The 57,671-nt window shown below is 68.9% G+C and carries 52 protein-coding genes (1 of these 52 running past the window's edge); 33 read left to right on the top strand and 19 right to left on the bottom strand.

Translation table 11 applies throughout. From position 1 onward, the window contains the following. Both M2351_RS24625 and M2351_RS24630 read right to left on the bottom strand, forming a co-directional pair. Positions 1 to 892 (bottom strand): CpXC domain-containing protein (locus M2351_RS24625; protein WP_264658709.1); only part of this gene is annotated, 892 nt, incomplete at its 3' end. After that, a complete protein-coding gene (locus tag M2351_RS24630) occupies positions 882 to 2,036 on the bottom strand; it encodes a hypothetical protein (RefSeq protein WP_264658710.1) in 1,155 nt (384 codons plus the stop codon). The genes M2351_RS24625 and M2351_RS24630, both read right to left, overlap by 11 nt. Positions 2,037 to 2,459: 423 nt before the next feature. Here M2351_RS24630 and M2351_RS24635 point away from each other — a divergent pair, with 423 nt between their 5' ends. From M2351_RS24635 to M2351_RS24660, 6 genes are all read left to right on the top strand, one after another. After that, positions 2,460 to 2,951, top strand: coding sequence for a transposase (locus M2351_RS24635; protein WP_264658711.1), 492 nt, complete (start codon positions 2,460 to 2,462; stop codon positions 2,949 to 2,951). A 44-nt stretch (positions 2,952 to 2,995) separates the two neighbouring features. Then, a complete protein-coding gene (locus M2351_RS24640) occupies positions 2,996 to 3,343 on the top strand; it encodes a transposase (RefSeq protein WP_264659100.1) in 348 nt (115 codons plus the stop codon). A 192-nt stretch (positions 3,344 to 3,535) separates the two neighbouring features. Beyond that, positions 3,536 to 3,739: a hypothetical protein gene (locus M2351_RS24645; RefSeq protein WP_264658712.1), complete on the top strand. Its 204-nt coding sequence runs from the start codon at positions 3,536 to 3,538 to the stop codon at positions 3,737 to 3,739. 54 nt (positions 3,740 to 3,793) lie between these two features. Beyond that, entirely contained in the window at positions 3,794 to 4,327 is a 534-nt protein-coding gene (locus tag M2351_RS24650) for an SOS response-associated peptidase (protein WP_264658713.1), read from the top strand. Positions 4,328 to 4,580: 253 nt separating this feature from the next. Next, complete coding sequence (locus M2351_RS24655) at positions 4,581 to 5,684, top strand: hypothetical protein (protein WP_264658714.1); 1,104 nt, start codon at positions 4,581 to 4,583, stop codon at positions 5,682 to 5,684. Positions 5,685 to 6,018: 334 nt separating this feature from the next. Beyond that, positions 6,019 to 6,195 (top strand): hypothetical protein, encoded by a 177-nt coding sequence (locus tag M2351_RS24660; RefSeq protein ID WP_264658715.1) that lies wholly within the window; start codon positions 6,019 to 6,021, stop codon positions 6,193 to 6,195. Between the two features lie 195 nt (positions 6,196 to 6,390). Here the strand turns inward: M2351_RS24660 and M2351_RS24665 are convergent, their stop codons facing one another. Continuing rightward, positions 6,391 to 7,905, bottom strand: a complete 1,515-nt coding sequence (locus tag M2351_RS24665) for a hypothetical protein (protein WP_264658716.1) — start codon at positions 7,903 to 7,905, stop codon at positions 6,391 to 6,393. Beyond that, complete coding sequence (locus tag M2351_RS24670; RefSeq protein WP_264658717.1) at positions 7,889 to 10,120, bottom strand: type IV secretion system DNA-binding domain-containing protein; 2,232 nt, start codon at positions 10,118 to 10,120, stop codon at positions 7,889 to 7,891. The genes M2351_RS24665 and M2351_RS24670 overlap by 17 nt, the downstream gene beginning before the upstream one ends. Before the next feature lie 204 nt (positions 10,121 to 10,324). Between M2351_RS24670 and M2351_RS24675 the strand changes: the two genes are divergently transcribed. From M2351_RS24675 to M2351_RS24760, 18 genes are all read left to right on the top strand, one after another. Further along, positions 10,325 to 11,140 carry a hypothetical protein gene (locus tag M2351_RS24675; protein ID WP_264658718.1) on the top strand — a complete coding sequence of 272 codons (816 nt, stop codon included), beginning with the start codon at positions 10,325 to 10,327 and terminating at the stop codon, positions 11,138 to 11,140. A 38-nt stretch (positions 11,141 to 11,178) separates the two neighbouring features. After that, on the top strand, positions 11,179 to 11,835 hold the full coding sequence (locus M2351_RS24680) for a DUF2726 domain-containing protein (protein ID WP_264658719.1): 657 nt from the start codon (positions 11,179 to 11,181) through the stop codon (positions 11,833 to 11,835). Positions 11,836 to 11,918: 83 nt separating this feature from the next. After that, entirely contained in the window at positions 11,919 to 12,440 is a 522-nt protein-coding gene (locus M2351_RS24685) for a DotD/TraH family lipoprotein (RefSeq protein ID WP_264658720.1), read from the top strand. A gap of 84 nt (positions 12,441 to 12,524) precedes the next feature. Beyond that, positions 12,525 to 13,562 carry a type IV secretory system conjugative DNA transfer family protein gene (locus M2351_RS24690; RefSeq protein WP_264658721.1) on the top strand — a complete coding sequence of 346 codons (1,038 nt, stop codon included), beginning with the start codon at positions 12,525 to 12,527 and terminating at the stop codon, positions 13,560 to 13,562. Between the two features lie 24 nt (positions 13,563 to 13,586). After that, positions 13,587 to 15,116, top strand: coding sequence for an ATPase, T2SS/T4P/T4SS family (locus tag M2351_RS24695; RefSeq protein ID WP_264658722.1), 1,530 nt, complete (start codon positions 13,587 to 13,589; stop codon positions 15,114 to 15,116). A gap of 4 nt (positions 15,117 to 15,120) precedes the next feature. Next, positions 15,121 to 15,462, top strand: a complete 342-nt coding sequence (locus M2351_RS24700) for a hypothetical protein (RefSeq protein WP_264658723.1) — start codon at positions 15,121 to 15,123, stop codon at positions 15,460 to 15,462. Between the two features lie 94 nt (positions 15,463 to 15,556). Continuing rightward, a complete protein-coding gene (locus M2351_RS24705; RefSeq protein ID WP_264658724.1) occupies positions 15,557 to 15,970 on the top strand; it encodes a hypothetical protein in 414 nt (137 codons plus the stop codon). 331 nt (positions 15,971 to 16,301) lie between these two features. Next, on the top strand, positions 16,302 to 17,549 hold the full coding sequence (locus M2351_RS24710; protein ID WP_264658725.1) for a hypothetical protein: 1,248 nt from the start codon (positions 16,302 to 16,304) through the stop codon (positions 17,547 to 17,549). A 127-nt stretch (positions 17,550 to 17,676) separates the two neighbouring features. Then, on the top strand, positions 17,677 to 19,563 hold the full coding sequence (locus M2351_RS24715; RefSeq protein WP_264658726.1) for a hypothetical protein: 1,887 nt from the start codon (positions 17,677 to 17,679) through the stop codon (positions 19,561 to 19,563). 41 nt (positions 19,564 to 19,604) lie between these two features. Continuing rightward, positions 19,605 to 19,892, top strand: a complete 288-nt coding sequence (locus tag M2351_RS24720) for a hypothetical protein (RefSeq protein ID WP_264658727.1) — start codon at positions 19,605 to 19,607, stop codon at positions 19,890 to 19,892. A gap of 93 nt (positions 19,893 to 19,985) precedes the next feature. Further along, a complete protein-coding gene (locus tag M2351_RS24725; RefSeq protein ID WP_264658728.1) occupies positions 19,986 to 21,791 on the top strand; it encodes a hypothetical protein in 1,806 nt (601 codons plus the stop codon). After that, positions 21,778 to 22,551, top strand: coding sequence for a hypothetical protein (locus M2351_RS24730; RefSeq protein WP_264658729.1), 774 nt, complete (start codon positions 21,778 to 21,780; stop codon positions 22,549 to 22,551). The genes M2351_RS24725 and M2351_RS24730 overlap by 14 nt, the downstream gene beginning before the upstream one ends. Positions 22,552 to 22,655: 104 nt before the next feature. Beyond that, entirely contained in the window at positions 22,656 to 24,584 is a 1,929-nt protein-coding gene (locus M2351_RS24735) for an ATPase, T2SS/T4P/T4SS family (protein WP_264658730.1), read from the top strand. Between the two features lie 31 nt (positions 24,585 to 24,615). Further along, positions 24,616 to 25,812, top strand: a complete 1,197-nt coding sequence (locus M2351_RS24740; RefSeq protein WP_264658731.1) for a hypothetical protein — start codon at positions 24,616 to 24,618, stop codon at positions 25,810 to 25,812. A gap of 107 nt (positions 25,813 to 25,919) precedes the next feature. Further along, on the top strand, positions 25,920 to 26,528 hold the full coding sequence (locus M2351_RS24745; RefSeq protein WP_264658732.1) for a hypothetical protein: 609 nt from the start codon (positions 25,920 to 25,922) through the stop codon (positions 26,526 to 26,528). Positions 26,529 to 26,539: 11 nt separating this feature from the next. Beyond that, a complete protein-coding gene (locus M2351_RS24750; RefSeq protein ID WP_264658733.1) occupies positions 26,540 to 27,853 on the top strand; it encodes an ATPase, T2SS/T4P/T4SS family in 1,314 nt (437 codons plus the stop codon). A gap of 44 nt (positions 27,854 to 27,897) precedes the next feature. Then, positions 27,898 to 28,416 (top strand): hypothetical protein, encoded by a 519-nt coding sequence (locus tag M2351_RS24755; RefSeq protein ID WP_264658734.1) that lies wholly within the window; start codon positions 27,898 to 27,900, stop codon positions 28,414 to 28,416. 1,824 nt (positions 28,417 to 30,240) lie between these two features. Then, positions 30,241 to 30,894 carry a patatin-like phospholipase family protein gene (locus tag M2351_RS24760; RefSeq protein ID WP_264659101.1) on the top strand — a complete coding sequence of 218 codons (654 nt, stop codon included), beginning with the start codon at positions 30,241 to 30,243 and terminating at the stop codon, positions 30,892 to 30,894. Here the strand turns inward: M2351_RS24760 and M2351_RS24765 are convergent. Beyond that, the gene (locus tag M2351_RS24765; RefSeq protein WP_264658735.1) at positions 30,814 to 32,163 is read right to left on the bottom strand and encodes an IS701 family transposase; all 1,350 of its coding nucleotides are present in this window, start codon (positions 32,161 to 32,163) and stop codon (positions 30,814 to 30,816) included. The genes M2351_RS24760 and M2351_RS24765 overlap by 81 nt on opposite strands. 16 nt (positions 32,164 to 32,179) lie before the next feature. On the opposite strand from M2351_RS24765, the gene M2351_RS24770 reads away from it, so the two are divergent. Both M2351_RS24770 and M2351_RS24775 read left to right on the top strand, forming a co-directional pair. Further along, complete coding sequence (locus tag M2351_RS24770; protein ID WP_264658736.1) at positions 32,180 to 32,503, top strand: hypothetical protein; 324 nt, start codon at positions 32,180 to 32,182, stop codon at positions 32,501 to 32,503. 98 nt (positions 32,504 to 32,601) lie between these two features. Further along, a complete protein-coding gene (locus M2351_RS24775) occupies positions 32,602 to 32,727 on the top strand; it encodes a hypothetical protein (protein ID WP_264658737.1) in 126 nt (41 codons plus the stop codon). A 518-nt stretch (positions 32,728 to 33,245) separates the two neighbouring features. On the opposite strand, the gene M2351_RS24780 is transcribed toward M2351_RS24775, so the two are convergent. From M2351_RS24780 to M2351_RS24835, 12 genes are all read right to left on the bottom strand, one after another. Next, on the bottom strand, positions 33,246 to 34,019 hold the full coding sequence (locus M2351_RS24780) for a hypothetical protein (RefSeq protein ID WP_264658738.1): 774 nt from the start codon (positions 34,017 to 34,019) through the stop codon (positions 33,246 to 33,248). Further along, a complete protein-coding gene (locus M2351_RS24785; RefSeq protein WP_264658739.1) occupies positions 34,016 to 34,741 on the bottom strand; it encodes a lytic transglycosylase domain-containing protein in 726 nt (241 codons plus the stop codon). The genes M2351_RS24780 and M2351_RS24785 overlap by 4 nt, the downstream gene beginning before the upstream one ends. Then, a complete protein-coding gene (locus M2351_RS24790) occupies positions 34,738 to 35,937 on the bottom strand; it encodes a hypothetical protein (RefSeq protein ID WP_264658740.1) in 1,200 nt (399 codons plus the stop codon). The genes M2351_RS24785 and M2351_RS24790 overlap by 4 nt, the downstream gene beginning before the upstream one ends. Continuing rightward, entirely contained in the window at positions 35,934 to 36,455 is a 522-nt protein-coding gene (locus tag M2351_RS24795) for a hypothetical protein (protein WP_264658741.1), read from the bottom strand. The genes M2351_RS24790 and M2351_RS24795 overlap by 4 nt, the downstream gene beginning before the upstream one ends. Next, positions 36,427 to 37,185, bottom strand: coding sequence for a hypothetical protein (locus M2351_RS24800; protein ID WP_264658742.1), 759 nt, complete (start codon positions 37,183 to 37,185; stop codon positions 36,427 to 36,429). The genes M2351_RS24795 and M2351_RS24800 overlap by 29 nt, the downstream gene beginning before the upstream one ends. Before the next feature lie 85 nt (positions 37,186 to 37,270). Next, positions 37,271 to 40,366, bottom strand: coding sequence for a hypothetical protein (locus tag M2351_RS24805; RefSeq protein WP_264658743.1), 3,096 nt, complete (start codon positions 40,364 to 40,366; stop codon positions 37,271 to 37,273). Positions 40,367 to 40,459: 93 nt separating this feature from the next. Next, the gene (locus tag M2351_RS24810) at positions 40,460 to 40,840 is read right to left on the bottom strand and encodes a hypothetical protein (RefSeq protein ID WP_264658744.1); all 381 of its coding nucleotides are present in this window, start codon (positions 40,838 to 40,840) and stop codon (positions 40,460 to 40,462) included. 15 nt (positions 40,841 to 40,855) lie between these two features. Then, positions 40,856 to 41,407, bottom strand: a complete 552-nt coding sequence (locus M2351_RS24815) for a hypothetical protein (protein ID WP_264658745.1) — start codon at positions 41,405 to 41,407, stop codon at positions 40,856 to 40,858. A 38-nt stretch (positions 41,408 to 41,445) separates the two neighbouring features. Continuing rightward, positions 41,446 to 43,335, bottom strand: a complete 1,890-nt coding sequence (locus tag M2351_RS24820; protein WP_264658746.1) for a hypothetical protein — start codon at positions 43,333 to 43,335, stop codon at positions 41,446 to 41,448. Beyond that, positions 43,332 to 44,657 (bottom strand): hypothetical protein, encoded by a 1,326-nt coding sequence (locus M2351_RS24825; protein ID WP_264658747.1) that lies wholly within the window; start codon positions 44,655 to 44,657, stop codon positions 43,332 to 43,334. Before M2351_RS24825 ends, M2351_RS24820 begins: the two co-directional genes overlap by 4 nt. Then, positions 44,654 to 45,787, bottom strand: a complete 1,134-nt coding sequence (locus tag M2351_RS24830) for a DotH/IcmK family type IV secretion protein (RefSeq protein WP_264658748.1) — start codon at positions 45,785 to 45,787, stop codon at positions 44,654 to 44,656. Before M2351_RS24830 ends, M2351_RS24825 begins: the two co-directional genes overlap by 4 nt. 5 nt (positions 45,788 to 45,792) lie before the next feature. Further along, positions 45,793 to 46,608 (bottom strand): DotI/IcmL/TraM family protein, encoded by an 816-nt coding sequence (locus tag M2351_RS24835; protein ID WP_264658749.1) that lies wholly within the window; start codon positions 46,606 to 46,608, stop codon positions 45,793 to 45,795. A gap of 347 nt (positions 46,609 to 46,955) precedes the next feature. Here M2351_RS24835 and M2351_RS24840 point away from each other — a divergent pair, with 347 nt between their 5' ends. Together M2351_RS24840 and M2351_RS24845 are read left to right on the top strand one after the other, a co-directional pair. Then, positions 46,956 to 47,951, top strand: coding sequence for an AAA family ATPase (locus tag M2351_RS24840; RefSeq protein ID WP_264658750.1), 996 nt, complete (start codon positions 46,956 to 46,958; stop codon positions 47,949 to 47,951). After that, entirely contained in the window at positions 47,941 to 48,843 is a 903-nt protein-coding gene (locus M2351_RS24845) for a ParB/RepB/Spo0J family partition protein (protein ID WP_264658751.1), read from the top strand. The genes M2351_RS24840 and M2351_RS24845 overlap by 11 nt, the downstream gene beginning before the upstream one ends. 716 nt (positions 48,844 to 49,559) lie before the next feature. Here M2351_RS24845 and M2351_RS24850 read toward each other — a convergent pair. Next, the gene (locus M2351_RS24850) at positions 49,560 to 49,928 is read right to left on the bottom strand and encodes a hypothetical protein (protein ID WP_264658752.1); all 369 of its coding nucleotides are present in this window, start codon (positions 49,926 to 49,928) and stop codon (positions 49,560 to 49,562) included. 513 nt (positions 49,929 to 50,441) lie between these two features. On the opposite strand from M2351_RS24850, the gene M2351_RS24855 reads away from it, so the two are divergent. Continuing rightward, on the top strand, positions 50,442 to 51,236 hold the full coding sequence (locus M2351_RS24855; protein ID WP_264658753.1) for an alpha/beta hydrolase: 795 nt from the start codon (positions 50,442 to 50,444) through the stop codon (positions 51,234 to 51,236). Between the two features lie 784 nt (positions 51,237 to 52,020). Here the strand turns inward: M2351_RS24855 and M2351_RS24860 are convergent. Beyond that, entirely contained in the window at positions 52,021 to 52,629 is a 609-nt protein-coding gene (locus tag M2351_RS24860; RefSeq protein WP_264658754.1) for an FMN-dependent NADH-azoreductase, read from the bottom strand. A gap of 103 nt (positions 52,630 to 52,732) precedes the next feature. Between M2351_RS24860 and M2351_RS24865 the strand changes: the two genes are divergently transcribed. From M2351_RS24865 to M2351_RS24880, 4 genes are all read left to right on the top strand, one after another. Further along, positions 52,733 to 53,749, top strand: coding sequence for a LysR family transcriptional regulator (locus tag M2351_RS24865; RefSeq protein ID WP_264658755.1), 1,017 nt, complete (start codon positions 52,733 to 52,735; stop codon positions 53,747 to 53,749). Positions 53,750 to 54,776: 1,027 nt separating this feature from the next. Continuing rightward, positions 54,777 to 55,985: a hypothetical protein gene (locus tag M2351_RS24870; protein ID WP_264658756.1), complete on the top strand. Its 1,209-nt coding sequence runs from the start codon at positions 54,777 to 54,779 to the stop codon at positions 55,983 to 55,985. A gap of 522 nt (positions 55,986 to 56,507) precedes the next feature. Next, a complete protein-coding gene (locus M2351_RS24875) occupies positions 56,508 to 56,654 on the top strand; it encodes a hypothetical protein (protein WP_264658757.1) in 147 nt (48 codons plus the stop codon). 601 nt (positions 56,655 to 57,255) lie between these two features. Next, on the top strand, positions 57,256 to 57,671 hold the 5' portion of the coding sequence (locus tag M2351_RS24880) for a cache domain-containing sensor histidine kinase (protein WP_264658758.1). The gene runs 1,381 nt beyond the window's last position; the window shows 416 of its 1,797 coding nt (coding positions 1–416); it begins with the start codon at positions 57,256 to 57,258; the stop codon falls past the right edge of the window.

A 57,671-nucleotide genomic window follows, 5' to 3' on the forward strand; every position in this document is an offset into this window, starting at 1 on the left:
GCTGTGCTAAGAGGCGTGCGTCGTCATCCACTGCGGCATCGATCTCAGCCAGTTCTCCAAGCGTCAAGTAAATTTCCGCCCACAAGAGTGGATTTTCGGCTGGCTTCATCCGTCTTGTAGCCTCGAGTAGGCTAAACACAGCAGCATCACTCTGTCTCAAGAGCATTGCTCGAGCAGATTCGAGTAATAGGTCATTGAGGTCCGTTGTCGAGACGTAAACACGTGGCGACGGGAGCAAGCTCTTGATCTTAGCTGCGCCCGCTCGATGACAACTTGTAAGAAGGCCGTATTGTGCCCGAAGGTTAGCGAGCGTACTGCTGTTTCGCTCCTGTCGCGCTTCGTCGATTTTCTTTTCAAGCAGCGCCCACATATCCGCTTGATAGAGCTCCGGATACCGCGCGAGCATGTACTGCTGTTTCCACGTTGTATCCGCCATTAATAAAGCATTCACGAGATCTGTGGCCGAGTGTGTGGCCCTTCCGGCAACATTGGATAGTTCGGCTGGCAACAGCGGCCGTGCGATGATTGTCAACTCTTCAGCTAATTTATCGTCCCAATGCTCGGCGGCAGCTTGCTTGAGTCTGCACAATAGCGAAACCAATTGATTGTGGTCATCAAGGCTTGTTGTGCCTGGAGACGGTGAATACATTAAGCGCGGCGTGCGTCCACGCACGACGAGAAACGGCGCATTTACGCTGATCGAGTTTGCACAAGCTCCGCAACGAAAGGTGCAGAGACTATGATCCTGAACCGCTAAAAGGAGGTCCGGGCGGTGGTCGGCATCAACCACAATCCATAAAGCGGGCGCCCATTCCGTCCCACAAGCGGGGCACTGCTCGAAGGGCGGAGTGCTGACCGAGAGGTCGTAGGGCGCAATATGATTATTGGTCATCGGGACCCCAGTTGGCCAGTATGTCACGTGCCTTAATTACATCATAAGCGTAGGCTGTCACATCGCGCTCGAGAACTTCGTCGGTGCCAATGCCCAAAAGCTCTCTATCAGCCTGATCGTTGGGCAGCCACACTGCTGTATTACGGCCATGGCCGATCACCCGATTGCGTTCCGGCACTGGCTCAGTGACCAGCTCACGACAACGCAAATAAGTTGCCCTCACAATCAGCTCGGCTTCGGCGCGCAGGTAGTTGGGTTCAGCGCGAAGGAACGTCTGCGCTTCTTTGATCAGGGTTCGACATTTGGTCCACGCGCTTTGCCGCGCATCGTAGTCAGCCAATGGGTCATCTATCAGGCTCTGAGCAAAGTCTTCGGCTTCTCGGAGCTTTTCATCCCAGTCTGTGCCAATACCGAGATCGCGCGAGCGCACCGAAGTTTTCCGCACTTCAATAATAACGTACGACAGACCTGACACTGGTTGGTCATTAGCAAGTAGGCGGCCGTCCTTAACCTCAAATGCTGGCAAGGGTGATGGAATTGAATGTTCCGCATCTCGGGAACCTAATATCGCATAATATCCCGGCGCCAAGCCACCCGTCACTAAATTGAAGTCACCCGTAAATTGTAGAACAGGTTCCTGCTCTTCCGCCGGAATGAATGTTTGGATAATGTCATTGGCAAGCGCGCTAACTGTTTTAGCAACGGCTATACCGCCTGGCGCCAACGACAAAATCGCAGAAAAGCTTTCTTTATTAATTATGCTACCAAGTTGAGCGATGCGGTTTTCTTTGTCTACATGGAAATCAATCGTCAATGTGATCTGTGGCATTACCGCGGGAGTAAGAGCAACCAAGTTCACCGAAAGTCCCAACTGCTCATCCACATGCTGCTTAACCACACGCATTTGCTGTAACGAGCGCAACGCACGCTCGCCCAAAAGTGGATGATGAAGATTGGTCTGAGTCGACACGAGTACAGATCTCGCCTTGCTCCAAATCGACCCCAAAAAGGCAACTTGAGCCCCGCAGATGCGGATCGTGAAATAGTCGACACCGACGCGGATGGGTTCCGATGAATAGGAAGAAGGTATGAATATGGGGGTCGACGTCCCAATAGACACGTATGATTTTCTGTCGGTTTTCATCCCTCAATCCTCTCACAGATGTTTATACCGTCAGGTAAAGCAGATTTCCATTCGCCTTGGCTTAGGTCCCTTCACTCACTGGCCCGATTTTGGCCGCATCTGCGGCCAGGACCGGGGTCGCCGTCCTGAGCGGATCGCAATCCGCTTTATCAGCTATGCGCAGTGACAAACTGCCTGCCGTATGACTACAGCGAAGCTTGTTGCCCGAATGCGCGAGAAACACGCTGCCTCGGACTTCTGAGTGTGACTGCCCCACCCGTAGATGGTGATCCAATCCTCAGGAGTCTTCAACTGAAGAGATGTCAATCAGAGCCGGTTCCAAATGGTTTGGCTCTTGTCGGGAAGCGGGGTGGTGAGTAGCGGCGTGATGACGAGCGGCGGAGGGGGTTGAGGTGAGTATCGTTTTCGGTCCTGGCGCTCGCGATGCCGTCGCCCCTTCTGGTGAACCTGACATCCCTGCTCGATGACGCCAAGTGCTACGCGCTGGTGCGCCAGCATCGCTGGCCCGATGGTGTGCGCTGCCCGCACTGCGCCAGTGCGTCGGTGGCCCGCCACGGCTTCGACGATACCCACCGCGAGCGCCAGCGGTATCGCTGCAAGTCCTGTCAGGCCCGCTTCGACGACCTGACCGGCACGGTGCTGGCCGGCCACCACCAGCCGCTGCGCGTCTGGGTGCTGTGCCTGTATCTGATGGGCCTGAACCTGTCGAACCGGCAGATCGCCCAGGAACTGGACTTGGTGGCGAGCGACGTGCAGGCGATGACCGAGCAGTTGCGCGCCGGCTTTGCCGCCAAGGCGCCGCCCCCGCCGCTGAACGGCACGGTCGAGATCGACGAAGTCTACGTCGTCGCCGGGCACAAGGGCCAGCCGGCCGAAGTCGCCAAAAGGGGCGCTCGGGACGGCGCCGCCGGCTGAAGGGCGAGCGCGGGCGCGGCACGCTGGCCAAGGACAAGCCGCCCATCCTCGGCCTGATCCGACGCGGCGGCGATGTGGTGCTGCACATGCTGGCCAATGTCCAGCAGGCGACCATCCGGCCCATCATTCAGGCGTCCGTCGCCGCCGGCGCCCTGATCCACACCGACGAGTACGACATCTACGCCCGCGACGAGGATGGCGACGGCTTCTGCGAGGTCCACGTCAACACCATCGAAGGGCTCTGGTCGTTGCTGCGCTCCTGGCTGCGCCCGCATCGCGGCATTTCCCAGGGCAAGTTGCCCCTCTATCTCGCCTTCTTTCAGGTCGTCCACAACGCACGGCGACGGGGAAAGGCCCTACTCGGAACCCTCGTCGGTGCCATCGTCACATGATGCCACCACCCCGCTTCCCGACAAGAGCCTTGGCCTTTACAGGACGACGGCGCGCACTGGTTGAAGGCGACCTTTCACGCCGGCGAGCATCGAGGCCCTGCGCCGCATGGCCGCGGACCAGCGGGCGCTGCCGCCCAGCCAGTACCAGCAGCTGCTCGGCGAACTCGCCAGCCTACCGTAAGGTTAGGGGAGATGGCACGCATCTCGGTTCAGGTGGGGGACCGCTTTACCCAGGCGGCCGACTCGCCCAAGGTCTACGTCGTCACCGCCATGGTCGACAAGCCGGACCACCTTCCACACGCCCGTCTGCTCCTGGAGGAGGGCACGCCCAGCGACGAACTCCTCGTCAGCCTGGACTCTCTGGGCGACCGCAAGCCTTGGCGCCCGGTCCCGTGAGGTGCCTCCGCCGCACGCATTGACACCCCTCGAGGCAGCGCCCACACTCGACTCATGTGCGGACGCTTTGCCTTTCACTCGCCGGCCAGCCTCTTGGTCGATCGGTTCGCGGCCACGATCCACGGCGACGCCCCGGCGCCGCGGTACAACGCCGCGCCGATGCAGACCCTGCCGGTCGTCCGCTTCAATCCGGAGACCAAGGAACGGCGCCTCAGCCCGTTGCGGTGGGGACTGGTGCCGGTGTGGTCGAAGGACCCGTCGGGTGCTGCTAAGATGATCAACGCGCGCGCCGAGGGCGTGACGGAGCGGCCGGCGTACCGCTCCGCCTTCAAAAAGCGCCGCTGCCTGGTGCCGTTCGACGCATACTATGAGTGGCGCAAGGTCGATGGGGCGAAGATCCCGCACGCCATCGCCACCGACAGCAACGGGCCAGACGCCTTCGCCGGGCTCTGGGAAGGGTGGAAGGACCCGGCCAGCGGGGAGTGGCTGCACACCTTCACCATCATCACCACCGAAGCGAACGACGCGACCCGCGCCATCCATGACCGCATGCCGGTGATCCTGCCGCCGGACCACTGGAGCGCTTAGCTGGGGGAGGAGGAGGCCAGCCCCGACGCACTGCGGGCGATGCTGGTTCCGTATCCGAGCGCGCACATGCGGGTCTGGCAGGTGGGCAAGGACGTCGGCTCGGTCAAGAACGACCGGCCCGACCTGATCGACGCCGTCCAGAGCGGACCGGCGATCAACCCAGCCTGACGTTGCCGCGGCGCGCCCAGGCCGTTGCCGATGCGGTGTCACGCGCCCATTTTGCTGAGGACTCAGCTATTTCCCGAGGCAGCCCATGGCGCGACGGCGGATCGTCCGGCGCGACGAGGCGGCGGAGATCCTTGACGAGGCCCGCCGCATCCTGAAGGACAAGGACGCGGCCGCGCTCGCCGGCGAAGCCTCCCTGCGCACTTTGGAAGCGGCGCTGGCCGACGACTTCGACGAAAGCTATGCCGCGGAGCGGGTTGCCGATCTGCTCGCGGCCGATGTTTGGCGAACGCTCAAGAACCGTCTGACGCAGCGCCGCTCCCAGGGGCGGGCCGTCGAGGAGGGAACTGCCCCGGTCCATGTCCGACTCCCGGCCGACGTCGCTCAGGCCCTTACCGCCATCGCGCCGTCGCCCGTTGACGCCATCCGCCAGCTGCTGGAGGCAACGGTTCCAACGCCCGGCTCCGAAGCGTTCTGCCGGGGCCACCTGTGCATCCCCGAGGTGCCGCCGGCCCATCCGGAACGCTGGGCCTGTGCCACCTGCGGCCTGGTCGGGCGGGCGGATTGGCCGTTCAACCCGTACATGGCGGCGCGGCTGACCGGGGCCGCGGAGCGGGCCTCCGCGTTGCGCGACACCGCGGCCGACCTCTACGCCCGCTTTCCCGGCGGTGAGCGGTTCACCGTCACCTCCTGGGCGGCGGATCAGCGTGATCTCCCCCGCCGGGAGCGGCGTCAGGCCAAAGCCGAACGGGCGGCGGCGTTGACCAGCCTGGTCGAACAGGGATTGCTGGAAGAGGCGCCCGGTCCCCGCGGCGGGACGGGTTACCGCACCCTGGAGGAGCCGCCGGAATGGTTGATCGACCTGCTGGCGGACCGGCGCGCCGAGCGTGAGGCCGAAGACGCTGCCCGGCAGGCACGGGCCGCGGCCATCCGGCGGGCCATCGCCGAGGGGCTCCGCTACACCACCGAGTCCGGCACCGACGTTCGCATCCAGCAGACGGAGCATGGCCTGGAGCTGGTGTTCCCGGCGGCACCGGCCGTTGAGGTTCGCGAGGCGATGAAGCTGGACGGCGGCTGCCAATGGGATCCCGACCGCCGGCGCTGGCTTCGCTTGCGCCCGGTTGCTGGCATCGAACCGTGGCTGGCCACCGCGATTGAGGCCGGGGCGACCATCGTGCCGCGCCGGCCATAGCGTCCTGACGCTTTCGATTTCAGTCCAGTACCGACGCGTGGGCAGACTCACCTGGGCCGAAGCCTCAGATTACTTCAGTTTCCCGAGCTGGCCGGATGACGAAAAGGCTGGGGAACGGTTTGCTCAGTGGTGGCAGTACGCGACCGATCCGACACTCACGGACGCAGCGGTAATCCGGTCCCCCTCTCACGGCCTTTACGAATTCAATGTCAGTGGTGGGCTGGTTTTGGTGACTATGATGGCAGCGATCCTTGATGATCTCGCGCCGGCAGTCTCTTGAGGGCGCCCAATGCCTAATCGTCCAGAAAGGGCCGATCAAACGATAGGAATGCCAATGAACACCCCGACCGACAAGCAACGCGCCGAGACGCTCGCGAAGGCCATAGAGTTCGCCATCGAGAACGACAGTCGCCTCCCGGACCATGAGTTCGACGGCGGTATTGGCTGGCTGCGCGACTGGAACGAAGGCGATCCGGAGGCCATGCGCCTCCTGGAAAACGGCATCTCCTGATCTCCAGTCAACGCCGCCTGTCTTGATTGTGTGCTGTCGGTGGAACGAAGGTTTCGTTTCATCCTCCTTTCAGAATTTGCCGAAACAGCCACACAAGCGACTTCACGTCGCAAAACCACGAAATGCGAATAGCCAACAGTGACGGCCGCCGCTCCCGACAGCCTTCTTCGTTTCCACCTCAATCCCGCCGGCGCGTCAGGCTGCCCGCATCGTCACCCGCGGCGACAAGGCGACGATCGCCGCTCGGTGCGCGGCGTCTTGCCACGGCGCCGCGTCGTCCGGCCTTGCCACCGCCCGCCGGGCCGCGTCGACCACGACCAGGCCGCCCGCCGCCACGCCGCCTGGCGCACGCAGCGCGCCCCCAGCATGGCCACCGCCAGGCTGCCCACCTACGGGGCCATGAACCGTCGTGCCGCGTCCCAACGCCCGGTCTTTGGCGACCAGATCGGCGGTGACCTGCGCCGGCGGCAACGCCTCGGCGGCCACCGTCGCCTTGCGCACGACCACCGGCCCGTCCCCGCTTCCGGCATCGGCCGTCGCCACCGGCTCCGCGTGTTCCGTCCGCCGGCGATGGCGACGCGCGCCACTCCACCAACCGCTCCCGATGCGCCCAAGCCCAGCCAGGACACCCACCCCGGCCGCCCGCCGCCGCCCATGCACGATGCCCATCGCGGCCGCGACCAGCACGCCACAAGAAGCCATCCCGCCGACAAACGCTTCCATGGCCCCCATACCGCGCGCCTCCCGTATCCCGTCACCCGAACCACCCGCGCCGCGCACGTTATGGTCCTGGAGTGCACCGCCCGTCGTGTCGTCCCCCGGCCGCCCCGCATCCCCCGCACGCACCGTCGATGCCACGCCCTCACGCCCATTCTCCTCCCGCCCCGGCAGCGCCGCTGGCGCTGCCGACAGCGGGGCCGCGCCCGACACGGCGTTTGGAGGGGCCGCCGCGTCGTGCGGCGGCGTCCCCGCGGCCTCGGCTCCAGCCGTGTCCGGTCGAGGGGGGCCACCGCTGGCTGCCCCACGCTCCGCTCCCTCCGTCAGGGCCGGCGTTTCCGTCGCCGCCGCCGTGGCCGCAACGACCGAACGCCGGTCGCCGGTCGCGTCGCCAAGCGGCCGCGCGGCCGTTGGCCCGGCGGCCACAAGCGCGGCGTCGGCGTTGACCGCCTCGGGCTTCACCGCCGTCTTGTCCGCCACGGTCTTCGCCGCCTCAGGCTTGGTTAAGGCCTTTGCCGTGCCCCCCGTCACCGGGCCGGCCGCTGCGGCCCGCGTCGGCATTTCCCCCTGGGGTCCCGGCAGCGCTTCCACCGTCTCGACCCCGGGCTTCCGCCGCGGCACCGGCAACTCCCGTGGCTCCCCAGGCTCCATGGTGCCGACCGGAATCACTCGGACGCTCCCGCGTCCCGACGCCCGCCCCCCGGCCGTGGCTCCCGACGTCGGCGCCGCACCCGCGGTGCCCGCGGTCGCGGCCGCATCGGCGCTCACCGTCGCGGGTGCCTCCTCTCCCCTCCCCACCTCGTTCGTCACGACGATGCTGGGCCTGGTGAACTGGAAGATGGACGACGGCTTGGCCCCCTGCGCCTGGCGGAAGGTCAGGCCTCCCGCTTCGTTCGCGAGGACCGGACCGGCCGCCGCGCCGCCAACCACCGCCGCCAGCACCGCCGCCGACACCAGGCGCATCCGCGCCGCCGTCTCACTCGTCCTCATCATCGCTCCCATCATCCGGCTGTTGAACCCCGGCACCACCGGCGCCGCCGACCTGTTGCCCGCCAAGCGCGACTCCCGCCGTCGGCCCCCGCGCCAGCGCGTCCAGTCTCGCGCCCCCCACCCCTGCGAGCCCTCCCAGGGCGCCGCCGGGCGCACCCGCTTGCGACAGCCGATCCAGCAGCCCGCCGCCATACGGGTTGCCCGCGCCCCCAAGGCCGAGCGCCGCGACCACCCCGCTCCCACCCAGCCCACTCCTTTGCGGCAGCGGGATGCCACCGATCACGACACCACCAGCCGCTCCGACCGCCGGCAGCGCCCCCTCGTCGGCTTCATCCGCATCGCCCGCCTGAGCGCCGTCGCCCAGGCCCGTGAAATCATAGTTGGGGTCGTTGACCCACGGCGCCGACACCGTGCCATCGCGCCGCTCGACCCACGTGGAGAAGGGCACCTCCAGGCGGCAGACGTCCTTGCCGGCCAGGAGCAGGAAACGCACACCGGTCGCGGTCGTGCCCAGGCTTTCCGCGAAGTAGGACGCCATCACGACCAGTTCGCGTTCGACCCGCCGCGAGACCGACCGGCTGCGCGTCTCCGCGAAATTCGTGCTGACGTCCATCCGCTCCCAGTCCGACGATCCGATCCACTTCTCCGCCAGGTGGTCGGCCACTGACCCGGCTTCCGTGCGAAACACGAGCTTGGTCCGCGACATGGCCTCCAGCGTTTCCATCTCCGCCGCCGACCACGTCTCTTCCAGCTGCTTCGCCACCTGCGCCCCGGTCACCGGGCAGAAGCCCTTCGACCGGCCAACCTCGGCGAATTTGATGAAGCCGTCCCGCTTCTGCGCGATCTGCGGAAACTCGTCCATCAGCACCCAGATGCGCCGCCGCTTGTCCTCCTTGAACTCGGGCGACCCGACGAACTTCACCGCACGCCCGATCAGCGCCCGCATCCAGGCGTTGGACGCCTCTTCGACCATCATCGACTTCTGCAGGATCAACGACCGCACCGGCGCCGCCTCGTCCATGAACCAGTCCCGCAACGACAGATAGCGGTCCTTCGGGTAGTGCCCCCACCCGGCGGCCAAGGCTTCGACGAGCGGATAAAAGCCGGTGTCGATGTTCGCCAGATAGCTCGACGTCGTCCGCGTCGGCCCGGCCTTGCCGACGATCACGAACTTGGCCGCCGGCGGGTACCATTTAAGCAGGAACGCGCGCAGCGGCTTGGCTTCCAGCACAGCGACGTCCCGGATCTCCTTCCAGCCGAACCACGTCCCGTCCTGCTCGTGTTTCCGCTGCAGGCCGTACACGATGCCCGTCACGATCATCCGCGCGGCCTGTCCCCACACCGGCTCATCGGTCGCCTCGACCACCGCCGCGGCGAAGTCGCGGGCGGCCGGCATCCCGCGCACGTCCTTCGCGATGTCCCAGGCAACGCCGATCCAGGTCTCCACGCCGTTCACGACGCGCTTCCCGGTGTCGTGCGGCGCCATCACCATCACGGTGTCGCCCGGCCAGAGCTGGGTGTAGTCGCCCTTCACGTCCATGCAGATGACTTTGTCCGGGTAGGTCGGCAGCTTGGTCAGCGGCACCCCGGCCTTGACCTGCCGGTACGCGTGCTCGCTGCGCGCCAGAATCTGCTCGATCAAAAAGCGGAACCACTGCGTTTTGCCCGACCCCGGCGCGCCGACCACGAAGAAGCCCTCCGTCTCGCGCATCCGGTCCATCAGCACGCCCGGCGCCAGATACAGCCCCGGACCGCTGTGGCGCGACCGCACTCCCCGCGCGAACACGGCGTTTGCGGCCTTCGTCGCGTGTCCGCCCTCCCGCAGAATGCGCCCGCGATGATGCCGCATCCCGTGGCGATACCGCTCCTGATACGGCAGCGTGGCGAGCATGCTGGCGAAACCGGCCAGTGCCCCCGTCAGTCCGGCGAGCATCACCCGGTGCTTGACCGGCGTGACCAACCCATATTGCCCCAGAATCCGGGCCCACCGAAGCCACGCCTCATCGCCGTACGGCACCGCCGACGTGGTCCAGGCCCACCCCGCCCGCAACCCGTTCAGGGCGTCCAGCGTCGCCGACGCTCCGTTCGCCGCAATGCCCGTGGGCTGGAACACGCCAAAGCCAATGCCCGCCGCGACTCCCGCCATGGCGATTCCGGCCCCCGCGCCGGCCAGCAGCGGCACCGTCTTGCTCGTCTTCCAAGCGCCAACCCGAGCCATGCGACTCTCCTTCCTCCACCGCGCAACACCGGCCGACGCCGGCCAATGGCACGGTCCCGCCGCCCAAATTCTTTTTCCGTTCCTACCATGCCCCCGTCGATCCCGCCATCCTCTTTCAACCCATCCACCGCCGCGATTCCTTGCCCGCCGCCCGCGCTCCCGCCTACAGTGTCCCGTTCCCGTCGCCACGCGCGATGCCCCGCCATGCCCGACCAGCCGCTTCCCACCACCCTGTTCGACCATCTCCCCTCCGGCGCCCACCCTCTCCTTCTCTACGCCGCCGCGGCCGTCACCATCCTACTCGCCGTCGGCGCCATCCTTCTGGCCGCCCTCACCCTTACCGCCCTGGCCCGGCGACTGGCCCGCGCCCTGCACGCCCCAAGCGCCCCACCGCCCGGCCGTCCGCTCCTGGCCCCGTGGGAGCGCCGCGCCATGGCGGCGCTCCGCGGCCGGCTCCCCGCCGCGTGGTCCGTCCACCCGCACGTGAATCCGCTCGCCCTTCTGTCCGTAACTCCCTTGACCATCGCCACGGCCGCGCCGGCCACGGCGCACGCCACCGCCGGTGACGCCCGGACCGCCCCGCCGCTCCCGGTCGCCTTGCGGCTGGCCGCGACCCGCCCCATCCTCTTCACCGTCACGGGGCCGGACCACATCCCCTGCGCCATCGTGGTCGTGACCGCGGCCGAACCGACCCGCGCCAACCGACGCCAGGACGCTGCCCTCGCCGCGCTGTTCCGCCAGCACGGCATCGCCGTCCTCTTCCTGACTCCCGGCACCCGTCCCGATTGGCCCGCCCTCGCCACCGCCATCCTCGCCGCACCACCCCAGACGAACCCACCCGCCACGGCCCCGTCACCGTCCCGCGCCGCACTGACCAGGGCCGCGGGTCGCGCGACCGGTCCGGCGCTCCGCGTGCGTGCCCCGGGTCCGACCGCCACCCATCGCGCGCGCATCCGCGCCACCCTCTCCATCGTCGCCGCCCGCGTCCGAACCGTCGTCGGCCGCCGCCTGTTCCCGTGACGCCGCTCTCGCCCCTCCCTCTCACCCCGGATCGGACCATGCTCGACGCCTTCCTCGCCCCCCTGTCCCAAGCCGTGACAACGGCCGCCTCCCGGGCCGCCTATCTCCTCTCCACCGTGCCGCTCACGACGCTTCTCCTCATCCTCGCCACCGTCGTCGCCGTTGCTGTGGTCCTCGCCGCGCTGTCCCTCGGCCCGGTCATCACCTACAGCCCGAAACCGCTCCTCACCGGCTGGGAGCGCCGCAGCCTCGCCGCCATCCGCCGCGCCCTCCCGCCCGGCTGGTCTGTCGCTTGCCAGGTGCGCGCCGCCGACGCCGTCCACATCGCCACCCGCTCCACCAGCGCGCACTGGCGCGCCATCCGCCGTCTTGGCCTCCGCAGCCTGGATTTTGTCCTCCTCGATCACGACACCGTCGTGCGCGCCGTGATCGAACTCGACGACGCCTCGCACAGACGCCCGGACCGCCGCCGGCGGGATGCCGACATCGATCACGTCTTCCGTGCCGCCGGCATTCCCGTTGTGCACGTCCATCCCCACCCCGTCCCACACTGGCCAACCATCGTGGCCCGCCTGACCTCGGCCGCGCCCGACGCCGCCGGGTCGGCACCACGGACCACCCCCGCGCCAAGCGCGCGCGCCGTGGCGTCCCCCGCCGCCCCGCCACCGCCCCGGCGCGGCGCGGCGCGTCCCTGACCGCCCGCCCCGCCATCCATTTCCAACTTCCGGCCTCCTCTCCCCCGTGCTATACCCAGACGGCCAAAAATGGATGACCCGCCATGCGCCGCCTCGCTCCCGCCGCCCTGACGACCGCCGCTTCCCGCACCGCCGCCCTCCTGGCATCGGCCCTGCTGGCCGCCTGCATCACCACCGCGCCGCCGCCGTCGAACGAGCCGACGCTGGTCGAACTGCGCCTGAGCGAGAGCAGCCAGCGGATCGCCGCCGCCTGGGAACAGATCGCCCGCGCCCAAGCCGCCACCGCGCCCCGCGCGCCGGCGCCCATCGACCTGTCGCTCGTCCCCGACGAACTGCGCCGCCCGATCACGTGGCCCGCCTGGTCCGGCCCCATCGACGCCGCCGTCCGCGGTTTGGCCGCGCGCATCAACTACAGGGTCCTCGTCCACGGCGTGCCTCCCGCCACCATGCCGCTCGTCACCATCGACGCCAACGCCACGCCGGCCGTCCACGTCCTCGAATCCATCGGCCTCCAGCTCGGCGCGCACGGCACGGTCCGCCCCGACCCGAACGACCCGCCCACCATCCACCTCTACTTCAACCCGCCAAAATCCGGCGTTCTCTGACCGCCCCCTCCGCCTGCCGCCGGTCCACCGCCCGGCGCCCCGCCGCGCCGCGGCGATCTCCTCGCCACCCACCGGGACCCCGACATGCCGCCCACGCCCGCCGCCAAACCCCGTCGCCGTCGGGTCCCCACCCCGGTCACCCTGACCTGCGCCGCCCTGATCCTGCTGCCAGCATGCCCCGCCCCGTCCAGGGCCGGCTCCCCCGACGCCGCGGCCACAGCCGTCTCCCACAACCCGTTCCGCGCGCACGACTGCGAGGCCGAGAGCACGGCGCCCAACCCCGGCCTGCCCACCCGCGCCGCTGTGGCGCCGCCGCCCACGCTCGACGCTCTGCGCGACGCCCCGCCCTTCCGCAGCGAAGCCTCCGAAGCCGACGCCGCGCGCCTTGCCGCCGTCAAGCAGGCCGCCTTGAGTCTCGGCATGCGCGCCGGCTTCAACCGCGGCATCTACTGCCACCAGAAGGATTTGACCCGGCTGGCCGACCAACTGGACCGCCAGTACGACTTCACCAAACTCCTCTACGACGCCGGCGGCGGCTTCTACTTTGAACCCGGCGTCGTCACCGAGCACGCCAACGAGATCACCTTCGCGGAGGGCGGCACCAAAGCGGCATCCTCCACCTCCCGCGTCGTCCTCAACGCCCGCGAGCAGCTGGTCACGCGCGCCCGCCACTGGACGCAGTACCTGGTCGTGGACATTGAGCCCCTCGCGCCGATCAGCCCCTACAACCGTCCGAAGTCGGAGGACATGTCCGCGTGGAACGCCTGGGTCAAGGACGGCTGGCAGCGCGGCCTGCAACAGGCCGCGGACACCATGAACGCGTTGTGGTCCGAACTCGACCGTGACTACATCGGCATGCTGAACTTCCGACGCCTCGCCAACGAACAGCGCCTGCAGCTGCCCCGCATCGTGGTCAACAACCGCGGCGTCACCGGCAACGCGGACGAAATCCGCGTCAACGACACGGAGATCGAGATCAAGCGCCCCAGTGGCTTGACGACCAACCCCGCCAAATGGCGCGCCCTCCCCTTCGCCGCCCCGCTCCCCACGCCAGTGCCGCCCCCCGCGGCGGCCCCGCCGTCCACGCCGCCCGGCGCCGGCCCGACCCGCCTGAAGCCCTGACCCCTCCTTCGCCCCCGCCGCACCATGAACACCGCGCCGCTTCGCCCGACCTGGCCCGCCCTTCCCGCCGCTCCCGACGCCTCCGGGGTGACGGCCACGGTGCCGACCACACCGCCCCAGGACGACCATCACCCGTCGGCTCCCCCCGCCGGGCAAGGCCCCGCGCCGCGGGGCCCCGACGCGCCCACCCTGGCCCCCGACCTCCTCCCCCGCCGTCCCGCCGCGGTGCCCCGTTCGGCGGCGCCCGCGCCGCCCTCTCTGCCCGGCATCGCGCCCGCGCCGTCCGGCGCGGTGTCCCTCATCCCCCCGCGTGTCTCGGCCGGCCTCATCCCACCGTTCCCGCTCCACACGCCCCCATCGGCGCTCCCGGTGGCGCCCGCCATCGCCGCGCCGGGCGCCACCGGGCGCGACCCGTTCGACCTGTCGTTCGGCGCGCTCTACCTTGACGCGCCGGCACAGTGGACCTCCGTCGAGGAGTTCAACACGTTTCTGAAATGGTGCCACGCGAACAGCATCAGCGACGTTACGCTCGGCACGGGCAAGAAAATCATCTGCAAACGCCACGGTGCGTATCGCGGCTCCATCGAGCACGACCTCACCTCGGCCGACGTGGACAACATCTTCTCGTTCGTGAAGTCCGGCGCCTCGCTCAGCCCCGGCGACACCTTCCGCGGCGTCTACAAGCTGTTCCTCGACCAGGAAATCCGCGAGCGCCTGCGCACCCGCGTCACCATCCACCACATCACCGGCTCCACGCCCGGCAAGAGCGTCGTGCTGCGCCTGATCGACGGCGTGCCCCCCACACCCGAAAAGGCCCGCCTTACGCCCGATCTCCTCGACGCCTTCGAGTTCAAGTACGGCCTCGGCCTGGTCTGCGGCAAGATGGATTCCGGCAAGACCTGGACCTTCGCCGCCGTCAATTCGCATCGCCTCAGCAACCCGCGCTACGACCGCAAGATCATGCATTTCGGTCAGCCGATCGAGTTCCTGTTCGACAGCCTGCCGGCGAAGGACAACATCTACCAGATCGAGATCCCGGAGTGCGTCCGCGACTACCCCACCGCGCTGAAAATGGCCAAGTCCGCCACGCCGGACATCATCGTCATGGAGGAGGTCAACGACCGCGAAACCATGTCGATGACCATCGACGCGGCGCAATCCGGCGTTGCCGTGAACGCGACTCTGCACATCAGCCGCGTCGCCGCCTTTCCGGGCGCCATGCTCACCTACTACCCGGACGCCCACGAACGTGAATCCCGCGCCTACGCCGCCATGGACGAAATGCAGGTCATCATGGTCCAGCGGCTCGAACCCATGTACGACGCCGGCAACCCCGACCGCACCATCGGCCGCGTCGCCCTGCGCGAATACCTCGTCTTCGACGAGCAACTCCGCACCCAGGTCAAGCGCGAGCCGCTGACCGCTTGGCCACAGGTCTTGAACAAACTCGTCGAGCAGCACGGCTGCACCATGCTCCACAGCGCCCGCGCCCTGCACGCCGAAGGGCTGCTGACCGCCGATCAAGTCTCCCGCATCGAGCGAGGAAAGGCCTGACCCCATGCCCCGCGACCACGGTCCCGACGACGATCTCGACACCGACCGGCATCCCGACGCCGGCGCGCACTGGCACTACACCATGGTCCAACCGCGCCTTTTCGGCATTTGCCACATCTACGCCGTCATCCCGATCCTCGGTTCGGGCTTCTACCATCTGTTCGAATACTGGTGGCCCTACAAGACGGTCATCATCGTCGCCACCATCGCCGCGTTCACGGTCCTCGAACAACGCCGCATCACGCCCGACGTGGCGCTGCGGCAGATGATGGCCTGGGCCCGCGGCCCCTCCGTCCCCTGCCTCCCCCGCCGCTGCCACCGCCACCTCGGCCCACGCGGCCGCTGACCCCACCCGCCGCCACCGCGCCGCCCGGCCCCGCGAGGGCCACCCCAGCCCACCGCGGCTGGCGCGCCGCCCCTCTTTTCGCGACGAGGCAACGATGCCCAAGACACCCCCCTCCACCGCCACCGCCACCGCGCCCCGCCCGCCGGCGCCCGCCGGGCCGGGCGCAACCCGTGCGGACGACGGCCAGGCCCAGGGCAAAGGCGACGGCGTCCGCACGGACCGGCAGCGCGAAGCCTACCCCTACGGCCGCACGCGCCTGACCCAGCTCGTTGCGCGCAACGAGCACCAGAAGCGGATCCTGGATTACATCACCGGACACCACCGCAACGACCGCCACAGTGTCTTCTGGCTTCTCCTCGAAGCCGGCTACCACGCCCAGTTCGGCACCACCCCACCCCCAGCCCCAACCGACTGCGGAACCCGCCGGCCCAGGCCCACGAAATCGGGCGCCACCCCCGCCACCCCGGCTTCCCCCCCGCGGCCGTCCCCCACCCCGGCGTCGGGTTGACCCGTCGCCGCCCCGTCCGGGCTGTCCCGCATGCGCGGCACGCGGGCCCGGCCTGACGCCCATCCCATCCTTCGCCGCTGCGGCGACGGTCGCACGACCACGCCGCCGTGACGTCCTCCGCCAGAAAGCCCCGTGGCTTTCGCCGCACGCCCGCGCCACGCTGTTCGGAAAGCCCCGTCGCTTTCCGATCGCCTCCTCACAGGGCCCGGGTCCCACGCGTCCACCGCCCGGTTTCTGTCTTCCGCCATCCATTTTCGCATGCTATACCCTGACCACGGAAATGGATGGCCACGCCGCTTCCACGCCCGTTCCCCTCGCCGGAGCCCGTCCCATGCCCGCCACACTCGCCTCCCCGTCCACCGCCGCCGCTCCGGCCCGCACCGTCACGCCTCCCACCCGCCCGGCCGCCCGGACCCGGCGCTTTCTTCTCGGCACCCTCTCCCTGGCCGCCCTGCTCGCCACCTGTCCCGCGCCGCCGAGCCACGCCGCCTTCGACCTCGTGCCCAGCCGGCGTCCGGTCGCACCGTCGGCCGCCGCCGTGGCCGCCCCGCCGTCCCCCGCGGGCGGCCCGGCCTCGCCCGCGGCCGCCGGCGACGCCACCGACGCCGCTCCCGGCCCCGTCACTCCCGCCAGGCCATCCGCCGTCGCGACCGTGACCGCAACGCCTCTGCTCCCGCCCTCCAGCTCCACGCCACCGGGTCAGCCCGCCCCGTCGCCCGCCGCGCCGGCAGCGTCCGCCGACAGCCACATGGTCCGGGGCCGCGCCAACGACGTTCCGCTCGCGGGCGTGATCCGCACCATCGTTCCGCCCACCGTGGTCGTCACCCCCATGCCGCCCGCCATCGCGACCCGCCGGGTCTCCTTCACTGGCAACGGCCGCCCCTGGCGCGACGTCCTCACCGAATCCCTCACGCGGGCCAACCTGACCTTCCGCGAAGACGGCAACCACCTCACGGTCGCCGCCGCGTCGGCCCCTTCGACCGCGGTCGCCGCCGCGCCCCCCACCACCCCGCCCCAAGGCGGCGCCTCCGCCACCATCACCGCGCCCACGCCGATCACGCCGCACGGCCAGGCCGCCCCGAACCCGACGCCGAGCGCGCCGATCCAGGTCGCGCCGCCCGCGCCACCGCCCAGCCCGACGCCCCTCGCCTCGGCTGCGGCCCCGCTCTCGGTGGCCCCGCCTCCCGACCCCAGCGCGGCCAAGGACGGTGCGCCGCCGGCGCCAACGCCGGCGGAGGTCCGCGTCGCCGCCAACGCTCCGGCCCCGCTCCCCTTCGGCGCCGCCCCGCCAGCCGACGGCTTCGAGGCCGCCCAGCGCACCCGCACCTGGACCGTCAACCCCGGTGACAGCGTTCGCTCGACCATCGCCCGCTGGGCCAGCAGCCTCGGGCTTCCCGTCCCGGAGGACAAGTCCGGCTACTCCTGGAGCTTCGACTACGGCGCCACCGTGCGGGGCAAGTCCTATTTCGAGGCGGTGGAGTGGCTGACCTCCGGCGCCGAGGACAACGGCATCCGCGCCGACTGGGAATTTTCCTCCACCACCCTCGTCACGACGATCAAGCGCAAGAACAGCCCGTAGCCCGCCCGTCGCCCCGCCGCGTCACCGCCCCTCCCGGCGCCATCCGCGCGACCGGCGCGCCGCCCCGCCGAGCCCCGGCCGAGCGTCGGGCCCGTCTCCCCGTCCAGCGACCCACCCCGAGGCCAGCATGCACCCTCACCGCCCCGCCGCCACGACCGTCGCCCACCTCGCCGCCGCGTCCCTGACCGTTTCCGTCCTGGCCTCCTGCGTCGGCGCGGACGCCCGCCGTGAGGCTACGGACGCCCTCCGGCACGCCCAGACCCTGTACGACCAGGGCCCCAACGTCGCGGAGGTCATCCAGGCCAAGATCACGGACCGCCCCAACTTCGGGACCCGCGCCGAACGCGATCGGCACGGCCATCCTTTCCCCCCGGCCTGGGAATCGCCCGGCGTGAGCTTCAACCCCGGCACGGACCCGATCACGGTGCCGTTGACGCTGACCCAGATCGTCGACCGCCTCCGCCTGCAGTTGCGCATCCCGGTCATCCTCGACCTCGCTCCGCCCCAGGCTCTGAGCGCCCCCAGCGGCGCCCTGGGCGGCGACACCGCCATGCCCGGCGCCGCGTCGTCCACCCCCGGCCCGGACGGCGCCTCGTCCGGCACGGCCCCCAGCTCCGTCGCCCGCCTGGATCCCGCCTCCGCCGACCCGGTCCGCCGGCTGGTCGACGCCGCCAACCAACCCTCCCAAGGCGGCGCCTCCGCCGCCGGCCTCACCCCCGCGCAGTTCCTCCCCCCAGGCCTCGCCGGCCCCGCCGCGGGTCCGGACCCCAGCACCTGCCGGGTCACCTTCCCCGAGCGCGTGATGCCGCTGTCCCGGCGCCTCCTCTTCATCGACAGCACCTGCGGCGTGCGCGCCACCTACGATGGCCAACGGATCGTCATCCGCCGCTACGTTGAGGAGTTGCTGCCCCTGGCGGCGTTCAGCGGCAAGGACGATTTCAAGTCCGACGTCGGCGGGGCCAATTCCGGCGGCGGCAACGGCGGCAACGGCGCCGGCGGCTACGGAAACGGCGGGCTGAACGGCTCCAGTGGCGGCTCCACCAGCGCGGGTTCCCAGTCCGCCAACAGCACCTGGGCCGCCGACGTCTACGCCGAGGTGACCAACGGCATCCGCGCCCGCGTGCCGCGCGACGCCCTCGTCCAGGCGAGCCCGTCGGCCAACGGCATCACCGTCGTTGCCCCGCCCGACGCCCTCGACCGCGCCCGCGCCTACGTGGACAACTTCAACCGCACCGCCTCACGGCAGATCAATCTGCGCATCGAGGTGCTGGAGACCAACCTCAGCAACTCCGACAGCTTTGGAACCGACGTCACCCTTGCCATCAAGGATCGCTGGTCGAAACTCACCTTCGCGGGCAAGGGCGTCGCCTCCAACGCCGGGTCCGACGCGGGCTGCGTCACCGCCGGCGTCCCGACGACCGGCTTCTTCAACGCGGTCAAGGACATCGCGGGCACCTCCTTCACCGCCTGCGCTCTCGCCCGGGAGGGGGTGGCCAAGGTCCTCGATTCCCGCTCGTTCATCGTGCCGAACGGCGGCACCTTCACGCTGGACGAGTCGCTGCTCAACGACTACGTCTCCGGCGGCTCGGCCGGCCAAACCACATCGGCCGGCACCGTCGTCGCGGGCAGCGTCCAGACGAGCACCACCTTCAGCGGCACCAAGCTCCTCATCCAGCCCGTGCTGCTCCCGGACGGCGTGGTCCGCATGCGGTACCAACCCATCATCCAGGGAAAGCCGACCTTCGTCTCGGCCGGCGGGTCCGCCGACTTCGTCCAGCTCCGGCGCGACCAGTCTGTCGTCACCTACAAGCAGGAAGTGAGCGTGCAGAACGGCTCCACGATCGTGGCCTACGCCGCCAAGGGCGACGACGCCTCGACCGACGACGCCGGGTTCGGCAGCCCGCGCCTCCCGCTGTTCGGCGGCCGCATCACCGGCAACACCTCCAGCCGCGCTTTTGTGATTATGATCACACCGACCGAACGCGACACCCTCGGCCGCGCCCCGACCCGCTGACCCCCAGTCCCCACCCCGCCCCGCAACCAGGACACCCCGTCATGACGCCGAGCCTCGACCCCGACGACGACAGCGATCTCCCCGACCCCACCTACGGCTACTTCGTCGTTTTCGAGAACCCGCCCCCGGACGTCCGCACCTTGGCCGGCGCGCGGACCGACGCCGACGCCATCCGCGACGCCATCGCCGTCGCCCAGGACAGCGCCGCCGTGCTCACCCTCCGCCACCGCACCGTATCCGCCACGCTCGACCTCGGCACCGCCCACCCCGACGGCACCTTCATCCCGTCGTCCACCCCGATCGGCGGCGCTCCTCTCCGTCCGACCTGATCTCCGCCCCAGCAATGCCCCCCGCGCGCAGCGCGGCGCGCCCCCGGCGCCCCACGGTTCCCACTTCGCGCCTCAACGCACAGCGGCCCCGCCATGACCGACCCCATCGCGTCCTCCCCGTCGCCCTCCCACAGCCTCCCCCCGCCCGCTCTCATCCGCGTCGGCCCCGCCCCGCTCGGCGCCAGGCGTGACACCCGCCCCGTCTTCGCCGCCAACCTCCGCTGGCTGGACTCCGCCCAGGACCGCCTGACGGCCGCCGAGGTCGCCCAGCAGGCGGCCAACCACGGCGCCGTCTGGAAGGTCGAGCGTCCCACCGTCACCGACCACTTCGCTCTCGCTCCCGCCTTCGTCCCCTACGACGACGGCACGCCGCTCCGCGACCGCGCCAAGCCGCCCGGCACCCGCTCCATCGCCGCGCTCCTGGCGACCCTCGTGCCGCCCGGCACGACCGCGATCTTCGTCCACGACGTCACCCTCGCCACCCCCTTCGCTCTGCCCGTCTGGATCGCCGCCGACACGCCGTACCTCGACACCCGTCCTCCGGGCGACACGCTCTGGCTGGTCGTCACCGTCATCGACGGCCGGATCGCCCCCAGCGACACCATCACTCTGGCCGGGGGTGGCGACCTCCTGGTCACCGAAGACTACGCCACCGACATCCTCGCCGACTTCCGCAGCGCCTACCCCGACGGCGCGGTCTACACCGTCCCCGCCCGCAAGCTCGCCGGCCGCGACGACCGCACAGACCCGCTGGACAGCCTGCTCCGCCGCGCCAGCACCGCGCCCACCTGGGCCGCGCGCCTCGCTCACCAGCTTCCCTGGGCGCAGCACCCCGCCCTCACGCCGGTCAAGCCGGCCCCGCGCGCCTGGGCCAAGCCCCTCGCCACGGTCGCCGTCCTCGCCGGCGCCATCTACCTTCTGGCCTTCACCGTTCCGGCCCTCTACCGGGAGGGCCGCCTGCCCTTTCTGAGCCCGCCCCCGCCGCCGCCGCCGGCCTACGTCCCGCCGCCGCCCGCCGCGGTCTTCCACGAGCCGCTGCCCAGCGCCTGGATCACCGCCTGTCTCGACGCCCTCACCGACCTCTACCGCCCCATCCTCGGCTACACGCCGGGCCAGTCCTCCTGCGTCGCCGCCGCTTCCACCGCCCCCGGAAGCCTGCCCGGCGCCCAGCCCGCCAGCGCCGCCGACGCCGCCTCCACCGGCCTTCCCGGCGCTCCACCGCCGCCGTATGGGCGCGCCGCCATCGTCTACACCCAGATGGTTGGCGCGAAAGCGGGACATGTGCGCGACGTCCCCATGACCTTCGCCGCGACTCCCGCCTCCGTCGAAGCGACCAGCGCCGGGGCCATCCAGATCCACGAGCCCGCGACCATGGACAAGTTCACCGCCCACCGGTCCTTGCTCCCACCGCCCGGACAGCCGCCGCGCCCGCGCGGCCTGCACGCGCTCATGCGCGCCGCTGACCTGCGGCGCTATCTCCTGGACCTGCGCCGCACCGCCTGCCTCGCCATCGCGGTCGATGCGCCGACCGACGCCCAGTCCGCCCTGCTCTCGCCGCCGGGCGCGCCCTACGCCGTGGCCCCCGTGGGCCGCATGAAGGTCACGATCACGACCGCCATGGCGCCGCCCAACTTGGCTCCCCTCCTCGACGGCATCCCCGGGCTGACGCTCACGACCATCAAGCGCAGCTTCGACGACAGCGCCTCCCTGGCCGCCGGCGGCAGCGACCCCTCGCGCCCAACCGACGGCAAGGACGGCAAGGCCGCGACGTCCACCGCCCCGCCGGCGACCGGCCCCAAGCCGGCCAGAGCCCTGCCCGAGATCGTCGGCTGCGACCACCCGAACGTTCCATCCCTCGCCACCTGGACGCTGGAGGCCCACGCCTATGCGCTGCAATAACCGCTGCCTCACCCTGGTCGCCGCCCTTTTGGCCGCCACCCTCCTGTCGCCGGGGCGCGCCGCCCTGGCGCAGACTCCGGGGTCCGCCGCCCCCGGCCCGGGCTCGGCACCCGGCACCGCCCCGGCGCCCCCGCCCATGGCCAGCGACATTCCATCCGCCGCGGCGCCGCCGCCCAATCCCAGGCTTCTTGACCTGCGCCGGCTCACCGAAGATGAGCGCCAGGTCGTGTCCCAGCTGGCGGCCATCGTGCAGAACCGGGTGGCCCTCCAGCAGATCCTCCGCGACGCCCGCCTCTCCGGCATTCCGCTCGACGACATCCCGCTGCCGAACACCGCCAAAGACATCGCCACCACGGCCGACGCCCAGGCCCGCCAGCAAGCCGACGCCATCGCCCGCGCCCGGGAGCAAGCCGCCAAGGAGCAGGCCGCCCGGGACGCCCAGGCCGGCGCCCTGGACGCGCCCGGCCCGGCGCAAGGCGGCCAGTCTGCCGGACAGCCCGCCGCGGCGCCCCGCGCCGCGCCGTCGACCGCCCGCACCGCGGCGGCCCCCATCGACCCGCGCCCACGCTGGACCGAGATCGTCGGCGTCGCCCCGCACTTCTACGCCATGATCGCGACCAACGGCCAAGTGCACCCCGCCGGCGTCGGCGACCCTCTCGCCAACGGCTGGACGATCACCGCCATCGGCCCGAAGAGCGTCACCGCCATTGACCGCGCCCGCCAGGTGCACACGCTCCCCCACCTCTCCGCCGTCGATTGACCAATACGTTCGCGCGAAGGCATCCTCCCATGGGCATCCTCCAGAAATATAACCCGTTTCATCGCGTCGCCCCGGTCGGCCCCGAGACGTCGGTTCTTCCGCCCATGGCCCGCCACCCCCCCGCCCCGGCCACGCCCGCCACCCTCCGGCGGCCGGCCGCCCCGAACGCCGCCTCCGGCGCGCCGTCGATGGCGCCCGCGGCGGCGCCCGTTCCCGGCCCGGACGCCCCGTCCGCCGCCCCCGACCATCTGCCCGCCGCCGCCGGCCAGCAGGCCGCCACGGGCAAGGGGGACGGCCGCCCCATCGCCGACGATGTCCACGAGCACATGGTCATGACCACCGCGGGGGCCGTCTACCGCACCGCGACGAGCCTCAACGACCCTGGTCTCAAGCGGAAGGTCGAGGCGGCCATCGGCTTTCTGGCCAACGAAGCCCGCGCCCAGGGCCGCCGCTTGCCGCGCATCCACGAGGATCCCGTCGACACCGGCTACCTGCGCCAGATCAAACCCCTGAACGCATCGCCAGGCGCGGCCTCCGCGGCCGCGGCCATCGGTCTGACCAGCGTCATCGACGCCTACGGGCTCAACGAGCACCAGGAGCACATCGCCGACTGGGTCCGCCAGGGAGTCGCCATCGGCGCCTCGGACATCGAGTACCGGTGCGAGGACGGGGTCGGGTACATGCGGGTGAAGTGGCACGGCGCCATGACGCCGGACATCGAAACCATCCGCGACCCGGCCTACGCCACCCGCATCCGCTCCGCCGCCTTCAACCTCGGCAGCGGAACCGGCGATGTCGGCGCCTTCACGGAGGTCGGCTATCAATACCGCCGCATCCCGGGCAGCGTCGTCACGAACCTGCCGCCGGGCAAGATCCTCGACGGCATCCGCGCCACCTTCATGTACAACAACACCGGCGACTACGACGGAACCATGCAGCTCCGTCTGTTCTCGCGGGAAGGTGACGGCCTGCGCTCGTTGGACTCGCAGGGCTGGGACGCGGACGCCCACCTCCCGCTCCTGCGCCGCATCCAGAAACTGTCCGGTGGCCTGGTTCCCTTCTGCGGCGAAGTCGGCCACGGCAAGAGCACCGCGCTCGCCGCCCTCCTCGTCGCCCGCTACGACCTGCGCGGCCAGACCGACAAACTGATGACCATCCAGGATCTCATCGAGATTCCGTTGCGCCTCAACGGCAAAAAGATTTCCGAGGACTACCAGCTTCCGGTGAAGGCCTCCGGCGAGACCGTCAGCCAGATCATGGAGGAACTGCTGGCCTTCGTCCACCGAGCCAACCCCTCGACGCTGATGGTCAACGAGGCGAAGGACCGGTCCGTGTGGTCCGGCATCCGTCGCTGTGTGCTCAACGGCACGACGACCTTCACGACCAACCACGCGGTCTGCGCCCTCCTGTCCCCGTACAAGTTCCGCGACCTGCAGGGCGACGACCAGCACATCTTCGAGCCCGAGCTCTTCCCGGCCATCGCCGCACAGCGCCTCGTGCCCGTCGTCTGCACGCATTGCGGCCTGTCGTTCGCCGACGCCGAGCGCCACAAGGCGGTCCCCGACCTCGCCGCGATCCGCCACCGTCTCACCGTCGCCTTCGCCGACCCGATTCCGGGCGCCATTCCCCTGGCGCCGCGCGACGAACTCCTCGACCGGGTCCGCTTCACCAACCCCCACGGCTGCGAGCACTGCCGCCCGAAGGTCATCAGTTCCTGGGCGCCATTCCTGCAACACCACATGGCCGGCACCTCGGGCCGGACGGTGATCGGCGAGATCGCCATGACCAACCGGCGCGTGATGCGCGCGTTGCGCGACAACGACCTGATCGGGGCGCGCAAGCACTGGATCAACGATGGCGGCACCCCGATGCAACGGCACGCGCTCCACAAACTCGCGAGCGGTCTCGCCGATCCGCGCGAGGTCGAAAAACTCTTCGGCGACCTCGACCGTTTCCGTCTGCTGACCGAGACGGACGAGGACAGCGCCCCGCCGGCGCCGACGCGCCCGACGTCCATCGGCCCGCTCCACTGACCGTCCCACCCCGCGCCGGAGGCCTGCCATCATGATCGCCGCCACCCTCGCCACCGCCGACGTCCTCGCCGCCGGCTTGCGCCGCCATCTCCCCTCCCCCCTGGACGACGCGCAGGCGTGGCTCCACCACTGGCGCCATCGCCACGACGTCCACCGGTTTCAGGCCGTGCGCGCCGACGTCTACCGCGACCTTCGGGAAGACCTCCTCGACGGCAGTTCCGTGCAGGACGCTCTGCGCCGGCTCATCCACATCTACAGCAAGAAAGGCCGCGACCCCCACCACCCCGCCCTGCCGGCCCTGCGGTCCTGGACCGACAAGCGCAACACCTCCAAAGCCTTGTCCGACCTGCTGCGGCCGTGGGCGCCAAGCTACGATGTCACCATGATCATCGCCGGCGAAAAGGGCGCCCCCGTCACCCGCGCCGACGGCATCCAGGAGGCGGCCCTTCCCCGCATGCTGGGCAAGCTCATCGAGCAGATCGACATCCAGGCCCGGTTGGCGTCCCTCTTCCTGAAGCCCGTGCGGGACATGGCGGAAAACATGGCCATGGCGTTCCTCGTCATCGGGGTCGACGCTTACTACACCATTCCCAGCCTGCGCGCGATGATCGATCCCGCGCGGCACCTCCCGTTCCCGGCCAACGTCTGGGTCGCGCTGAGCGCCTTCCTCAACACACCGGCCTCGGCGCTTGTGCTCGTGCCGCTGCTCGCCCTGGCCGCGTGGATCGTCTGGTCGTTCCAGAACTGGACCCACCCCGCCCGCCTCTGGGCCGAGCGCCACATTGTGTTCTACCGCCTCTATCGCGACATCGCCGGAGCGCGCTTCCTGAAGTCCCTGGCCCCGTTCAAGGCGGCCGGCAAGTCCGATCCCGAAGCCCTCGCCTTGCTCGCCCACGAAGGCAGCCCCTACGAGCGCAACCGCGTCGGCACGGCCGCCCATTATTGCGTTCTGCAAAACTACAGCATCGGCGAGAGTTTCGACCACGCGGGCCACGAGTTCCCGGACCCCGCCCTGATCATGCGCCTGATCGCCACGCAGGGCCGCGCCACCCAGGCCCACATGATCGAGGACATGGTCGACCGCCACGTCGCCGTCGTCGAGCGCCGCGTGGACAAGGTCGGCCGCTTGGCCGCCGCGCTTGGCTGGGCCTTCGTCGGCGTCGTGCTCGCCATCCAGCTGATCGCCCAGTACCAGATCATCAAAGCCGCGCAGGCCTCGATCCACTGACGCCCGCCATCCATTTCCTGCAAACTCGGCTTTCGTTCCTCCCGCCATCCTGTTATTTTCGGTCGTCCGGCCCTTCCCCAAGGCCTTCACCACACGAGGACTCCGCCATGCGCGCCACGCCGATCACCGAACCTGCGGCGGCCACCACCGTCCTGTCTCCCGCCGCACCGTCGCGGCCGCTCGGTCGCCGCAAGCGCCGCCGCGGAGTCTCGCCGCAGATGATCGCGTATGGCGCCGTCATGGTGCTGTCGGTCATCGGCCTCGGCATCGCGTTCAGCGCGGCCGGCGACGCCGCCGAGGACGAAAAGGTCACCCAGTTCTACAGTGAAATCATCTACACCGCCGGCAAGATCCGCGGGTCGTACCGGGGCGACTACACGCGCCTGGGCACGCAAACCAACTCGGACACCCGTCTGGCGACCGGTGGCTTTGTTCCCACGAACTACATCGTTGCCGGCAAGGCCACCAACCCCTGGACCGCCCCCTTCTACGCCACCGGCGCGTCCGCGACGACCTTTACGATTGTGCTCCGCGACAACACGCTGTCGCCCGCGGTGACCCCCGCGGCGTGCGTTCAGCTGCTGACCCGCCTGGCCAGCGTGGCGGGCGTGGTCAGTTTCACCTCCACCAGCGTCCCGGTGATTGCTCCGGCAACGGGCAGCACCAACGCGGCGACGTATTGTGCGGAAAACCAGGTCTCCGTGACCATGAACTGATCCCGCCCCCCATGTTCACCGACATCGACCTCTTCCTGCATCCGGCAACCGGCGACCACGACCTGCCGCCGCGCGTGAAGCGCCGCGATGGGAGCACCCGCTTGTTGACGCAGGAGGAGGCCCTGTCCCCCAGCCACGCCGACGCCCCTCTGCCCGACTTCCCGCATCTGGTCGCGGCGATCTGGCATCACTACCACGGCACCGTTGCCGGCCCGTGCCATCCGCCGGTTCCGGCCGCCGCGGGGGCCCCGCCGCCCCCCTCCCACACCGACCTCACGGGCGGCCCCGCGGCCCGTCCGCCCTCCCGCCCTCCCGCCCTCCCGCCCCACCCGGGGGCCCTGCACGCGGTGCCCTTGCCGGCCTCCCCGCCGGCCCTCCTCCGCGCCGCGCCCTCGCAGTCCGATTGGGGCACCGTGTGGCACGCCATTCCCCTGCGCATCACCTACCAGGCGACCTTCCGCCATCTGCACGTGGCCATCTCCCGCGGCCTCTGGCCCATTCCCGCGCTCGACGACCTCGGCTATGACCCGGCCTTCATCGCCCGTCTGCGGCTCGCCCTGACCAGCCCCGGGCTTCAGATCTACCTCGGCAAGGTCGGCGCCGGTAAGACGACGCTGATCTGGTCCGCGCTGATCGACACGGTAACGCGCCAGAACAGCAAGGGCATCGTGCTGGAGGACGTGAACGAGATTCCCGCCGAGGGCATCTACGGCCAATCCGGCGCCATCATCCAAGTCCAGGTCCCCAACAACGACTACGCCCCCCACGTCCGCCACGCGCTCCGCCTGCGCGCCCAGCAACTCGTCATCAACGAGGTCCGCAGCGCCACCACCGCGTCCGAACTTCTGCACGCCGCCGGCCGTGTTCCGATCATGACCACGGCCCAGGGCCTGGACATTGAGCAGGGGATTGCCGCCCTGCGCGACCTCGCCTCCGCCGCCGAAACCGGTCCCTGGGCCGGCACCGCTCTGGCCAACGCCCTCGTCGCCGCCATCCACATCAAGGGCGTCCGCCGCCGCCCCGACGGCCAAGGCTACTTCATCGACGTGGACGCCCTGTTCACCGACGGTGAGGAGCGCGATGCCATCCGCGGCATCATCCGCCACGGAGACCTCCACCACCTCCGTGACCACATCCAGCGCCAGGCCGCCTCGCGCTGGTCGCTGCCGCGGCCGGACCCTCGCGCCACCATCACCGCCTTCCCTCCGGCCGCGCCCCGCTTCGCCCCGCCCTCCGCCCCCCACGCACCGCCCGTCGCGCCTGATCTCCACCCCGCCTCCGCGGCCACTCCAAACCGTCCGCCGGTCATCGGCCTTCGCCGGTAACGGCCGCGTTTCACGCCCGCCCCGCCCGCTGAAAGCCCCGGCCCATGCCTTTCCTTCTCGTTATTCTGCCGTTCGCCATCATCGCCTACGTCCTGGCCGTGCCCCCCGCGGCGCCGGCGCCGCCGGCCACCGATCAGGAAGCCTTTGCCACGGCCGTTGCGCTCCTGGAGACCCACCAGGCCGCCCTGACCTACGCCGCCACCCATCCCGCCGCCGCCGGCGCGATTCCCGCGACGGGAACCCCCAGCCTCACCACCTACCGCCCACCCGGCTGGATCGCCCCCAACGGCGTCACGATCGTCAGCTGCATTGGCAGTCCGGCCGAGCACCGCGCCGTCGCCACATGGGCGTCCTCCCTCACGACCCTGTCGGCGTCCCGCATCGCCCGGGCCCTCGCCACCCAAGCCGGGCAGACCAGCGACGCCGGCCTGATCAACGTCAACCCGGTGGCCCCGGCCGAGGTCGTTCCCCCCGCGGCCACGCCCACCTCCACCTTCCCCTCCGCGACCTGCGCCATGCCAGCCTCACCCACCGCGGTCTTCGTCACGCACACGCTGCCATAACCATCGTCGTCGCAGGGGAGCGCCGCCGTGGCCGAAGTCCCGGTGTCGAACGGGACGCGAGGGGCCAGTGCCTTGGCGGGCCTGGGACGTTCCGCCGCGACCGGCCGCCCACCGATCGCGGCAGCGTGTGCTGCCCACGCTGTGGGACGCGATCCTTCTCTGATGTGACCTTCAGCGGCCGGAACGCCGATTCCCCAGTCCAGCAAAGGAGCGCAACGGTGACACACGAGCACGAAGCCCACGAGCACCTTGCCTACATCGCGTTACGCGCGCATGCGGCCATGGCGAAGCTCCGGGGGGTGACCGAGAGTTCTTCGCGTCGGCGCCCCGGATGGCAAGCGAACGCGAGGATTTGACCACCACACCGACGGCCGCTCTTCGGGGCGGCCGTTGTCAATTCCGAGAAACGCAACCTCAGAGCAATGCTACTGTTGTAAGGACAAGCGCGCCGTTTGTTAGGTTGACCGGTTCCCGTCCGCGCGCTCAGGGGGCAGCATGCGTCGGCCAAATTGGAAGATTTTCGATGCCAGGCGCGGATTACGTTCCGCAACCGAAGGCCTTATCCTGATGCTGCTGATTGCTCTCGTAACCGTGCTTTTCGTTCTTTTCGCCTTCGGGAAAAGCCCATCGGATCTTTCGCAGAACAGTAAGTCGATGATCATGCGGCCAGATCGCCACCGTTGAGCTGTGTGGCGCCCAGTAATGCCTCCCTGCCTACCGCAGCCATCACAGCGGACTACCCCCCTTCAAGCGCACTACGCCTCACCGGACGGGCGGGGGGATGGGGAGGCGAGGGGAGGGGCGATCCGGAGGGCAGACGCAATTGCGGCGCCCCAGTGGGACCAGGGCGCCGCAACTGTTCTCTGACGGTATTGCTGCAAAGATTTCCAACGGACTCCGATACCCGTACTCTGCTCTGCCAAACCTGCATGCGCGATGCAGGCAATGGTTCAACACCGTGGCGCTTGGCTAGTCCGCTGGTTCAGTCGGCATACCGCCTCAGGGGAGGTCGCCTCCGCTGGGTGATAGACACGAAAAGCCCGCCGCGAGTTAGATAACGGCGGGCGAGACGAGATTGAGTTGGGTCCACGAGGAAATCTACTTGAGGTCGCTCGTGCTGCCCAGTGTGCATGCGTAGAGGCGCGACCAAGCAGCAGTCCCAAATAGGAAGCCCGCCGTCCGGAGAGGGAGAGGCGGGCAAGGTTAAACTGATGGCGGTGAAAGTTGCCCACCATTGGGCATTAGCAGCCTATGCCATAGCACCGCGCAATCCAGTGGGCATGCGGGTGGGTGTAGTCCTACCGAAGCTCCTCAAAGGGACGCCCGCCTCGGCGAGGGCGAAGCGGGCCAAAGTTGTCCTAGTTCGTTCAGGAACCGTCCAAATGCGCTATGCAGAACATTTGGCCGAGCCTGTTATTCGTCAGGCACACGCCACCGCCACGTTATCCTGCCGGGATAGCTCCCCGAGCGTCCAAGAGCGCTGAAACAACACTTGCGGAGAACGGTCGTGAGGAACGGCTGTGAGGGGGATGGCAGCCCTTCTTGTTCAGACGCCTTGCGGTCGATCATTGAACTGCTGAACCCGCCGGAGCCGCCGAATCCGAAAGGCGGACGGCCGTAGATGTATGGAGCGCCATTTGCGATGTCAGCGGACCCTGTAACTACTCTTCGCCCGCAAGCTTCGCGACGGTGCTTGCGAAACGCGCAACGCTCTGTGGCTACCGCGCCGATGCCGTGACGATGACCATCGCGGAGACCCCCTCAGGACGGATGCCAAGCCCCTCTCCAACCGGGGCCGCGATGGAATCACGCGATGTGCCCCGGATGCGACGCGGCCTGGTCTTGGAGGGTGGGGGTGCAAAAGGCGCCTGGCAGTTCGGCGTCCTTGAGGCATTTGCGCATGCTGGTCTCGAGTTCGATGCCGTTTCAGGTACGTCGGTGGGCGCGTTGAACGGAGCGCTTTGGTGCACTGGCCAGATGGAACTCGGCCGAAAATTGTGGGGCGACATGGCCCGGAAGCGCGTGTTCAAAATGAGGTGGTGGCTTCTCCCGCTTTTCTTAAAAATGATAGGCCGGTTCTACTACGCCTTCCTCCGTGGATATCCTCGCCCTGAGGGAGCATCTGTTCGATTCCTCTATCGCGTCTTTGCTGTGATCACCGCAGTGGCTCCGCTTTCGGCCTACCATAGGATGTGGATGGACCCGGCCTTGCGAGAACCCTCCAGTGCCATCTGGTTGGCCCTCCTTTACATCTGGTTGACCCTCGTTACGGTCTGGACTCTGGCCGATGCGGTTATAGACGCGGGCAAAAGCCCGTTGGGGCGAACCCCGGGCATCGTACTCAGCCTCCTGAGCTGGTTTGTTTATGTGCCATGTTCTCAGCTGGTCTTTGCACGTTTAGGGCGGTCGGCAGGCGACGTGAATGAGGCGGTCCAGGAGCTTGGTCGGGATTTCGGCGTTGTCGCGGTTCTGCCGTGACGTTGCGAAAGTCGGCGCGGTCCACAGTTCGCGGCGAACCAGGGCGAGCGCATCGCTGAAGGTGGGCTCGGCCTTGCGATACCAGCGCACGCCGTCCGGCTGGAGCCCGCGGTCGGCGGCGAGCCGGTCCGCCCACAGCGTGACGAGCGAAAACAGACCGAGCAAGGCCGGCGTGGTGCGCAGGATTGCCAGGTCGGACCATTGCCGCTGCGTCTCGACGCCGAGGTGGCGACGGACTTCGGACAGCGTCACCTCGACGCGCCACCTTTGGACAAACCAGCCGAGGATCGCCAGCGGGTCGGCGGCGGGATCGGTGCTGAGAAACGCCTGCGGCGGTTTCTCGCCTTCGCCGTCACGCACCAGCACCCAGCGGATCGCCACCTGACGGCCGGGGTGGTGCCAGAGCGCCGTGCCCGAGGCGAGGTCGAGCCGGCGCTCCGTCTTGCCGTACCAGCCGCGCAGCGTCACCCGCTGCCACTCGGTCGCCGGATCGGCCAGCCGCTCGTTCAGCGTGGGCAGCCGCGCTCCCTTCACCCGCGGTCGCCCCATGGTCCGCGCGGTGCGCGCCGGGGCCGGCTCATACAGCCCGGCATCCAGGCGCAAGCGGGTGATCACGGTGAGGTGTGCGGCGACGGCGCGCAGCAGCTCGATCGCTGAAAAGCTGCTGTCGGCCACCGCAACCACGGTCCGGCCGGGCAGCCAGCGCGCGGTCTGCAGCAGCGCCTGGCGGGCTTGGTCGGTCAGGAGCTTGTGCCGCCGTCCCTGGCTCTGCGCGGCGCGTTCGGAGGACGCCAGCACGCTCAGGAACGGCAGGGCCCAAACGGCGCCGGCCCAGGGCACGGGGGCGAGCAGCATGACACACAGCCAGCGCAGGCCGCTGACCTTGACGAAGTGGCCGTGGCTGGAGCGCACCGGATCGCGGTAAATACCGCGCATGGCGATCCGTTTGCCCCAGCGACGCTCGATGGTGTCGTCGAGGGCGATGACCACCGGCCCGTGCGGCACCAGAGCGCTGACGAGGAGGTGCAGCAGCACGCGCGCGACGCGCCGGGCCGACCAGCGGGCGGTGCTCAGGACACGGTGATAGACGGCGAAGCCGGCGGCCTGCTCCAGGCCCATGACGCGCAGCGCGCCCGCGACGGTGCGCCGGCCGGTGCACAGCACGGCCCCGGCGACCAGCACCTGGACGTGTTGCCAGTTCGCGGCGGAAAAGCAGCCGATGAAAGGCCAGAGCCACTGGACCAAAGGGCGCGGCACCGTGTTGACCATGAGGGCGCTCCGAGGGATGGCGCCACGGCAACCCGTGCCGGGGGAGGAGATCACGACGGCCGCCAAAAGCGACGCGCTGCGCGAGCGCATCGCGGCCTTCGCCTTTCCGCGCGGCGGGGTCGAGGTGGTGCGCGCCAACCGCGGCTACACGCTCGACAACCGCCGCACCGGCGGGCCAGTCGCTCGCCTACGCCCGACCGGACGCGACGATACGGTTCAGGTGCTCTGGTGGCGTCGCGATGCCTGGGCTGCTCCCGGCGACTTCGGGCCCGTCATCATGCCGCTCGACGAGGCGCTCCACTTCATCGCGACGGAGGGCTTCTTCTGGATCAACGCCTGATCTCAAGCGCTCACAACGTGCAAAGACCAGCTCAGACGGTTCACGAAAGGCGTGGCAATCCGCTATGATTGCGGCTCCCATCGCCGAAGCAGTTGGCCATGCCCGAGGAGCTTTGGAGTGTTGACCTGACACTCTGGCATTCGATGCAACTCAACAAACCACCGTCCTCCGGCAAGCCCGAGGACGCCGAAGCGCCGAGCGGTGACGACAACGCTGCCGACTGACCGTGGCCGCAGAACGACGGTCGGGCCTGTCTCGATCGGTCTCGGCGGCGCTGACCCCAGGCCGACGCCGGCCCCAGGATCTCCGGCGACGTCCTGGCCGCCCTCGGCCAGCCGCAGTCCGACACCCGCTCCTCGGACAGCGCGCACGCTGATCCACGGCCATTCCAACAACCCGACGCGCCCTGCATCCGTGATCCCGGTCGTCGGCACGCGGCTCGGCGGCGCCGATGCCAAGGCGCACTCCGTTGCCATCGGCATTGGCATCGGCATCGGCACGGATGGCCGGGGCGCGGCCATTACGTCCACGACGTCCCACCACGCGGGGAATGGGGGGTGCTCAACCAGCCGTGACCGCGCCACGGACAGCGACCAGGGCGGGCGCCGGTGTGGCGCTCGCCCTGGTCTGCTGCCTCACGCGCCCTGTCACGGCCGGCGGTCGCGGTGACCACGGCGGCGGGGGCGGTGGCCGCGGCATTCCACCCCGACCACCGCGCCATCCCCACCACGGCAAGGGCCTGTCACCACCAGGGCATGGGCGTCGCGAGCGCCGCCAGCGTTCCCGCGGCAACGTACGGCGCCGCCGGCGGCGGCTTGCCCCGCCTGAGGCCGTACAGCAGCGTCCCACAGACCAGGCTCACGCCGGCGAAGGTCGCCCACGCCCAGACGTTGCCACCGATCCACGCCCCGGCGGCGGCCACGAGCCACGCATCACCGTTGCCGAACGCGCTTCCCGTGACGCGAAGCCCCGCATTGACCACCCAGAAACCGCCTCCCGCCAGCACCCCGGCCACCGCCGCGTCACCGGCCGCCCCGGACCCGCCGCCACTCAGCCAATGCCACAGGATCGCTGTCGCGAAGCACACGGCCACCGGTTCCGCCTCGACTCCGTGATGCCGCAGATCGTCCACCAGCACGAACACCGCGCCGGCCGCCGCGACACCGGCCACCACCGGGGCCAGCAGCCCACGCCACCCACCCACACACCCGACGTCCGGCGTCCACCCGGCCGCGACCGACACCGCCGCCACCCAGGCCGCCAGCACCGCCGCCCCGCTCGCCGCCACGACGGCCCACGCCTCCCACCGCGCCACCGGCCGCCCCGACCACCCACCGCCGTCCGTCGCCGCCATCTCCGCCTCCAGCACGGCCATGGCGAGCAACCCGCGCCGGTTCACCCACCCGGCGCCCGCCGCCAGGGCAAGCGCCGCGACCGCCTGGACCAGCACGGCCACGCCCGATGGCGCACCACCCCCGACCGCGGCCACCGCGCACACCACAGCGCCCGCCGTCATCGTTGCGCCACCGTCGCCGCTTCGCTGGTCCGCCCAAACAGCGGCAGCGTCCGCACCGCGTCCCCCGCGGCCACCGTTCCGCTCTCCGCCGGTTGGCCTCCCACAGCGGGTGGCCGCGCCGGTCCCGCCGGTGCCCGGTCGGCAGCCTCCGCCACCGCGCGGGGGTGCACGGTCGACCGCACCCGCGCGCCCTCCACGAACAGTCGCCGGTACTGCTTCACCAGGGCCGCTTGGTACTGCTCCTTGATGCCGGGCGTCGCCGAGTTGTACCGACCCATGGCGTCCCACAGGTCGCCCCTTGCGTCCCGTTTCTTCTCCGCCAGAATGTAGGCGCTCACGAAGATGTTGAAGCAGCCGTCGTCGCGGACCTTGCGAAACGTCTCGTCGGGCGACAGGCCGATCACGCGCGCCAGTTTCGGGATTTCTTTGCTGTTGATCTGGGCCGCGCCACAATCGACGCTCCCGTTCCGGTTCGGCGCCGCGCACTCCCCGACCTTGCCGCGCTCCTGCGCCAGGATCAGCGCGAGCGCCATCGGCGGGTGGCCGAACGCCACCGCCGCCTGCTCCAGGCACTCCATCGTCAACGGCTTGAGCCCCGTCCCGGACGCCGCGGCCACCGCCGCCGATCCGCCGGCGACCACGACGGCGCCCCCGGCCACCGCCGTCATCCGGGCCAGCGACCACAGCGCCCGCCCGGCCGCGCGCACCACCGCCGGCCTCATCGGCTCAGTTTCCCGCTGTAGGCTTCCAGTTTGGGCTCCTGCAGCGTGGACACGATCGCGCCCAGCAACAGCACCGCCTGTTCGAGCAGGACCGTCGTCCGGTAACCCTGCTGGCGCCCGTCGGCCTCCAACGCGATCAGCTCGCGCAGCAGCGGTGCCGCATCCCCAAGCCCGGCAACGCGCGCCGAGTAGTTCGCGTTGAAGCGGTCGCGGTAGCGCATGCGGTCCATGTCCTCCTGCGACACGGCGGAGGCGGTCGGCAAGCCGGCTTCGCTGGCCAAGCTGTTGTAGTACCGCGCGTCCGCCGTCGGCTCGCGGCGCGTGACCAAGATGTCCGCCGCCACATCCTTGGCAAGGTTCTGCCGCGTCTCCGCCGCTCCGCGCGCCAGATACCGCTCACGGCCTTCCGGCAGCGCGAAATCCCGCTCGGTCAACGGCAAGGTCGGGACCGGCTGCGTCAGGTTCTGCGCAACCCAGGTCGCCTGCTTGCGGTCCATGTCATCCACCAGCCGCGCCACGGCCAGGATCGCGCCCGGTTCCCGATCGCCGTTGGGCCGTTTCCCGGCGTCCGCCCGCCCGCGGCACACCGGATCGTCCGGCGCACAGAACGTGTTCAACCGCTCGTCCGCGGTCCGGTTGACCTCCGTCGCCGCCGATCCCCCACCGCCGCCGGTTCCGCTGGTGCGGTTCGCGTTGGCTCGCGACCGCATCACGGCCGTCTGCACCGACTCCGCCGCCTGCGCCACGGCGATTGCGGAGCCCGTCGCCGTCTGGCAGAACGGCGTCGAATACTGGAACCGTTGTGCCGCCTCCACGCGGTCGCCCTGGATGAGCCGCTGCGTGTCCTGGTTGCTCACCGCCTCTTGCAGCAACCCCTGTCCCGCGATGGTGCCGCGGATGTTGCCGCTGATCTGCGCCGCCGCCCCCTGCAACGCCAGCACGAGCGCCGCCGTCTGCGCCGAGAACTCCGCCGCGATGTGCGCGTTCGTCGCCGCCGCGGTGTCGATGACCAGGCTCTGCGTGACCTCCGACGTGGCGAACACCGCCGCGGTCGCCGCCGCGCAGTCGCCACACACGGCCGCCGCGTCCCGCGGCGCTCCCAGCAACGCGCCGCCCGCCACCAGGGCCAGGCCCAGAGCCTGCGCCAGTCCCCGCGGCGCGGCCACCGCCCGTCGCATCACCCGTTTCATCGTCATGAGCCAAGCCCCATACTCTTCTTCATCGACTGGACGGCGTTGCGCTCGACGTCACCGCGGATGCACTCCTGGAACGCCGCGCTGAGATCCTGCATGATCCGGTTGACCCCGCCACGCAGCTTGTCCCGCGTCTGCGGGTCGATGGACTCCTCGCCGTTCGCGGGCTCCCCCGGAGCGCGCGGCGGCCGTCCGTTCTGCACCGCGCCCAGGTACGCCTGCCGGATCGTCGCATCGATCGTCTCCGGGTCGTACTTCCTCTCCCGAAGCTTCTTGGCCTGGCAGGCGCAGATCACCGACACGTCGACGCCGAACCCCAGCGTCTGCGGCAGGCTCTTGTTCCGCTCCACACACCTCTGGAGGAAGTCGCCACGCCCAGCGCCGCTCCCTCCCCCGGATCCGAAGCCCTGCGCGATGGCCACGGTCGGCGTCCCGCTCGCGACCGCCATCCCGACGGCCATGGCGGCGCCCAGCCCCCGCGTCCCCCGGCGCTCAGCGCCCCAGGATCGTCGTGAGAACATTGCTGCCCCCCATGCCTGTGTTCTTGGAGATGATCGGAGGGATCACGCTCGCCGACGGCGATGTGTAAACGGTCCCGCCCGGCGTCCCGATGTTCACCAGCGGACCGCCCAGCGACGCGCAAAAGTCCGCGCCGCCGGCCCCGCCGTTCATGCCGGGCAGCGAGATGCCGACGCCGCACGGCACGACGTCGTTGAGGAACGCAATGGAGTTGAACGCCACCGCGACGACCCGGTTGAACTGGTCGGAGATGAACTGGCAGATCAGACCTTCGGCGAAGTTCAGGATGCCGTTGACGATGGTCTGCAGCGCCCACGGCCCGGCGTTGGAAAAAATGTCCAGGCCCGACAGCATGCTGATCAGCGTTGAGATGCACGCCGACATGATTTTTCCCGGCGGCTGCCGCTCCGAGCGCGAGATGGTCAGCGCGTTCCGCATCCCCGCCGCGTAGGCGGCCCCGTGCGCCTGCTGGACCGTCGGCGCGCACCCGGCCTGCGCCGCCGGCGCCCCCGGCACCGTCGCCCCGCCCTGCCACAGGCCGCCGCCGATGCCCGTCACCGCCGGCGGCGCGTACAGGTCGCCGATGCCGCCGGCCAGAACCGCCCGCGGCACCACCGCCCCGACGCTCGCCACCGCGATGACCAGGACCGCCGCCAGCAGGCGCGCGACCGTCGCCCCGACCATCCGTCGCAGCCCCCCACCCATCACTCCCGCGCCGCGTCTGCCGCTCATCCCATCGTCCTCACATCGGTTGTTCCCGGCCGGACCGTCGCGCCGGCCCGGCGCGGCGGGCCCCAGCGGAGGCCGCGGCGCCGGCTCACGCGGCCCGACCCGGCGACGCCGGCCCAAAGACCGCGGGGCCGGACGCCAGCATCCGCTCCCGGTCCATCGCCACCAGTTCCGCGACAAGGCCATCGATCACCTTCGCCTCTTCAGCGCCGTCCATGTCGCCGCGCTCGACCGCGCGCGTTATCCGCAACTCGATTTCCTTTTCCGCGCCATGCTGCCGGAACGGTTCGTACGCCGCAAGCAGCATCACCGCCCGGCTGAACGAGCGGACCCGGTCGGTGAGCTTGCGCCGCAGTTGGACCTCCTGCGGGTTGGTGGCGACGGCCCACAGTTCGACGGGCGACATGGCGTTGTAGATCAACTGCGCGTACCGCCCGCGCTTGGTGTTGGTGATGGAGAACACCGGCACGCCGAGCTTCGGATCGCGCTTGCCCAGCGTGCCCAGGGCGTCCCGGTGCGCCTCGTCCAACCCAAACAGCGCGCACAGGTCGTTCTTGAACTTGTCGGTCGTCGCCGAAATCACCGTGACGCTGGACGCCAGCTCGCGCATGTCGTCGTCGAAATCGCGCAGGACGTGGGACGCCAGATGGATGCGGATCCGGTACTTCGGCCCTTTGCGCGCCATCTTCTTGATGGCGTCCCGCGTCGCCGGCGCGCCGCCGGTCTCGTGGAACTCGTCGGCCACCAGGACTTTCGGCGTCGCCGCGACGTCCTCCGCCACGCGCAGATGGTGCTCGCGGTACAGCGGGGGTATGGTCCGGTTCGCGGCGACGTCCCGCGGCTCCGTCCACCAGGTTCGCGTGAAGGCGACGATGGTCCAGGTGTAGACCACGGCCGTCTGCTTGCGCGCGGCGTCGCTGTCGCCCTTGCCCACAACGTCCTGCAGGTCGAGCGCGATCACGCGGGCCGACGGCTCAAAGCGCGTCGGCCCCTTGCAGAACACGAACTGGCCGAGCGCCGTCTTCAGCCCGATGCTGACCAGATCGATCAGGCGCCCGTCGGCGTGCTTGGCGAAGTCCTTGCCGATGCTGTCGTCGCTCAGCAGCCGTTCGAGATCTTCGGCGACCGGCACCGCGTAGCGTTGCGCCCGCTTCGATTCCTCGACACACCCGGCCTCGAACAGGCGATCCACGATCCACCACCAGGGCATCGCCGCGCCGTTCGGCAAGCGGGTCGCGATGCCCGCGCGGGCGATGGCTCCGTCGACCGCCGGGTCGCGCCCTGCCTGGTAGGGGTACGAATCGCCGTTGTGGTTGGCGTCGTCGCGCAGGCGGTAGGCATCCTCGATCAAGCGCAGGATCAGGTCGCTCAACCCCTCCGGCGCGTGCCTGGCCTCCGCCGGCATGACGAGAGCGATGAACGCCTCCTGGATCATCGCCAGGTGATCGGCCGGCGGGCGCCGGCACCCCGGCGGCGTGTCCAGAATGTTGATGGCATGCTCGGCGTCGTTGCGCATTTTCGCGTGCGCCACCAGATGCCGCCGCTTCGGCGGCAGGGCTTCCTTGAGCGTCTCGATGATGCCGAGCGAGCCGAAGCCCACGTCGGGAAAGAACACGAACGGCAGCCGGTCCGTCCCGCTCGCCAGGATGTTGCCGAACACCTTGCGCGCCAGCCACGCCGACTTGCCCGACCGCATGACCGCGATCACGATCTCGAAGCAGTAGGCGACCTCCGCGGACCCCTCCTCAATCGGGTAGATCGCCCCGTCCGGGGTCAGGCAGGGCACCGCCCCGTGGCGCCAGGGCGACGCCGCGCGGCGTGGCATCATGGTCAGCGCCTCGGCCAGCGGCGCGTAGCCCTGCACCGCCGTGCTCTCCAGCGACAGGCCCAACGCCGACGACAGCGCTCCCTGCACCGGGTCCCCGCACATCGTCCGCGCCTGCATGGATCCCCACTGCTCGACGCAACGCTTCAATTCCGCCATCCGCATCCGCAGCACCTTCCGATGCTCCGGATGGTCCACCGACACCCAGGTCGCAAACGACAGTTGCCACGTCACGCAGCCGTCCTCCGACGCCCGCTCGCGCACCCGGTCCAACGCTTTCATGATCTTGCGATTCAGGCCGCCCAGCAACGCCGCGAAGGTCGACGCCAGATGCAACAGCGCCTGCCCGATCCCGGACTGCTTCGTCCCGCCCGAGCGCATCTTCATGCTCATGCGGAACGGCACGCCGCCGCCGCCGGCCCGGGCCAGCCGGTCCCGCAGCTGGGCGAAGTCCTGCGGCGCGTGCGGCCCGACCACGACGTCCACCGACGCCACCAGACGCGATCCGAACCGCGCCACCTCCCAGTCGACCCGGTCCACCGACCACGCCCCGGCCGTCAACTGCCGCCCGACTTTGGGCCAGATGATCGCGCTCGGATCCGCCTCCGCGTCGTCGGGCACCATCACCGGCGCTGGATCGCCCGGCAGCACCAAGCGGAACCCGTCCGCCTTCTCGCCCGGCCACAGGCTCTCGAAGATGTCCCGCCCAGCGTCGTGGACCGCGAGCACATCCACCTCGACGCCCACGCCGCTCAGCGCCGCCCGCCAAGCCGACACGAAGCCGTCATGCCGGTTGCGCAGCGTGGTCAGCGCGCGCAGCGGGTTCTGCGCATCCCGTGCCCGCCGGAACGGCCAAGCCTTGAGCGGCCCGGCCGCCGCCGCCAGGGCCTCCTTCTGCTCGGCCGGCGCCATCACCCACGGCATGGTCCACAGCGCCACGTGGCAGGTCTCGCTGCAGGAGCGCTCGGCCAGGAAGGCCTCCTGCGCATCGTGGATCGCCCGCATGTCGAGCCCGATGCTCGTCGCCGCGGCCCGCGCCCCGCGCATCTGGTCCGCCACGGCATCACCACCGCGATCCGGATCGCGGCAGTAGTGGACCTCGACTCCGTAGCCCACATCCGCCATCGTCGACCGCAGATCCTTCACGAGCGCCGCCACGTCCCGGCGACGATCGGCCGCGGACTTGAGGTCGCGCGTGCCCCTCACCCGGAGCACCGTCATCAACGCCCGGTTCCGCCCCACGAACGAGGGGCCGTCGTACGGCTCGTCCGCCGTCTCCAGTTCAACGTAGTGCTCCAGCGGCCGCTCCAGCGCATCCGCCCCTTGACCCGCCAACGACCGCAAAAGCCCAAGAATCACGTCACCCTCCTCCGCCAACCGCCCGCCCCTGTGTCCGGGCCAGGGCGCCAGACCGGCGGCCCCCTGGCCCAAACACCCGCGGCCGCACGCCCGTCAACCCGCCGCCGGCGTGAGCGCCGCGATCAGCCCGGAGAGGCCGAGGGTGGCCATCGAGGCGCCCAGGCCCAGCACAGAGCCCTTGTTGTCGGCCACCCGGCCGCCGTCCTGCATCCCCTCGTAGAGCTTCCACCCGCTGACCGCGGTCCCGAACGCGCCAAACCCGAACATCGCCTTGATCAGCGGACCGTTTCCCGACCAGATGTCGAAATCGTTGACCCGCCCGTCCACCCAGGTCTTGAACGCCGCATGCGCCGGGTCGCTCGCCCCCATCACCGCCATCGGCACGCTGTACAGCGCCGCGTACAGGGCCGCCTGCACCAGTGCGCTGCCCTGCGCCTTGCGGGCGGCGGTCGTCATGATCGTCGTGATGTTCACGGGATGCTCCATCGATTATTGAAAAATGTTGAGGTTCATCGCCGACGCGAGTTCGGCGACGGGTTTCGACAGGTCCGCCAGGACCGCGCCGAGAAACAGGAGCGCAACGACCTTCCGCTCGCTCGTCTCCGAGCGCCCGCGGCCGAGGTCGTACGCCGCGAAGAGGCCGCGCAGCTGGGTGATCCGCCCCACCACGGACAGGAAGGTGAAGACCGCCGTCAGCAACGCGTTCCCACTCGCCACCGCGCCCGCCGCGGCGGCCCCGCCAAGGTTCGCCTGAACCTGCAGGACCGCGTAGCCGTCCGCGGAGCCGCCGTCGGTGAACGGCACGCCCCCCATCGAGGCGGTGAACCCGGCGAAGCCCAGCAAGGCGCTCGCCACCACATACTCGACCGCGATCTGCCGCCCCGTCACGTCTCCGTTGAACTGGGCCCGCTCGTAGGCGTGCCACGACGCGACGGCCGCGTACCAGGACCCGGCCGCCGTGGCCACCACGATGACGACACCGGACAAAGCCGCCGTTATGTCGCCAAGCAGCGCCAGGATTGCGGCATCGCCACCGCCCATCGTCGCCCCCTCTCTCCCGTCGTCCGAGCGCCGCCGAATCAGCCGCCGTGTGGCATGCGCAGCGTGCCGCTTGCCCCGCGCACGACCCAGTCATGGGCGTCCGCGAAGATCGCCGTCACCCGGCCGATGCACGGTGCCTTCTGCCCGACCTCCACCTGCTGAGCGTCCCGCCCGCGGTTGGATATCCACGCCACACCGCCGGCGCCGCCGAAGGTCGCGTCCGTGGCGCCGTGCAACCGGCACCCCCGCCCCGCCACGTCCCGCTCCGCCGCCGTGGCCCGCGCCTCGGCGACCGCGGGCCGCCGCGCCGGCGCCGCGGGACCCGCGCCGGGCGCCGCCTCGGCGACCGCGGGCTTTCCGGCGTGTTTCTTGCGCGCCGCCTCGTCGGCCGCCGCCCGCGCCACCTCCTTAGCCGCCTCCGGATTGACGCCGCCGGTCTTCGCCGCCGCGGTCGTCGGCTTGGTCCCGCCGGCCTGTTCCACGGCGTCCATCCGCGTCGCGACCGCCGCGATGTCCCGCCGCAGCGCGTCCACGTCCGCCCCCGGCCTGGCCGCATCGATCTTGGCGTTCAACGCCGCCACCTGGGCCGAGAGCCCCTCGACCAGACGCTTCAAATCGTCGCCGCCCACGGGCGCGGCCATCATCGACGACGCCCCGCCGGCGGCCACCGCCGGCAGAGCCGCCGCGGCCCCGCCAGCGGATCCTGTCGCCGGCGCGACCGCGGGCATAGCCGGAGGAGCCGCAGACACCGACACACCGCCCGCCGCGGCGCCGGCGTCGGCTCCCACGATTGCAAACGCATCGGTCGGCGGCACAGGCCGGTTCACCCCGGCCGGAACGGCACGGCCGCCCGCACCTCCCTCGGCGCTCATCACCGCCGGCGCAACCGGTGCTTGGCGATCTGACGCCGGATCGGCGCCAGGAGCGCCCCAGCCACCAGCCCCACCACCAGAATTGTGAGCATGCCCGGCCACCATCGCTGTCATCGGATCCACCGGAATCGCGCGCCGTCCGGTCAGGCCGCCCTCCGGCAGGTCGGCCTGATCCAACGCCACCTCGGCGCTCTTGCCGGCACTCTTGAAAAAGATGGCGTGGCCGCCGAACGCCACCATCCCGGCGCCGAGGGCCGCGATCAGGCCGAACCCGATCCGGGCCCCGAGCGCCATTGGCCTTTTCGGCCGCCCGGCCGGCGGCACGACCACGTCCTCCAAGCCGTCGTCCATTCCGGCGACCAACGCCTCCTCGCCGTCGTCCTCGGCCGCGTCGTCATGTCCGGCGCCGGGGTCCGCGGTCGCATGCTCCTCATCCCACGTCGCGTCCCACGCGGCGTGACGGTGCGCGTCGCCGCCTTGCGCGCCGCGCTCCTCGTTGTCCGTCCCGTGGGCACGCGCGTCCTCTTGCTCAGGCGCGTTGCCCTCCCCGTTCGCATACTCCGGGTGGCCCGCGCTCCCATACCCGTCGTGCGTCCCGTTGCCGCCGCCGGGCGCCTGTCCATAATCCGCGTGCGGATCGTGCCCCGCCCACGCTGCCGGGCCCGGCGCCGCCATCTCCGCGTCGCCGTGCACCCCGCCATAGGCGGCGCCTGGACCCGCCGCCGGATGCTCGACCGCGGTTCCCTCGACGATCATCCGGGCATCGGCCCCCGCGCCGTAGGACGGGTCATGGTGGGCATCGGGGCTGTGCTCCGGGCCGCCCTGCCCCGCGACGTTCCAGGCGCCGCCCGGGCGCTGCGCCGGCCAGGCAATGCCGCCGGCAACCGTCCCGCCCGCGGCCCCAAGCGGCAACGACATGCGCTGAAAGGCCCCATACGGCCCTCCGGTCCCGGCGCCATGACCCGCCGCGGCGCCCGTGCCCGCATGACCGTGTTCGGCGTCCCCCTGCATCCCGGTCGCGCCAACGGTCTGGTGATCGTGATGCTGGTCGCTCATTTCCGGAGGTCTCCTTGGCGCACGCCACTCGTAAATTGTATCACCACAGGAAGGTTCGCCGCAACCCGCACCGTCGGCTTCATCTCCCCGGCGTCCTGTTTTAGGATCTGCGACGCTGTTCCAGCGCCGCCCTCCGCGAAACCACCGGCGATCTGCCGTCCCGTGGACGGCTGCGTCTGCGTGACGATGGTGCCACCCAGCCCCGTCCCGACGCTCTGGACCGTGGACACCGGCTGCGACGCGACCCGTCCGGCGATCCCCAGTCCCCCGGCGAAGGCGGGCCAGATGATGCGTTCGAAATAGTAATTGTCCACGTCCACCGGCAGCGCCGGCGACCGCGTCTCCGCGTTCTGCAGGAAGCCCTTCACGGCGTATTCCTGCCCGCGCCAGATCATCCGGGTGATCGTCACGGACGCCGTCTTTTGGCGGAAGGCCGGCGTCCCGTACACCGTCGCCCCGACGAATGGCCCGCCCAGCACCTCGACAACCACCTCCGCCGGCGCATCCGAGTCCGCGGCCACCCGCGTCACCCCATACGCCTCGTGCGCGGCCGCCATCTCCGTCCCGCCGTTGCCACTGTCCACAAACGCGAGCGCATGCCCGCCGCCGGTCCCACCCGCCACACCACCGCTCATCCCCGCCGCCGCCCCCCGTCCGGCGCCTTGGTTCATCGCCGGGGGAGAATAGGCGCTGGGGGTCACCACCGGGCCCACCGACTGGGGCGTCCCCCAAGGCCCACTGCCGGCTGGAGCCCCGGTCGCGTCCCCGCCCGCCACCATGGTCGGCTTGCGGTCCGTCGTCGCCTTCAGCTTCGTGTCGTTGATCGCCCGCACAATGGCGTCCCGCAGCGCCTTCTCGTCGACCGCCGGCACCACCTGGATGGGCGCCTGCGTCACCGGCTGGACCGCCTGAATCGGCTGTGGCGGCGGCGGCGGCGCCGGGTCGAACACGGGGTAGCCCACGGACGTCTTGTTCTGCCGTTCGGCCTCGGTGAAGATCTGGGTGTTCTTGTCCTGGAACGCCTGCTTGGTCGCCGGCGGCAGGTCGGGCGCCCCCGGCGCCTGCGCCACCTTGCCCCCGTCGGCGACGGACGCCACGGCCACCGGCTGCTCGCCGCCGCTGAACACCGCTCGCAGCGCGATCCCCAGCACGGCCACGGTGACCACCGCGCCACCGCCGACCATCAGCGCGCGTTGTCCCAACCGCCGCCGCTTCAATTCAGCCTTTTTCGCATCTGGATCGAAATCTGCGGCCCCACCGCCGACAACCGTGTCGTCGCCAAAGCCCAACGGATCCAGATCGCCCTTTGGCTTGTCGGTCATCGTTCCCCCTCCGTCGCCTTGCGACCGGCGCCGCCAGTGCGCCGGTCGCGCAGGGTCAGACCACCGCTTCCCACCGCATCGGACCGGCCGCCGGCCGCGATTACGGCCCCGTCGCCCAGCACGTCCGCCGGCACCGTGGCGCGCACGACCTTGGCTCCGGCAATCTTGATCTCGACGTCGTTTCCGTCGTCGTCGAACCGCAACACGGGAACCGGCTTCAACCGGTACACATACACCCCCTCCAGGCTCGACATCGCCGTGGGCGTCGGCGACAGCAGAACCATGGACGATCGCACGAACAGCTCCGTCCCAAGGCGCCACGCCCGCGTCCGCCCGTTTCCCTTGTCCACGGGCAACGACACCGCGTCCGGCGGCACGACGCCATAGAGAAACCCGCTCATGGTGTCATCACCGGCCACGAGTTGCGTCCCGCCCAGGTCGTAAGGGGCCACCTTGGCCTTTGGCCCCAGCCGCGGCACCCGCGCGTCGAAGCGCAGGTAATGCTCGTGGCTGCCCGCCTCCAGACGCAACCCGATCGGCGTGTTCAGCCCCTGCAGCCGGCACACGGCCGTTCCATGGTCCACCTCGTTCACGGCGCGGAGGACCAGCACGTGCGTCCCGCCCTTTGGTGCCGCGCCCTCGAATCCCGCCGACACGTCGCAGCCGTTGTCCAGGATCGGCCAGGGCTCCCCGCTCATGTCGATGAAGGTGATGGTCGCCAGCTGGCTCAGATCGAACTTCACGACCGGGATGGGTGACGCCGGATCGAGCGGTACATCCCGCATTACGGTCGCCATCTTCGGCGCCGCCCGGGACCGAACCTGCGCCGTGCGGTCCGACTGCTCGCGCACCGCGCGATGCCCGTCGGCCGGCACCGGGTTCTCCATCCGCAGCGTCTCCTTGACCAGCCGCTCGATCAGCGCCTGCGTCGGATCGGGTGCCGTGAGTGCGCCCGCCCCCGCCCCCTCGCCGCCCGGCCCCGGCGCCGCGGCGGTCGCGGGCGCCGGGATGGCTCCCGCGCCCGCCGCCGGCATCTGCGCCCAGGCCGGGCCGCCGAGCCCCGCCGCCAGAACAGCGCCGCCCAGCAATGCCGCGGTCCACCATTTCCCGATCTCGCCGTTTCGCTGCATGGTTCTCACGGCTCCCGGTACGTGTCGATGGCGATCATGTCTTTCTTGCCCTCCCCGGCCCCGACGCGGACGATCTCCATGGTGATCGGGAATTCCTTGGGCGCCCCAAACTGGTTTCCGGAGTTGATGACCCGCCGCACCTGAGCCTGCACCAACCACCAATAGCGGCCGTCCTTCGGTTTATGATCCAGAATGGCGCAGGGCTGGATCGCTTGCGTCGCCCAGGTCTGCGTGTTGTCCTCGACGCTCTTGCGTCGGTTCCGATCCCTGAGCGCGTTCAGGTACGCCCGCCAGGCAGGGTCAGTGAACCAGTCCTGAAGCTTGCGAAGCCGCATGTCGTAATCGCTGAAGCCGAAGGTGCCGATTTCCTGAACGCTTTCCGCACAGAACTGCCGCACGGTGGCCGGCGACACGTGCGGCTCCTCCAGCGTCGGAATTCGTGTCATGCGCCCGGTCGCCGAATCGTAGCCGATCACATTGTCGCGGCCCTTTGCGGCGTAATAGAAAACCGGGTACATGCCGACCGCGACCACGAGAGCGACGAGCAGTCCTTTGATTTGGCCGTTTTTCCTGTTGCTCTCATCCCGATAGAAGTCCCACCGCTCTTGCGCGGCGCCCAGTCCCTTCGGCGGCCCGTCCCCGCCACCTGGTCCGCTGCCCGGAGGCCGCGGCGCGGTCCGGCCCGCCGCACCCGTGGCGGCTTCGGCGGCCGCACCGTTCCTGGGCACCCCAGCCGCCGACGGCGCGCCAGCACCTCGCGCCACCCCCGGCGCATTCCCGCCGTTCGTACCACGCTTTGCGCTTGCTGCAACCGTCCGCAAGTTCGTCTCCTATAATAAGACCGCCGCCACAATATCGCCGCTACCCCTCCCCGTCATCCATTTTCGTATCCACCTTCCCTGCCGCCCGCCCTTGATGGCTTCCTCACCCGGACGCTCCATCTCTCCCCACTCCCCCATTGGGCTGCCACCGGTGCGCACGTCCGCGCCACAAGGGTCCAACCCACTGTATGCATCGGTTGTCCACCAACGCCACCGAGCCCTCAGTGCCACACCGCTCAGCTTGTGACCCACACATCGACGCTTTCCTCTTGACTGTGGGTCACACCCCAAGCATGCTCCACCCGTTAACGTCACACGCACTCTCTGAACTCAACCACGGGGATCATATGAACGGCGAGGACATGCGCGCGTTCCGCGAAAAACGCGGGGAAAACCAGAGCGAGTTTGCGTCTTGGATCGCGACCGCGCTCGGCCGCAAATACGAACGCACAATGGTCAACAAGTGGGAGAATGGCGTTACCCGTATCCCCGTCATTGTGGAAGATTTCCTGCACCGCAACGGCGTTGGCGCGTCGAAGCCGGGCAAGCGCGTCGTCGTTGCCATCGCTAACCAGAAGGGCGGCGTTGGTAAGACGACGGTCGCGGTCAACCTTGCCGCCAAACTTGCCCGCCAGGGCTTCCGCGTGCTCTTGATCGACGCCGATCCGCAGTCCAACGCCACGATCCACGTCGGGTGCGATCCGATCGCGGCCTTTGACGACCGCAAGTCGCTGCACCACGTCCTGCGCGAAGACGCCCCCATCTCCAGGTGCGTCGTGCCGGTGCTCGACAACCGCTTCGACCTTCTTCCCGGATCGCTGGAACTTACCGAGTTCGACTCCGCCATGGCGTCCGACGGCTTTGCGGGCTTGGGGTTGAAGAACAAGCTCGCCGAGGTGACCAACTACGACTTCATTGTCATCGACTGCTCGCCCAGCCTGACGATGCTGACCGTCAACGCCCTCACCGCAGCCGACGGCGTGCTCGTTCCCGTTCAGACCGAAGCCTTCGCTGTTACCGGCGTCCCCCAGCTCCTCAAGACGATCGACAAGATGCGGCGCAAGGGTAACCCGACCCTGCGCATCCTGGGCATGATTCCGACACTCTTCTCGGCACGCAATTCCCAGGACGTCGAAACGCTTAACGAGATCAGGGACGCCTACGGTGACAAGACCCGCGTCTTCGACCCGATCCCGCGGACGACCAACTACGCCAAATCAGCCAAGGGCGGCTACCCGCTCATCGACTACGATGACGACGGCGAGGTGACCCATGTATTCAACGCACTGAGCGAGGTCCTCGTTTCGATGTCGGTCGGCAAGGAGGTGGCCCATGCCTCCTAAGCTCCCGAAGAAGGTCGTTAATCCGGCGTTCCAGACCGCCGCCAGGGCTGATACCAACGTCAGCCATCTGTTCGGCACGTCGAGTGACTTCCCGCAAGTTGTCGAAATCAACCTCGCTGACATCGACACCCGCCCCGAGCAACCCCGTCGGCACTTCGACGGCGATGCACTCCGATCTCTCGCGGAGTCGATCAACAAACACGGTCTCCAGCAGCCTATTTTGGTCAGCCCGCAGTCCGGCGTCGCCGGGCAAGGAACCAGTAGGCGTTACACGCTCTGCGCCGGCGAGCGCCGCTACCGTGCCCATCAACTTCTCGGCCGAGACACCATTTACGCGGTTATCACCAAGGGTGACGCGGACGAGATTGCGCTGATCGAGAACCTACAGCGCGTTGACCTTGACCTCTTCGAAAAATCGGACGGCTTCGCCCGTATGACCGACTTCCGCGGCTACACCCACGAAGGTCTTGCCGAGGTTGTTGGCTACAGCCGCACGGAGGTGACGAGCATTCTGTCGCTCCAACGCCTCTCGCCGACCATCCGGAAGGAATGCGCCACCTCACATCGCGAGACTTCCAAGAGCATCCTCTTCGAACTCGCATCCGTTGCCGACCACGCCCAGCAGGAGGAATTGTGGACGAAGGTCAAGAACGGCATGAAGACTACCGAACTCCGTTCCGCCAAAAAGGCTTCCGCCACCTCACCTGGGATGTCGCCACCCCATCAGCAGTCGATCCTGCGCATGGTTTCCACCTCGCGCCGCTTCGTCCGCGAAATCGAAGCCGTCCACGCCGCCGTCCAGGCGAACGATGCCGCGCTCGATGATGCCCAACGCCAGGAACTCCAGCAAGCCCGTGATCTTATCGATCGACTTCTCGGGTCCGCGTCGTAAATAGCAGGGCTGGGGGGCGGCTATTGCCCGCCCCTCCTTCCTCTCACTTTGTCCGAATTCGGACAGCCGCACTCATCCCACCACTTCCCCCTCCGGCTCGTTCTCGCGCCCCCACAGCACTCATTGTCCGAATTCGGACATTCTACCGCCCGGCCAACGCGCAACCCTCGTGACGACACCGTTCCCGACGGTTCAATCTTTGTCCGAATTCGGACAGCCAACAGTTCCTTCTTCGGTGCCGCCGCCCCGACGGTGGCGCACTGAGCGCACCAGCGCTAAAAACGCCCCCACTCCCCTCACCTCTCACCTTGTCCGAATTCGGACAGAACGCGCACGTCGACATGGTCCGCACAGCGCAAATCGATTCAACTGAACGCCGGTGCCAGACGATGTGACAGACAAATCCTCAAAGTCGGCGCTCACCACGCGACCCGCTTCAAAACCTGCGGCGACACCAGAGCAAGCCATCTCTGAGCATGTCTGTTTCACACCCAGCCCCTACTCCGCAAACGGTTCGAGGTGGCCGCGAGCGCTACTTGGCGTGAGGGATAGGACCGGTCGACGCAAATCCTCCAGTGAGAACAGCGGTGCCGGGGACCAGCGGGGCGTCGCCACCCGCCGCGTCGGCGGCTTGCAAACATCGCGAGCGTGCAGTGGAGTGTTTCTGTCAGCGAGCATTGATGCAAGTCCTGGTCTGAATTGCGGCACCGGCGATGTCAGTGGGGAGCCGTGGGAAGACATTTCTGCACGATGGTGTAGCATTGGTAGAGCGACCAATTCCCGCTCGACGCAAGACCATAGACGAGTTGCTGGACCACGCCATTGCGCATCGTGAAGGTCGCCTCACAAACAGGGCTGCCTGTGTAAGTCCCGGAGGGCGATTGCCCATTGCCCCCCGAGGTTGGGGAGGAGTAGGTCCGGCGGCTTTGGTAGGTGAGGTGTTCCTGGCCGCCGGTCGCCGCCTGTCGATCGGGTAACCCAGCGCAGGACAGCAAGGTTGCCTTCGGCATGCCAACAAGAGCTCGTTGTGCGTTGAGGGCCTGATCGACACCGGGATAGGCGCAAGCGCCGAGGATCCCGATCATCACGAGCCATCGCCACCGTCTGCTCATCCCCGTTCTCTCCGCCAACGACACAACTGCTGGGCCGCTGTCGGTGCTGTGGCCCACGACTGGCGTGGTCTGGGTCACGAGCCATCCTGTCCATCCGACAGACATATCGTCGGGCTCGCCGTGGACGCTCGCCGCCGACAGCCAATTGGCGACGAGACTGCCCAAGGCCGGCCCACGGTGGCGCGATTATCCGAACCGGGCAGCGCGCGGCCAGTTCCATACGCTCGGCGACAAGTTTGCCGGTGGCATCAATTCTGGCGACGCTCAGTTGGAACACCCGAACGCGCTCGCCACACCAGCAATTGCAGTGAACCTATTGGCCCTCTGCACGGGCGATTAATGCCCATGCGGCCCTCCGGCTCAGCGGCAACGCGAGTACAAGTGGAAAGGCGGCTGTGCGAGGTGCCTATGCGGACCAAGCCTCGTGAAACAATGGGCAACATCTCTCGGCGGCATCTTCTTCAGGCCCTGGGAGTTGCCGCCGTAATGCCCGATATCCATTCGACCACGACCGGGCCAGGATTGTCCGCGGCGAAATCCATTGTTATGGTCCATGGGGCTTTCGCTGGAGCCTGGTGCTTTGAGGTGTTCCGCGGCGTGTTCCGCGATCTCGGCTGGACCGTCCACGACCCCGACCTGAAGGGGCACGGTGTGGCGGTGGGTACCGGCCAGGACTTGGTAGGCGTTGGTATGGCCGATTACCGGGCGGACCTAACGGCCTTCCTGCAGGGCTTCCCAGAGCCGCCGGTTCTGCTGGGCCACTCGATGGGCGGCGTGCTCGTCCAGCAGCTGGCCGCGGACGGGCTCGCCCGAGCGCTGGTCCTGGTCGATGCCGCGCCGCGCGCCGGCATTCTGCCCTCCACCGACAGCGAACGCACCGCGGCGCAAGGGTTGATGTCCCTGGGCCCCTTCTGGACGACCGTCGTCCACCCCAACTTCGCCGTCGCAGCCGGCGATTCCCTCAACGGCGTGCCCGCCGACGAGCGACGCGCAGTCTTCGACCGTTTCGGGCCGGAGTCTGGGCGGGCACTGTTCGAACTGTTCTTCTGGATGTTGGACCGAACAAAGGCCACGGCGGTCGATGTCGGGGCAGTGCGTTGCCCGGTCCTTTGCGTCTCCGGCCGCGAGGACCGCATCGTGTCGCCCGAAACGGCCCGCGCGTCCGTATCCGCGTTCCGCTACGGAACTTACCGCGAGGCGCCCGGCCATGGGCACATGCTGCTGGTCGAGCCCGGAGCGGCGGACATTGCCCGGTCCATCGCCGAATGGCTGCCCGTGTGATGGCAACGGCAAATGAGCGCTGAGAAAAGGCGCGCTTAAGCCTGTGTCGAAGAGTACTCGATTCTGCGCAAATCCGCTTTGCGGAACGGTTCATTCGCCGTTGGTATGAGGGGTCGGAATCCGGAGTGAAGTCGTACGCGTGGCAAGGAGGAGTCATAAAAAGGGGTGGACCCGGTTGGATCGGCTTCATTCTGCTGCCCATCCTGTGAGCGGTCTCAGCGTTCGGTCAGGCTCAGCGTTTCTCGATCATTGCGTGAGGCTTCTCAATCATAGAGTTACCGTTTCTCAATCATTGAGTTCGGTCTCTCAAACGTTCCGGTAGCGACCACCGCCATCTATACGAAGAACGCAACAGCGCGACCATTGTAACGCGCGTTACAACGCACGTAGGCGAGAGCGCATGAGAGCGTCCAAACGTTCCATCACCCGCGACAAGGCGTTATCGGATCAGCGGCAAGCAGCGTGAGCCATCTGAGGCGCGTTGATGTCCCGTGGTGCCCATCAATGCCGCGCGCTCAGAGTCCATAGGGCATGCACCGGATCGGTCAGGGGTGATCGTCGCGCCCATGTCAGGGTAGGGCAGGGCGCCTCCCCTTGTGCCATTCCGTTTCGGCACGCGGCGAAGCCATGGGCGCCATGACGAGGGCCGGCCGGGTCATCGACCCCCGAGCGGACCGGTGCGCGCGTTCCACGACGCCAAATACACGGTCTTCCACCGCATGCACGCGGACCAGCTGGCGCATCGCTCGCTTATGGCCGGCCCATGACAGCCGAATGATGGGGTTCAGGCCGCAAGGCGAGCGATTTCGGCCTTCGCGCCATTGATCGACTGGGCGCGCTGCTCCTCGCCAAGCGCCACCCCCTCTGCGCGAACGAAGGTGATGTCGGTGATCCCAAGGAAGCTGAAGAAGCCCGACAAATAGGTTTCCTGGTGGTCAAGCGCCGCTGCCTGCGAACCGGGGCCGTACACGCCACCGCGCGAGGATGCGATGATGACCTTCTTGCCGCCGGCGAGTCCCTCGACGCCGTTTTCGGTGTAGCGAAATGTCCGCCCCGCGACGGCAAGCCGGTCGATCCAGGCCTTGAGCTGGCTTGGGACGCCGAAGTTGTACATCGGCGCGCCGACGACGACGATGTCCGCGCCCAGGAAATTGTCCAAGGCTTTCCCACTGGCCTTCACATCCTCGCGCAGCGCGTCGTCGTCGGGGACGGCGCCCTGTGCCGCAGCGAGATGCGCGCCGGTGAGATGCCCAATTGGCGCGGTCGCGAGATCGAGGCGGACGACCTCGATCTCCGGATGCCGGCGGCGTTCCGCCTCAACGATCGACGCCGACAATTCGCGACTCACCGAAGCGAGGCCGAGGATGCTCGAGTCGACATGGAGAAGCTTCATGGGTGTGTTTCCTTGTTGGAGCATCGGAGAGGACCTGAGGAACGAAAGGGCCGAGGTCATTGACGGTGCGAACGTAGCGTCGCGTTGGTTAGCGCGATAGCCTATGGATTTCGATACTATCCATCGTTATGCTCGATGGATGCTCGACGGCGTTTCCTTGGACCAACTCCGCACCTTCGTGGCTGCGGCTGATTCCGGCAGCTTCTCGTCGGCAGGCCGGCGCCTTGGCCGTGCGCAGTCGGTTGTCAGCCAGACAATGGCGAATTTGGAGGGGCAGCTTGGCGTCAAGCTGTTCGACCGCTCCGGTCGTTTGCCGCTTTTGACCGAGGCTGGTCGGGCGTTGCTGGCCGACGCCCGGGCGGTTTTGCACCGCATGGACGCGTTCAAAGTGCGTGCCCGTGGCCTGTCCGAAGGGCTCGAACCGGAACTGTCCGCGGCGGTCGACGTCATGTTTCCGATCGAGCTTCTCACACGCGCAGTGACGGACTTCCAGACGGCGTTCCCCGACACGCCGCTGCGCATCTATGTCGAAGCCATGGGGGCGGTCCTCCAGCCGGTCCTTGATCGGCGGTGCGCCATCGCAATCTCCGGATCATTGCCTCTGGTGCCCTCGGAGCTGAGCCAAGATCGCCTGCTGGCGGTCGGCATGGTGATGGTGGCCGCGCCCGCGCACCCGGTTGCGGCGTTGCCCGCGCCAATCTCGTCAAAGGCTCTGGAAGGGTTCGTGCAGCTCGTCCTGACTGACCGGTCGAAGTTGTCTGAAGGTCGCGATTTTGGTGTCCTTTCTCCGAAGACGTGGAGGCTTGCGGATCTCGGCGCCAAGCTGTCCTTCCTGCGCGCCGGGCTCGGATGGGGCAGCATGCCCCATTGGCTGGTCGCGGACGATCTCGCGGCGGGAACACTGGTGGAGCTTGCGATCGAGGATTGGCCCACCGGCTTCAAAATGCCTATGTTCGCGGTCCACCGCTCCGACGGTCCGCCCGGTCCGGCGGGGCGATGGCTGATCCAGCGCCTGAAGGCGTTGGCTAGCGATTGCGCCGAGCACGACGCCGACACGCTCCCCGAAGACGGCACCGTGCGCACGTCGACATCAAACACATCGGAACAACGCACGGCTTGAGGTGCGCGATCAATCGTCGACGATATACGGACGGAACCTCGACAAGACCATGTCGATCGCTTAGAGCTTGTTCGTAGCAGGGTCGTGCCAGCTTGTATTGGTTGGGGTTCTACTTTGAGCTGAAGAGGGGAGTTGCTCCGGCGGGGAGGTATGGTACACCTGCCGCCCGTGTTACGACCGCTTGGACCAGCACTCTACGGGTATCCTAACACGACGTTGCCCATCGGAACCGCACAGCCATGGTCATTCCTGCGCGCACTCGCAAGCCCCACTCGGACGTCACCCACCACCGTTCAGTCATTGCCAAAGCCCACCGGCGGTACAACGCTGGACCCCACGCCCCCCCCCGGCACGAGCATCACCCGCTGCCCGGCTCCCCGGCTCCCCGGCACGCTTGTGCCCTGCGCCGCTTGCTTCTAGCCCCTTACGCTCCGTCGCGCACAAAGGGTTGGCGCAAGTTTTCAACGTTTGGGCACTCCAGGGTGCCGGTCACACGGCCGCACCACACCGACCCTTACATGCCCGCCCTCGCAACCACCATCCCCATCGCCTGACCGACATCTGTCTTCGTGCCGGTCTGAACGCTCTCCCAATCAGTACGGATCGTTCCGCTCTTTCTCTCCAGCACCGTCCTTGGTCACCATCCTGCCGGACCTTACCCGGCTGCATCGCCGGCGGCGAAACGTGCAGCGCGCCCAGCGATCAAGACAACCGCTCTGTGCGAAGCGCTGTGGAAGCAGCCCGGCCGCCCTGCGGTTCGTCTCCTAACCTCCCAACACTCTGTCCAGACGACCATCACCGTCCCCGTCGCCCCATGAGCAACACATTGCCGTCCCGCGTCACCAGACCTGAGGGGCAGGACAGCCGGTTCGGGATCAGGTCCGGGTTGAGCCGCACGAAGAGGGGAGGGGAGGGGAGGGCGCCAGAAATGCCGCCCGACGTTCCCGCCATCTGATTTCTTCTTTTTGCCTACGATTTCGCGCGATACACTCAGGTCTCTCCTCATCCCTTCTGCCGGAGCCGTCCCATGGACACCCTGCTCGACCTCCTTGATCTCGACGCCCTCGAATCCGCCGCGACTTCGACGGTCACCTTTGGTCCGCGCCTGAGCCGCCCGATCTACGTCGACGGCTACGACACGAGTTCGATGGATCCGTCGCAGCATCACATTCTGTTCCGCTGGGTCAACGACACGGAAAGCAGTGTGGCGCCGATGAAGATGTTCCTTTCCGCGGACGACCCGTCGGCTGGCAACGCGGACCCGACCAAGCGGCGCCCGTCCATCCAGGATTTCGAGTCCAGGGAACTCGCCCACGCCATCGACACCAACAACATGCCGGTGATTTTGGCGTTGCCGCAGGAAACGAACGCCAAGTGTTTCACACGGCTGGGCGGCATCATCCTGGCCGATCGGCTGCGTGAAGTCGATGGAGGGTGGGAGGCCCGCTGGCTCGTGCCGATCCGCCAGTCTCACGACGACAGCAAGCACAACGCCTTCCTCGGGTGGACGAACATCCACAAGCGGCCGTCGGGCCGCGGCTACGACGTCGAATGCCTTCTCGAGCCGAACGCGACCCTCGTGACCACCTTCGGCGACCTGGTCAACGCCATGCGAGCGGCCTTTGCGGACGCCACGTTCGGCCGGCCGGGCGTCTACCTGCGCCTTTTCCAGGTTGCGGACGACGGTGCGCGGACGTTCAAGTTCATCGTCGGCGCGACCAAGGACAGCACGGGCCGCATCGACCGCCGCGATAAGAAACTCGCCACGAACGAATGGACGCTGCGTACGATCGACGAGGCCATCGCGGACTTCCTGGGTACCGACGCCGGCAAACTTTTGAACAAGTCGTCCTGGGGCGGCAAGGTGGCGATCGAGGTCATCCCGCTGATGACCCTCCAGTTCGGTGAAAAGAGCATCCGCTCCATGACCCCGGATGTCCCCTACACGATCACGAAGACGGCCGCGGGCGAACCGGCGCAAGGCGGGCCCTCGGCACTCCACGGCTACAGCAACTCCACCGTGCGCCTGACCGCCGTATTTGAGCAAGGAGCCTCGCAGCCGAAATATTACATCGTCAGCCGCGCGCAGCCGATGACGGGTGAACTCTTTTCTCTGCGCGACTTGCCCACCGAGCATTACAACCCGGGCGCGGCGGCGACCTTCCCGGTTTACCCCAAGCTGGACAAGCCCGCTTACGACGCCAACTCCGCGCTGGAAGGCGAATTCAAGGTTTGATACCGGCCGGGCACACAGTGGGCCAACCCACCGCGGCGGGCTTGTTCAGGCCCGCCATTCTTTTTTTCTTGGCAATGTTGCAGCCGTCGACCGGGCGTGGTACGGCCCCAAACACACGGTGTCCGTAACCAGCAGTCCGTCCTTTCATCCGCCACAGCGTATGCGCGTTCCTTTCGGCCGCCCTGGCCGGCTTCGCCGGCCCGTTGTGCAACGGCGCGAGACGCAGGTGCCTTGGTGCCTGTTGGCCATCAACGGGCGGCCAACCGCAAGCGGTCCCACACGCGGGCGATTGGCCTCACGCAGTCCGAGAGGGCAGGGGAGGAATGAAAACACAGCGATGTGGTTCACCACGCCCTGCGCACGACCACCAGCGCTTTGAATGGATGTCCGTCACAGGCTTCGCGTCGCCGAGCACCGGCCTGGAGATCTGGTTCCTGACCGCCACCGTCAACACCGCGCTGTCCAGCGCGCTGCACGCCGCCTTCGCCCGGGAGGTTGGCGCCGGCGGAGCGACGATGGCCCATGACGAACGAACCGATCGCCAACCAGCACTTCGACACCCTGGTCGAGCTCGATGACACGCTCGCCGATCACGGCTGTGCCCTCGCCGATGATCCCGACCGCATCACGGCCGAGACGCTCTTCCATTGGTGGCCCGCCTTTGCCTAAAATGCCCTCATGGGGAGACTTCAGGCGCCGGCCGTATGAGCCAGCACTCGGTGGGTGATATGACGCAGCTTGTATCCAGCGGTACCGTTCCGCGCAGCCGAGGCTGGCGCCGGACCAGTCCACGCGAACGCGCGCAGATGTCGGTCGGCCGCGAGACACGGGCGCGCGTCGACGCCCGGACCGTGGTGCGCTGGGAGGGTCTGGCGGATGCCGTTCCGGCGCGAACCGAACGCTCGGGCTCGGGCCAGCCGGATCCGGCGGACCAAAACCGCCTGAGAAGGGCAGGGGGTGATCACGTCGTGGTCGGCCGGGACGAGAGCGCCGCTCACCTCCGGTTACGAAGGGCACGGCTTGCGCATCGGCGCGGCCCGGGATCGCCGGGCGGCCGGTCTCGACCGCGCGGGACGGGCACAGGGCGACCGGCGGGATTTTCGACGCCTGCCCGCCAGAGACACCGCTCCTTTGGAGCGCGCCCCGCCGCACCGTGGTCCGGATCGTACGGGTTCATGGCCACGGCGCCGAAAAGGTGTGGCGGCGCTGAGGTCGAGGCGGTGCGCGTTTCTGCTGGCGTGACGACGTCAGATTAGCCCCGGATCAGACTATGCTGTCGACCATCGTTAAGCGTATCCGTGGCTGGGGCGACGTCCGGAACGCGCTTTTATCCCCGGCCGGCATCACGGCCGGCAGCCTCACGTTCGCCGCCATGGTGTTGGTGGGCTGTGGGCTTTACGCGTGGTACAGCCGGGACGCCTACGTCCACCGGGCCGAAGCGTCCCTCCTGAGTGTCACGCGCGCCTTGGAACATCACGCTGCGCGTTCGTTCGCCGCGGCGGATCGCGTGCTCCGCGCGGTCGTGGCGCAAAGTGAGGGGCGCGACCCCACAGCGATCTGGCCGAAAGAGATGCAAGCCGTCCTCGCGGAACGGGCGGCGGCGTCCTCCATTGTCTTGAACATGATCGTTCTCAACGCCCAAGGCGACGTCGTTGCCGATTCCGACAGCTTCCCACCCCGCCGGAT

The sequence above is a fragment of the Azospirillum canadense genome (assembly GCF_025961225.1).
Taxonomy (GTDB): Bacteria; Pseudomonadota; Alphaproteobacteria; order Azospirillales; family Azospirillaceae; genus Azospirillum; species Azospirillum canadense.

Bases quoted from the DNA above. Each gene is read 5' to 3' on its own strand.
- M2351_RS24855 (WP_264658753.1), top strand. From the start codon at position 50,442: ATGCCCGATATCCATTCGACCACGACCGGGCCAGGATTGTCCGCGGCG.
- M2351_RS24720 (WP_264658727.1), top strand. From the start codon at position 19,605: ATGACGCCGAGCCTCGACCCCGACGACGACAGCGATCTCCCCGACCCC.
- M2351_RS24840 (WP_264658750.1), top strand. From the start codon at position 46,956: ATGAACGGCGAGGACATGCGCGCGTTCCGCGAAAAACGCGGGGAAAAC.
- M2351_RS24820 (WP_264658746.1), bottom strand. From the start codon at position 43,335: ATGAGCGACCAGCATCACGATCACCAGACCGTTGGCGCGACCGGGATG.
- M2351_RS24725 (WP_264658728.1), top strand. From the start codon at position 19,986: ATGACCGACCCCATCGCGTCCTCCCCGTCGCCCTCCCACAGCCTCCCC.
- M2351_RS24705 (WP_264658724.1), top strand. From the start codon at position 15,557: ATGCCCAAGACACCCCCCTCCACCGCCACCGCCACCGCGCCCCGCCCG.
- M2351_RS24735 (WP_264658730.1), top strand. From the start codon at position 22,656: ATGGCCCGCCACCCCCCCGCCCCGGCCACGCCCGCCACCCTCCGGCGG.
- M2351_RS24670 (WP_264658717.1), bottom strand. From the start codon at position 10,120: ATGGCTCGGGTTGGCGCTTGGAAGACGAGCAAGACGGTGCCGCTGCTG.
- M2351_RS24635 (WP_264658711.1), top strand. From the start codon at position 2,460: ATGCCGTCGCCCCTTCTGGTGAACCTGACATCCCTGCTCGATGACGCC.
- M2351_RS24660 (WP_264658715.1), top strand. From the start codon at position 6,019: ATGAACACCCCGACCGACAAGCAACGCGCCGAGACGCTCGCGAAGGCC.
- M2351_RS24630 (WP_264658710.1), bottom strand. From the start codon at position 2,036: ATGAAAACCGACAGAAAATCATACGTGTCTATTGGGACGTCGACCCCC.
- M2351_RS24800 (WP_264658742.1), bottom strand. From the start codon at position 37,185: ATGAGCGGCAGACGCGGCGCGGGAGTGATGGGTGGGGGGCTGCGACGG.
- M2351_RS24765 (WP_264658735.1), bottom strand. From the start codon at position 32,163: ATGGTCAACACGGTGCCGCGCCCTTTGGTCCAGTGGCTCTGGCCTTTC.
- M2351_RS24815 (WP_264658745.1), bottom strand. From the start codon at position 41,407: ATGGGCGGTGGCGATGCCGCAATCCTGGCGCTGCTTGGCGACATAACG.
- M2351_RS24865 (WP_264658755.1), top strand. From the start codon at position 52,733: ATGGATTTCGATACTATCCATCGTTATGCTCGATGGATGCTCGACGGC.
- M2351_RS24700 (WP_264658723.1), top strand. From the start codon at position 15,121: ATGCCCCGCGACCACGGTCCCGACGACGATCTCGACACCGACCGGCAT.
- M2351_RS24790 (WP_264658740.1), bottom strand. From the start codon at position 35,937: ATGACGATGAAACGGGTGATGCGACGGGCGGTGGCCGCGCCGCGGGGA.
- M2351_RS24770 (WP_264658736.1), top strand. From the start codon at position 32,180: ATGGCGCCACGGCAACCCGTGCCGGGGGAGGAGATCACGACGGCCGCC.
- M2351_RS24695 (WP_264658722.1), top strand. From the start codon at position 13,587: ATGAACACCGCGCCGCTTCGCCCGACCTGGCCCGCCCTTCCCGCCGCT.
- M2351_RS24845 (WP_264658751.1), top strand. From the start codon at position 47,941: ATGCCTCCTAAGCTCCCGAAGAAGGTCGTTAATCCGGCGTTCCAGACC.
- M2351_RS24645 (WP_264658712.1), top strand. From the start codon at position 3,536: ATGGCACGCATCTCGGTTCAGGTGGGGGACCGCTTTACCCAGGCGGCC.
- M2351_RS24710 (WP_264658725.1), top strand. From the start codon at position 16,302: ATGCCCGCCACACTCGCCTCCCCGTCCACCGCCGCCGCTCCGGCCCGC.
- M2351_RS24740 (WP_264658731.1), top strand. From the start codon at position 24,616: ATGATCGCCGCCACCCTCGCCACCGCCGACGTCCTCGCCGCCGGCTTG.
- M2351_RS24785 (WP_264658739.1), bottom strand. From the start codon at position 34,741: ATGAGGCCGGCGGTGGTGCGCGCGGCCGGGCGGGCGCTGTGGTCGCTG.
- M2351_RS24760 (WP_264659101.1), top strand. From the start codon at position 30,241: ATGCGACGCGGCCTGGTCTTGGAGGGTGGGGGTGCAAAAGGCGCCTGG.
- M2351_RS24680 (WP_264658719.1), top strand. From the start codon at position 11,179: ATGCTCGACGCCTTCCTCGCCCCCCTGTCCCAAGCCGTGACAACGGCC.
- M2351_RS24745 (WP_264658732.1), top strand. From the start codon at position 25,920: ATGCGCGCCACGCCGATCACCGAACCTGCGGCGGCCACCACCGTCCTG.
- M2351_RS24715 (WP_264658726.1), top strand. From the start codon at position 17,677: ATGCACCCTCACCGCCCCGCCGCCACGACCGTCGCCCACCTCGCCGCC.
- M2351_RS24650 (WP_264658713.1), top strand. From the start codon at position 3,794: ATGTGCGGACGCTTTGCCTTTCACTCGCCGGCCAGCCTCTTGGTCGAT.
- M2351_RS24755 (WP_264658734.1), top strand. From the start codon at position 27,898: ATGCCTTTCCTTCTCGTTATTCTGCCGTTCGCCATCATCGCCTACGTC.
- M2351_RS24780 (WP_264658738.1), bottom strand. From the start codon at position 34,019: ATGACGGCGGGCGCTGTGGTGTGCGCGGTGGCCGCGGTCGGGGGTGGT.
- M2351_RS24795 (WP_264658741.1), bottom strand. From the start codon at position 36,455: ATGTTCTCACGACGATCCTGGGGCGCTGAGCGCCGGGGGACGCGGGGG.
- M2351_RS24690 (WP_264658721.1), top strand. From the start codon at position 12,525: ATGCCGCCCACGCCCGCCGCCAAACCCCGTCGCCGTCGGGTCCCCACC.
- M2351_RS24665 (WP_264658716.1), bottom strand. From the start codon at position 7,905: ATGATGAGGACGAGTGAGACGGCGGCGCGGATGCGCCTGGTGTCGGCG.
- M2351_RS24850 (WP_264658752.1), bottom strand. From the start codon at position 49,928: ATGATCGGGATCCTCGGCGCTTGCGCCTATCCCGGTGTCGATCAGGCC.
- M2351_RS24830 (WP_264658748.1), bottom strand. From the start codon at position 45,787: ATGCAGCGAAACGGCGAGATCGGGAAATGGTGGACCGCGGCATTGCTG.
- M2351_RS24750 (WP_264658733.1), top strand. From the start codon at position 26,540: ATGTTCACCGACATCGACCTCTTCCTGCATCCGGCAACCGGCGACCAC.
- M2351_RS24860 (WP_264658754.1), bottom strand. From the start codon at position 52,629: ATGAAGCTTCTCCATGTCGACTCGAGCATCCTCGGCCTCGCTTCGGTG.
- M2351_RS24685 (WP_264658720.1), top strand. From the start codon at position 11,919: ATGCGCCGCCTCGCTCCCGCCGCCCTGACGACCGCCGCTTCCCGCACC.
- M2351_RS24730 (WP_264658729.1), top strand. From the start codon at position 21,778: ATGCGCTGCAATAACCGCTGCCTCACCCTGGTCGCCGCCCTTTTGGCC.
- M2351_RS24870 (WP_264658756.1), top strand. From the start codon at position 54,777: ATGGACACCCTGCTCGACCTCCTTGATCTCGACGCCCTCGAATCCGCC.
- M2351_RS24675 (WP_264658718.1), top strand. From the start codon at position 10,325: ATGCCCGACCAGCCGCTTCCCACCACCCTGTTCGACCATCTCCCCTCC.
- M2351_RS24825 (WP_264658747.1), bottom strand. From the start codon at position 44,657: ATGACCGACAAGCCAAAGGGCGATCTGGATCCGTTGGGCTTTGGCGAC.
- M2351_RS24655 (WP_264658714.1), top strand. From the start codon at position 4,581: ATGGCGCGACGGCGGATCGTCCGGCGCGACGAGGCGGCGGAGATCCTT.
- M2351_RS24775 (WP_264658737.1), top strand. From the start codon at position 32,602: ATGCCCGAGGAGCTTTGGAGTGTTGACCTGACACTCTGGCATTCGATG.
- M2351_RS24875 (WP_264658757.1), top strand. From the start codon at position 56,508: ATGACGAACGAACCGATCGCCAACCAGCACTTCGACACCCTGGTCGAG.